The sequence below is a fragment of the Pseudoalteromonas fenneropenaei genome (assembly GCF_042643375.1).
In the GTDB taxonomy this organism is placed as follows: Bacteria; Pseudomonadota; Gammaproteobacteria; order Enterobacterales; family Alteromonadaceae; genus Pseudoalteromonas; species Pseudoalteromonas fenneropenaei.
The window spans coordinates 172,884-230,554 of the sequence record NZ_JBHRSD010000002.1 but is presented as its reverse complement, the minus strand read 5'-3'; the positions used below and the strand labels follow the sequence as shown (position 1 = coordinate 230,554).

The window sequence follows — 57,671 nt, the reverse complement described above, 5'->3', positions numbered from 1 at the left end:
TGTTTGGTTTTGGCCGTGATGCAAAAGCTCAAGCTGAGCTAAGTTGGCGCGTTAAAGGCAAAACTTTTACTCGCCAATTAGAAATTAAACCGCGCGAGTACAAGATTGATAAAGTGAACGGTGTAGAGCAAAAATATGTCTCGCCGCCACAAGAGGTTTTAGCACGGATTAAAGATGACGCTGCTCGAGTATCCGCAGCCCGAGCAAACGCCTCTGATCTGACTTACTTTCTACAGCCAGTCTACAAACCTGCACAAGGGCGTATTTCAGGGGTTTACGGTAGTCAAAGAGTGTTCAATGGTGTGCCTAAAAACCCGCATTTTGGTTTAGATATCGCAAATAAAACAGGAACGCCGGTATATGGGCCTTTAGCTGGTAAAGTGGTGTTTGCTGATCCTGACCTTTACTATAGCGGCGGTACCGTGATCCTCGACCATGGTTTTGGCGTTACCTCAACTTATATTCACTTAAGCAAACTGTACGTCAAAGAAGGCGATACCGTGGAGTTAGGTGAACATTTTGCAGATATTGGCGCGACTGGCAGAGTGACAGGTCCGCATTTAGATTGGCGATTCAACTGGTTCAACGAAAGGTTAGACCCAGCTTTAATCATGAATGATCGTTTAGCAGTAAAAGAAGCGAAGAAATGAGTTTAGATAAAGAACAGGTAATAGCACAGCGTATTAAGAGTTCTGTTACCTCAGTGACCAAGACAGTGTTTCCTGGTCGAACTAATCACCACAATACGTTATTTGGTGGTGATGCATTGGCATGGATGGATGAAGTTGCATTTATTGCCGCTACACGTTTTTGCCGCAAGCCTCTGGTGACTATTTCATCTGATAGAGTTGATTTTAAAGAAGCAATCCCAGCTGGCACATTTGCAGAATTGGTAGCGGAAGTGGTGCACGTTGGCAATACCAGCTTAAAAGTTGATGTGAATATTTATCTTGAGCGAATGCACAAAGATGATAAACATCTAGCTATTTCTGGTAGTTTTACCTTTGTGGCGGTAGATGACAATCACAGACCAACCCCAGTAGTATGTGACAAAATGCTAAATGGATTTAAATAATAAGAGTTTATGCTCTTATTATAAAGAACACATCATACATATTATATCAAAAATATTTCCTCAGCAACCAAGTGCTTTTGACACATATAAGTTAACCAACCATACTGAAAGGACAAATGAGACACAGTAGGAGGTTAATGATGCCAATTCCGGTAACCGTGGCCGATGACTCAACAATGTCTAGAAAAGCAGTGATCAGAGCGCTACCTAGTGAGTGGAGCGTTACAGTCAATGAAGCGAAGAATGGTAAAGAAGCGTTACAAGCGGTCGCGGAAGGAAAAGCCGATGTACTGTTTCTTGATTTAACTATGCCAGAAATGGACGGCTTTCAGGTCTTAAGCTATCTTCATGAGCATCATGCTAAAACAGTGGTCATCGTGATCTCAGCGGATATTCAGCCTGAGGCAAAAAAGTTGGTTGATTCTTTAGGCGCTTTTCGCTTTTTGCATAAACCTCTGCAAGCAGAGCAGCTCAAATTCACCTTACACGAGCTGGGCTTATTATGAGCGTGACAATCTCTGAATCTCAGCAAGACGGGCTCCAAGAGTTAATGAATATTTCTATGGGGCAAGCCGCGAATTCACTCGCTCGTTTAATAGAAGCAAAAATCAATTTATCTATTCCAGAAATTAAAACCCTTGGCCCAGAAGGCTTAAAAGCAATTTGTGTTAGTAATGACTTTTGCCTAACGCGGCAATCTTTCCTTGGCGAAATACACGGGGAAGTCATAACCTTGTTTTCACAGCAAGGTTTATCTGAAATTGGCAAATTAATGTCTTATCAAGACGCCGACGATGTAGCGCAACAACACGCCTTGCTGCTTGATTTAGCGAATATATTAGCAGGGGCTTGCTTAAACGGTTTTGCAACTCAATTGGGGTTAAAAACGTCATTAAGTATGCCAACTATCATGCAGGCAAATCAGTTCGCTCGTACTGAGCTAAAATGGAGTGATACTCTAGTGATGAAAATTGCATTCTATGTAGAATCATTGTCGTTCGATGCTAAGGTGGTGATCTGCTTTGATGCTGATTCAATTACCACTGCTCTGATAAGTCTAGATAGACTTATGGGGATAGAGTAGTCACTTTATGATCCAGCAAGCACTATTACACCATATTCCAGTAGGGGTGCTTATCGTAAATGAAGAGCTAGAGTTACTTTACGTCAACGACTACTTTCTTGACAGGTTAATGTGCGCTGAGCCTTTTTCTGTAGGTGCAAACCTAGTTGAAGTTTTTAGCGATCATGCCAGCTTTTTGCAGCACAAAATAAAAAGTGTGTTGGTGTTAAATTCACCTAGTTTCTCTTATTGGGAGCACAATCCGCATGTTTTTCCGCTGCGCAGCAGTCGGCCGGTTACGGGTAGTGAAGTGGCCATGTTCCAGAATATTCAGTTTATTCCTTTTTGTGATGAACCAAATTGCCTAAAACGGGTTGGCATTATTGTGCAAGATGTGACTGAACTTGCTAGCTACTATCAAGAAGAGAAACGGTTAAGTAACGAACTTGAATTAGAAAAGCACGAACTAAAAGTGCTAAACGACAAACTTGAAGCCGCGCAAAATCAGTTGTTGCAATCGGAAAAAATGGCGGCAATTGGACAACTGGCTGCGGGCATTGCTCATGAAATCAATAATCCGGTCGGCTTTGTCAGCTCCAACGTACAAATCTTACAAGGTTATATAACTAACATGTTAGCGATGCTGAGCTTTTATCAGAAAGTCATTGATAGCACTGACAATCATGGGTTCCAATTAATGCAAAAAGATATGCGCAACAAATTAAATCTCGCATATATCGAGGAAGACGCATTGCCGTTACTTGAGGAATCATTGGAGGGGATAGAGCGAGTTGCTGCAATAGTTAAAAATCTCAAATCTTTTTCTCACATCGATAACAATGAATGGCAGTATGCCAACATCATTGAAGGAATAGAGAACACACTAAAAATTGCCAACAATGCGATCAAGTACAATGCAAGCGTGATAACCGAATTTTGTAGCGAACAAGTGCTACTGTATTGTCAGCCAATGCAATTAAATCAGGTGTTTTTAAACTTAATTGTCAATGCAGCGCAAGCCATAACGGAACAAGGCGAAATCACGATAACAGTTACTGAAAATGCTGAGCGCGTTGTCATTATTGTCAAAGACACGGGGCATGGCATAAAGCCAGAGCATCTTACGAAAATATTCAACCCGTTCTTTACAACCAAACCTGTTGGCAAAGGAACAGGGCTCGGACTTTCGTTATCATTTAGCATTATCAGTAAGCACAAAGGTACAATACAAGTCGAATCTTCCCTTGGTGTTGGTACTATATTTACCATCGTGCTGCCAAAACTCTCAGCTGATGATTTTCTGCCTAGCGACTAATCATCAAACATATCTAGCTTGACGCTGACATTGAGATCAAGTGCATCATAAATCCGTTCTTCAATTTCAGTTTCAAGGCGAATTAACAACTTGTCTTGATGTGACAATTTATCTGCGGCTATTGCTAATAATAAGGCATTATGAGTAAAGATTATGCGCAATTGCTCTCGTTCGAGCATAGGATGCAGAGCCGTGACTAACGCCGTACGATTGTCTAGCGATAATGGCATTGCCTGAATGTACAAATTTGCCAACATGAAGTGGTTAGACTCTTTGTCCGGTAGCAGCAAGTCATGGATTAATCGCCATTGTTGTTTTACCGGCCAATGACCATACAGACCACTTATTTGTATACCTATCATAGTGTTTTGCGCTGAGGTGAGTAAAGTATGCAGCTGAATTTCGCCAAAAGTAGGGAGCTGCGCAACAACATGTTGGACTGTAGGATTGTGTAAAAGCGGTACGATATCTTCTTTAAGGTAAAATACCAAAGCCGCCGAAGTTGTGTCATCACAATCGTGCAAATTACTGGCTGTGATCTTTGCTTCCCTGTTAAGCTCTAAAATAAGCTCACTATCATTGAGTAACAATTGGTATTTTTTCTGTAGATACAATTTAGCTTGATACTGTTGTAACCCTGCGGTTATCGCAGTGAGTACTTCTTCATTACTCCAAGGTTTTTGAAGAAACCTAAACGCCACGCCTGAGTTTATAGTATCAACTAACATATCATAGTCAGTGTACCCGCTGAGTATCATTCCAACGGCATCAGCGTTATATCTGCTGGCCTGCAATAAAAACTCTGCGCCATTCAAGCCTGGCATTCTGAAATCACTTAAAATCAAGTGCACATATTCACTTTTTAAAAACTCTAAGGCGTCTTCAGGACGAATAAAGCTAGTGACATTAAAGCCTAATGGCAGCAACAATCGAGTTAATGACTTTAATATGTGTGACTCATCGTCTACTAGCAATATCGAATATAGTTTGGCATCAAAAGGAAAGTTAAACGGACTGTGCATCATACATCTCCACTAAGTCACTGTTTTCGCTTATGCTAATTAGCTGTCTAATTTTTTGATGCTCAGCTTCATAGTCCTTGGAATCCGCCAACAAAAAGAGTGCTGTTTCAAAAGATCCAATATCCTTCGAACTCAAAGCCAAAATGCAATTAAAATAAAAATTGGTTACATCACGCTCAAATCCCAGCAAAGCCGCGACGTAACATGTGTAGGTTAGGCGATTTAGATAAACAGAGCTAGGTGCCCCATTGCTGATAATTGTTTTAGTTTTTACGGTTAATTCGCCAATCAAGAGCAAGGTATGAATATATGCTATTTTATCAGCTTGCTGAGTTTTATAGCCCGCGGCTTTTAAAATAGAGGTCAGTTTATGACAATTTAGCAGGTGCTGGTCTACTAATCGCTCAATTTGCAGTTTGTCAGCTACTAAACAAAACACGTCACCGCAAACCATAGCACAGGTTATCCTACGGATCATCTCTAGCCCTAAGCGTTTAATTGCGCCTTCTAAGGTGTAGTTTGGAGCTCTCTGACCAAAATAGGCGCTATTACTTAAGTGGATAATACGTGTAGTGAGTAGTGGGTCAGGAGAAAGTAGTTTTTGCAACTTAATAAAATCTAAAAATGGATCATTGAGTGCATTCAGCAAATTAAGCATGCTAAAAGACACTTGGCCTTTAACAAACAGCCCTTCTAATTGTTGTTTAACCTCGCGCTCGATTTTGAGCCGACTAATCACTTTAACATCAGCCATGATCTGCTCAAATTGCGCCATTTCAAAAGGCTTAGAAAGGAAATAACTACATTGAATACTATTCCCATCCAACGCTTTGCCTGAGGCTTCGCCGGTAATAAGCACGGTAATAAGACCAACATAACGCGACGACACTTGCTTGATTACTTCAGTGCCGAGCATTACTGGCATCAGGTAGTCTGCAATGAGTAAGTGCAGGTTAGGCAAGGATGCTAGTGTTTCATCTAGTTTAGCGGGGCTATCTAAACAAACTATGTGTAGTTGAGGCTCTAATTGCTTTAAGACTCGATTGAGCGAGCGCAACATCAGAGTATCATCATCAATAATTAAAGCGGTAAGTTGGCCGTGCAGATCAGAAGACATAATGGCACAATTCATCATACATAACGGGTTTACCTATCAGGTAACCTTGGGCCTCGTCACACTGCAATTCGATTAATATTTCGAGTTGTTCTACTGTTTCAATCCCCTCAGCAATGACTTTTACACCTAGGTCGTGAACTAACCGAATTACATTGCGGATCACATCTCGTGAGGTTTTCGAGGTCTCAAGGTCATCAATCAAGGATTTATCTATCTTGACCACATCTACGGGCAACTTTGCGATGTAGCTCAATGATGAATAACCTTTACCAAAATCATCTATCGCTATGGTATAGCCCGCATCTTTAAACAGTTGCAAGATCTGGCACGATTTATTGATATCACTGATGAGGTAATTTTCTGTGATTTCTAGTTCAAAATTTGAGGGGCTTAACCCATAACTGGCGACAATTCTTTGCAGCGCACTAAAGAAGAGTTCGCTTTCTAATTGCTTTGGTGACACATTTACATTGACTTTGGTGATTTCAATATCATCCTTATGCCATCCAACAATGGCTTTACACGCTTCCTCTACAACCCATAGCCCAATACTGTCTATTTGACCTTCTCGCTCAGCAAGAGGAATAAACACTTCCGGTGAGGGGGAACCTACGAGTGCACTATTCCAGCGGATCAGTGCTTCACAGGAATGAATTCTTCGGGTCCGTAAATCAAACTTAGGCTGATACTTAAGATAAAACTCCTTTGCATCAATTGCCTTATAAAGCGCCTCATTGACTTTATGCTCAAATAACTTGGCGTCTAGTAACTCATGGCTATAGCGCATGTAAAAGCTATTTTTAGCCTCGCTGATAAGTTGATTGTAAATAATCAGATTATCAATGATTTTATCTAGTTGCGTACCATCCTCGGGGTAAAGTGAATAAGTAATCGTGAGCTCAAGCTTAGCCACACCGCTGATATCAAGTTCCGCTTTTAACTTATCTATAATTCCATCGATAAAGCCATGCACGTCGATCTCAGTTGTAAATGATCCGCTGGCGATAATCGCTTGATCCGCTGAAACTTGAAAAATATCCAGGTGGTTATCATGGTAAGACTGCAACAAATTTAGCATCTGTTCTAATTTGTCTGCGCCCAATTGGTAGCCAACTAGGGTACTCCAAAAGTAAAAATCTCTAATTTTGAACGCAACGAGCGTGGCATTGCTAACCTTATCCAGTTTATCAATAAAGGCCTTCTTATTGCGCACAAAACTAAACTGCTCAACCGATTCATTGGAGTTAAATACGCTTAGTAACTCAATGAGCCGCGAGAAGTCGGTTTTTAACTTTTCTTCTATTTGATAAGAGAGGCCATTCTTAGCCGACGAAATTACAATACTACCAGAAAGAGAGCTACCTAGCTTAGCTACCTCTTCGGAATCGAACAGATCTTGTAGACTTAAGGCATTGTTACCACTCAAAAACTCTTTCGCAAACGCGTCGTTATAATTCATAAAACGACCTTCGCCGTCAACCTCTAACAGGGGGACGTGATTTATGCTTAAAATTTGCTGCTTTATCCGGTTTTGATTGTAGTTATGAAGCGCCGATAGAACCGCTTCAACTAACTCACTATTTTTCCACGGTTTAGGTATAAAACGGGAGGTATTACGAGAATTTATCAGTTTTACCATGTCAAAATAATCAGCGTGACCACTTAACACGATACACTCAGTCATAGGTAATTGTTCTTTGATTTTTTGGATGAGCTGCTGACCATCCATCGCTGGCATGCGAAAGTCGGTAAGTAAAACTTTAGGCTTTAGCTCTAGTGCAAGGTCAACTGCTTGCAATGGGTCATTACAGGTTGTGACAACTAAGCCCTCGCGCGTCAAGACTCGGCTAACTGCTTTGAGCACTTCAGGTTCATCATCGACCACTAAAACACTTTTATACATTGCTAGTTTCCATAAGAAGTGCTTTAACTTTAGCCACTAAGCAGTGATTTTCAAATGGTTTACTCAAAATATCATCTGCGCCAAGCGCCAAAGCCAGCTCTAATTCTTCATCCTTAAGCCCAGATATGACGAGAATTTTTATTTGTTTAAGTTTCGGGTTACTACGAATGTACTGAATAATTTCATTACCATGTAAACCCGGCATGGCCAAGTCTAACGTTACCAATGCGGGCTGGTATTCAAGTAGATGAGCACCGGCAAGAAAACCGTCATTGGCAATATGAACATTGAAGTCGTTACTCAAGACCCGCTTGACTGCACGGCATAATGCGATTTCGTCATCAACAACTAGAATAAGCGGTTTATTTTTACTGTTTTCAGAAACCTCTTGCAGTGGTAATAATTCTAATAATGGGGAAGTAAGGGGGATTTTGTTTTCATGGATAAATTCAATAAAATCAGACATTAAAACCCTATAATTACCGCGCCCATGCAGGCGAAAGCCTTTCAGTGTGCCATTGGCAATCCAACGGCTCACGCTGCGATGGTGGACATTGCAGTATTTGGCAATTTCACAGGGTTTGAGTGTCTTCATACTCTCCACAACAACTGAGTGTGCTTATTTGGGTATAGCACAGGATAGTATAGAAGACAAATGAGACAATAAACCTCTATGTAGAGTCTACATAGAGGTCAGATAAAACATTAAAGGGCTAACGCATCAAAGGGTAAGTGCAGCTATCCAACCAAAAGCTAGCAGTGGCAAATTAAAATGAATGAAAGTCGGGATCACTGAATCTCGGATATGGTCATGTTGGCCGTCTGCATTGAGTCCAGACGTGGGGCCTAAAGTCGAGTCCGAAGCTGGGCTTCCAGCATCACCCAGCGCACCAGCTGTCCCAACTAATGCGATGGTCGCCATGGCGGAAAAGCCAATCTCCATACAAAGCGGTACAAATAGGGTGGCAATAATTGGAACTGTAGAGAAAGAGCTACCAATCCCCATAGTGATAAGTAAGCCAACTAATAAGATCATGGCTGCAGCAAGTGGTTTATTGGCGCCAACCCATTGCGCACAAGTTGCAACAAGACTACTAACTTCGCCAGTGGCTTTCATTACCGAAGCAAAACCTTGGGCTGAAATCATAATAAAGCCTATCATGGCCATCATAGCCACGCCTTTGGTAAATACGTCCGAGCTTTCTTCCCATTTTACAAGGCCAAATAAGCTAAACACCATTACACCAACCAAACCGCCTAAAATCATAGAATTACTGACATTTTGCGCAATCAGTGAAGCAACAATGGCAATTGTACCGATGATCACAGTTTTGCGCTCGTTTTCGATAGGCTTATGTTGACTGCTATTTACCGCGGCATTTTCCTGATATTGGCGGGGCTTACGATAGCTGATAAAAACCGCTATCACTAACCCCACCAACATGCCTAAAGCAGGGATAACCATAGCGTAAGGCACGAGGTTTTGTGCAACCTCAAGACCATTTTCTGTCAGGTTCTTATGTAAAATAGAGAACAAATAAATACCACCAAACCCATAAGGCAGCACCATATAGGAGGTAGCAAGACCAAAGGTGAGAATACAAGCAATGGCGCGGCGATCGATAGCTAACTTAGAGAAAATGCTCAGCAGCGGTGGAATTAAGATAGGAATAAACGCGATATGGACTGGCACTAAGTTTTGTGAGGCAATGGCACAACCAAGAATAATCGTCATGATCAGCATGGAAAGCATATGTGTGTGGCTCTCATCGCTGTTATTCACACGCTGCAATAAACGATTGGCTAAGATGCGCGTGAGTCCAGATTTCGAAATCGCTACCGCAAAGCCACCTAACATTGCGTAACTAAGCGCAATTTCAGCCCCGCCGGATAAGCCGCTGTTAAATGCGGTCAATGTTTCTGATAAGGGTAAACCTGCTGTAAGGCCTGCAACCAGCGCACTGACCGTCATGGCAACAATTACGTTGACGCGGGCCAAAGAGAGCCCAAGCATGAGTACAACACCAATAATCACTGAGTTCATTTTTTACTCTTTTCTTTTGTTTTTATTAACTTAATTAACTGCTTTAAGTTGCGAGTTTGAGTTTCTGAGAAAGCCTGATTGTTATATCTATATAAAGTGTATGCAAGCTTAAATTGCTCTATCTGAGGTTTTAACTCCGGATATTGCACGCTTAGATCAGTCAGCCCTTGAATTGGTGTGGTGGCCACAGAGCTTGAATTGAAAGCCAACAACTGCTGACAAAGCCGAACCGGTAAAGGCAAAGTTAGGTCTTGACGTTTTTGCAAATACCATAAAAATAGTGCAGACAACACTAACATCAATGCAATGCCAACTAACCCCGCTTTGGTTTGCCAGTTATTTCCAAATAAGTTTTCCAGTAGGCCGTGCTGTTGCTCGCCATCAAAATTAATTACCCAACGAGTCCATCTATAATCAATTTCCTCGAGTTTGGCGCGTAACCACGCAAGCGCCTGATAGTCACTTAACCCCGCTAAACTCAATCCTAAATTGGCAACAAACTCCTCACGTAATGAACGAGTTTGTGACAATGAACCACTTAAACGCTCGGGCGCTATCCAAGCTGTTGGATCAAACGCTTGCCAATATTGACCATCAAAATACTCCACCCAAGCGTGTGCATCATATTGATATACCGCAGTATAATTTTTAGCGGCGATAAATTCACCGCCAAGATAGCCCGAAACTACGCGGCTCGGGATACCCATTACACGCAGCAAAAAGGCGCTCGCTGAGGCGTAATGGCCACAAAAGCCGCGTTTATGGTTCAGTAAAAACTGGTCTATATTGTCCTCTGCCGCCATAGTTGGGGGTGATAGGGTGTAGCTAAATCCTTGATCTTGAAAGTATCGCCTCAAATTTGTGAGTGTCGCAGCGATATCTGGCTGTTCGGATTCCGTGAGGCGCAAGAGTGTTTTGGCTAGCGCTCGACTTTGTGGATTACCTTCTGCCGGTAGAGCGAGTAATCCTGCTAATTGCCAGTTTAAATAACTGCGTGGCAATTGTGCGACTTCTTCAACTTGGTAGGTTTGCGTTGCTGGCGTAAAGGAGTCATTGAATAGAGTGCCAAAACTATTGCTGCTAATCGAGCGGCTTGGGCTTTTCGCCCAATCAGCAGCAAATAACCAAGGTAAATTGCTTGGCTCTGCAATCACGGTATATTTGGCACCATTGCTACTGGGATAAAACTGCGGGGTGTCCATCCAGCGGGACTTTAACCACGCATTTCCGTCAAAACGGTCGTGCACTATGGCGCGCCAATACAGCGGCTCAAGTTTTGGCTTATCTTGCCACTCAACACGAAACGCCAGTTTATCGGAATTAGCCAGTTGGCTAATTTGAAAAGGGTCGACGTTTTCGGCTAGGCCTGTTTGTGCCAGCTTGGCATTGGGCAGTTGCCAAAATGAGGGTAAGCGCGGCAGCAATAACAACATCAGCGCTGCCAGTGGCAAGGCAAAGAGCAGTTTAGGAATAACTTGCATACTCACTTTGGAGATTGCTGCGGTTGGTTTTTGCAACCAAGCTAACACCGCAAAGTTTAAAAAACACAGCAGCAGCACAGCTAACGTGGTGAGTAAATCCTGTTTAAACAAAAAAACCAAACAAAGACTAAAACAATTTAGCACGGCCAATTGTTGCAGCATCACGCGACTACGCGCTTGCATAAGCTTAAGTACACAAGCCAAGATGAGTAGGGCAACAAACAGATTCAGGTTTTGCGATAAACCAAAGCTAAATAAAATAGTTGCGCTGCCAGCCAAAGCCATGGTGTTTAAGCTGAAGTTAGAAAACTCATTAGCCGCTTTGGCTTTAAACAACATACCCGCGCAAATAATTACCGCATTTAACGCCAGCGTGACAGGATTGAGCTCATTATAAAGTAAACCCAGCTGTGCCACATACATCAGTGCAAAGGTAACTTGAGCAGGAGCGGATTGCTTAAAATACACTTAACGACTCCAAGCAAGCTTGATAATGGTCAGCATCCTTACCGCTAAGTTCATTTTTGCAAGGTAGCTTTAACGTGAAGTGCTCGCCATTTCGATAAGCATCAACAATCAGGCGGGTAAGCACACTTAAACGATATTCAGTTGAGCCTTCCAAACTATTAAAGTCAAAAATCAGTTGTGCATCAGGCCCTTTACGCTCTGCAAATATTTTTGTTTGCAGTACTCCAGATTTGGCAAAATGCTTCCAAGCAATGCGCTGTGGTGCATCACCTGGTTGATATTGATTAAGCCCCCCAAACTCTTGCTCTGCCAATGGCATAGTGTTATCGACTTGCTGTTTAAAGTGGAGGTGTTCAGCCACTTCTGGGTAAATATGGACCGAATGGGCAGGGCACCAATAACTCCAAATTTTCACAAGACCAAACGGGTAATCCGATTGTAAACGTAATAAAGGCAGCGCATACAATCCTCGCGTATTCAAGGCAAGCGATACAGTACAGTCTTCACTGCTTGCCACCTCTGGTACGTCATAACCTTGGTGATCACTTTCTATGGTCAGCAAATACTTAGGTTTGGTAGTAATTAAGCGAATATCAAAACTTGGCGCATGAGGGGCAAAACTTGCGGTTTTTTTTGTGACTTGCAATTTCAAACCATTGAGATTGCTAAAGCCAATCAGCAGCGCAACCACTAAAATGACCGCGAACAAATAACTGCTTAATAGTAGTAAGTTGTTCTGATAGTTTACACCCAATACAAACAACAAAACGATAAAGAACGCAAACAACCAGCCAAGCTTGGACGGCAATACGTAGATATTATGATGGGCGAGGGTGAACGTAGCGCTTAAATGCCGCTTTTTAATCCAAAGTTTAAAACGCTTCTGCACATTCAGCATCCCGGTTTACTCCGTTAAACCGGGACAGGCACTTGCTTAATTACTTGTAGTTGGAACTCATCCAACGTCATATTGATGCGATGAGCGCAAATATAAGGGGCGACAAATTGTACATCGTCAGGTAAGACATAATTACGCCCAGCTAAGAACGCCCAAGCTCGCACAGCAAGGCCAAGCGCAATGCTTGCCCGGGGCGACAAGGCCGCACCAGAGGTTAAACGGGTGCGTTTAACTAAAGCGAGAATATAATCGACAACCACATCGTTTAAAGGGATTTGTGTGATTTCCGCTTGCCAACTTTGCAGCGTTGCCACATCAGCTACTGCAGTTAAACGCTTACGACCTGTATGTTGATTTAAAATAAGCTCTCGCTCAGCTTGAGGGCTTGGAAAACCTAAACTCAAACGCATAAAGAAGCGGTCGAGTTGCGACTCAGGTAACGCATGGGTGCCGGCTTGATCTTGCGGGTTTTGTGTTGCAATTACAAAGAACGTAGCATCAAGTGTATGAGTTTGACGGTCAATGGTAACTTGACGTTCTTCCATGGCTTCTAACAACGCACTTTGGGTTTTTGGACTCGCGCGATTAATTTCATCCGCTAATAACACTTGAGTGAAAATTGGCCCAGGGTGGAAATCAAAAGTTTGGCTTTTAACATTAAAGATAGCGCCACCGGTAATATCCAATGGCAATAGGTCGCTGGTAAACTGAACGCGTTGATAACGCGCAGCAAACACATCAGCCAAAGCATGCGCTAAAGTAGTTTTACCCATGCCCGGTAAGTCTTCAATCAGTAAATGACCGCGACAGAGCAAACATACAAGGGCAAGTTTCAGCTCATTATTTTTGCTTAGGATAACATTATCCAGCGCATTCAAAACTGGCTTAAACTGCGGACTAATTTGACTCAATGCCATCAAATTAGTTCTAATCGCTTCATAACGGTATCGACTTTCTTAGCATTGAAAGGCTTAGCAATAAAACCTTTAGCACCAAGTTCCCAAGTGTTTTGCACATTTTCCAGACTATTATGACCAGAGCACATCACCACATGAATGTGAGGATAGTTGTCATTAATAAATTCAAGGATTTGCGTGCCGTCGGTATCTGGCAATTCAATATCCAGAAAGATCACATTGGGTTGTTTGTCCGCGATTAGCGGCTTAGCCGAATTAAAATCCTGAGACTCGTAGATTTGCTCGTAGCCTAAGTTGGTCAGAATGTCGCTCAGGAAATCGCGGATCTCTGGAGCGTCGTCGATGATTAAGATAGGTTCGAGAGGTTTTACAAATTCCATATGATGTTACTTCTTATTAAACTCACCACATACTAAGCCAAGCCAATTCATAGCTCAACTAAAAGTTGATAGGTAAAAACTAGAAATGTCCGATACCGTCTAGTATTGGACATTGCAAGGAGGCGCTTATGCTGAGGTACATAATAACCTATAATTTATATTATGTTAAATGACATAAATAAACGCATATTGTAGGTTTGTTCCTTCAACGCCGCATCTGTTCTAGATAAGGTAATTTCATGAAAGAAAGTGTTTTGTAGCAAAATTTATAGACGATTTTCTCCTCTTGACTAAACATTGACCCCCTTTCAGAAAACTCTATTACTGCAGGAAATCCAAATAACTTGATAAAACAAAGGTGATTAAAGAACATAACCCAATGATGTTCATTATCGAAAAATTCATCAAGAGATTGTTTTCGCAACGGAAACTCCCCATGCAATGATGCGTCAAGCTGTTGATTTTTCAATACTAAACGAAGTTTGTTTGCGATGGGATCATTTATATAGCCCTCCCCAAAATGAAATATCGCAAGCTCGTAAACAATTTTTGTGTAAAGCATCACTTGATAGTCATAGAAATCTAAGTCAATTGCCCTTGCAATCTGTAACTTTTCCTTTGTCTGTTCTTCTATTCTTGCATGTTTAATTAACTCTCTTACACGCTTAGACAAGTTGCTTTTACTTACGTTTTTTCCTTGGGCTTTAAAGTGCCGGCATAATTTTTTTTCTAAATAATCTTCGGCTTTACTTAATTCGGATCTATCAATTGACATTGATATATCAACACGATTTTCATCTGCATGGATGATAAAGCTAGGAGTGACAAATAGGTCTGAATTGGGAAGGACCTGAAACTTCCCAATATCGTCATCTTCATAGGATCCAGCCAATAGAAACGGCAAATTAGTTTGTTTACCTATAATGTTATGACGAATACGAAGAAATTTGTAGAAGTCATAGTTTGATAATTTTCCTTCAAAGCCTTCTCCCATCCTGCTATTACAAACTTTACAAACATTCTTTACAATTAATGAACCACCAATAAATTCAGGAACAATGTGTTCATCTGTTATGGGATTTTCCTTTGATACTGGATTTTCACCTTTGCAAATTATGCACAATGTCATCTGATAATCCTCAAGGTCTGCTGTCCAAACAAAAAACCATTGGTCTGAATTTAATGTTTTTTTAAGTAAAGTAAAGTGCATGCTTCGCAGTAACAGGCATTAAAAGCAATCACCGATTAAAACCCCATTCAAACCCTTGTTTTATTTCGTTAAGGCTATACGGTTGCTGACCATTTTCCATCTGTATCATGGCATCTAAAAGCTTTGGATAATCGTCTAAGGTGAGCTGTCTATCCGCATCAAGACCGGTTTTGTGGGCAACAAACTGAATGTAGGCATTGGTGTTGTTTTCCGATGGTGGCGCCCAACGCTCGATAATACTGCGAATTGTGCGGCGTTTATGGCGCTCTGAATAAGTGCGCAATATTCTTCCAGCGGCTCTGATGCCGTGCCCTGATGTCGCAAAAACCACAAAAGGTCCGTCTGAGCCTGCTAAACCTAACCAGTTTTCGCCAGTTTTAATGTTGAGTGGATTATTATTCCGTATGCCTCTGGGTGTATTCATTAACTAAGCTCCTTATTTATTGGCCTTTTTTACTGTCGTTAATATGTTTGGTAATAGACTCAACTTGAGCTTCGCACTGCTTTCTTCTTTCACCCATCATTTCGTCACAACGTTTATCAGAGGTATAAGTCAAGGCCTCTACCACTGCTGCGCCCAGACAAACAATGGCCAAAACTTGGTTTGGATGGCAGTAATAATTACTTTGTTTGGCTTGCGGGTTTGTACTGCATCCTGCAAGTAACGTGGTGAGTGTTAAAGCGGCAAATAACTTCATAAGCACACTTAAAAGTCCCTAATACACCAACAAAAGGCCATTTGTATATTACGAACAAAGAGATAGCAAGCAATAAGTATGGATTTGGGCACAGACTTATCGCTTGCTGCCTAAACCGATTTACTCTGGCCGAATCAAGGTAAAAGGTTTAGTAATGGCGGAGTATTCACCCGCGCCTAAACGTGCTAATGGGTTTACTAGGTCGGCATGGATTTTTAGGCGCCCTTTTGCATCGGCTTCTATGACTTTATCATCCACATAGAGCTGCGTGACTTTTACAAACACCAATGTCTGCGGTACTTCACCGAGCTCTTTGATTTCAAAAAGTTCGCAGCCATAGGCAATGGTGCAATGTTGCACACGCGGTAATGGAAACCCAGCAAAATCAGTAAGTGCAATGTTATTCGCGGTTACTTCAGACTCGCCATGCGCGAGGGTTGCCGCAGTTTGGGTGACTAGATTAGCATCTTGCGCTGAGGCAATGTGGATCACGCAGTACTTTTGTTTGATGATATTGCTAACCGTATCTTTGCTGTCACCATTGGGCTTTTTCCCGACTGAAAACATCAGTAATGGCGGCGCGCTAGAAACGGCGCAAAAATAAGAAAACGGCGCTAAATTGTAGTTTTCATTATCTGAGTCGGTTAGCACCCATGCGATTGGCCGCGGGATGATAGTTTGGGTCATTAAATGATAGATTTGATTGGCGTTAAAGTCTGAAAATTGCAAATTCATGAGCTATGGCAATGAAATTGTAGGTGTTGTTATCGTGCCATAAATTGCGCCGAGGACAAAGTGCGAAACGCCCTAACCTACAGCTCTGATTAACAGTTATGTTGTTTTAAGGGATGAGAAAGGTTTTATGTTACAGCGGCCCGAACGAAAAAATGTCTTTTTGATACTGCTTTAGCGCTACCGTTAGCGCTTGGTCAGCTTGCTCGGTGAGTTTGCAACTTTTTAACCCGCCATCTGCATCTTTTCTAATTGCTGCGTGATAGCGAATGCCGTGCTGGCGATTGACAAAGCCGAAGTCAGTTTTACCATTATAGTTGCAGTAAAACTCTTGTTTTGATTCCTCACTGGACGGATTCGGCACTAAGCCAAAGGTCAGTAAACCGTTACGAATAGATTTGACCCTTACCTCAGCAAGTTCACCTTCGGATAATTGACACCCACTTAATAGGGAAACAATACACAAAGCGATTAAATTTCTACTCACCTTTTTTCCTAGTTCGCTGCAAGCTTTATCAAACATACGGCTTATTTTAGTGGATCTAAATCAGCCTTTCATCTTATTTTTATCAATCTAATCTAAGGCGCTGCGACACTTCAGGGTGAAAAATTTCGTAATATATTGATGTCATAAGAGAAAATAGCTATGAATGAAGGAAATCAGAAAAATAAAAATGTGTATAAAAGATGGAGAAAAATCAAAAAACACCATCCTTTAACACTAAAACGCTGACAGCCAGTATGATTGAATCAACAAAAAAGGATGAGTTCTTAACCTCATCCTTTTTTGCGTTTAACAGTGCAGTTCGGTGGTTTAGCACTGCTGATATTGGGCTAGAGCTGGCGCCGTTTTGGTTGCAACAAACTCGATGATGTCATACCGCGCGAGTCTATGTTGATAAAACGGATCTTCACTGAGAATGTCCATCAACTGCGCTTTAGTCGGTGCGGTTGCAACAATAACCCCTCCGTTGCGTGGTCCTTTAGGCCCTGACATCAGAAAATATCCTAGCTGGTAGCATTTTTCTAAATATTGAATGTGGGCGGCTAAGTGTTGGTCAATTTCGCTTAGTTCACATTGATAGGTTAAATTTACAATAAACATTACTTATCCTTAGTAATTTTGAATTAGTGTAATGCCGCACGCCATGGCAAATTTTGGCACACTTCTGCTTCAAATAGTAAAAACGCCTCAAGTCGCTCATCTACCATTTGTTTGTCATGGTATTCATAGGCTAACTCGATAAATAGATTTTTATGCTTTTCTTCAGACTTTGCGATAGCAACGTAAAAGTCCTTTTCCTTGCCTGCTGGAAGTGCCTCTGCAATTAAAGAAAAGCGCTCATGGCCACGCGCTTCTATCACCGCAGCGACGATTAATCTGTCTAATAAATACTGCTCTTTACCTTGGCGCATAAAAGTTCTGACTAATTTAACATAATCGTCTTTTTCATCGCGGCCTAACGTTTGCCCACGTTCGGTCAATAGCTTCAGCACTTGTTTGAAATGGATCATTTCCTCAATGGCTAAGTCAGTCATGGCTTTGACCAGCTTTATCTTGTCTGGGTAATGGCCAAGCATGCCCATTGCCATGCCGGAGGCTTTTTTCTCTGCAGCCGCGTGATCTTGTAAAAACAAATCAAAATTTTCGATGGCCTGATGTGCCCAGGCAATTGGTGTGTGGTATTTCAGTTCAAACATAGCTTATTCAAAATTTAATAACTGGCTGTCTTTGTCGGCTTTTCCGTCACGGGTGGAGGGTATCACCAATGGATGGGTGTGATCTTTCCAAGCGGTGACTTTGCCGTTGATATTACTGCGCGGCATGATATCACATTGATAACCGGGCTTGGCAGGTAATACGCTCTTTAGTTGTTCAAGAGCCCTTTCCTCTTCAAGCGCTAACGTTAAACACCTTAGGTTATTTTTAGCCATAAAGGTGCTAACTCGCTGTTGGTGGCGTTGGTAGCAGCTAATTAAATAGTCATCACTCGCTAAATCTTGCGCGGTAAAATGACCAAAAGTTTCAAGATAACACCGTTTTATCGTGTCATTAAAGCCGCCTTGTTGGGTCATTAAGCGCGCTTGCATACGGCTTAATAACTTGCGAATAGATGGCAACCAGAGGTCAAACGAGCGTGTGAGATAAATAAATTGGCATGCTTGAAAATGTGCGGCGAGTCTTGCAAAGTCATGAAATACAGGCGTATCGGCAATCACTTCGGCTTGTTGCAAGGCCTGTTGAGTGTAGGCTGTATGGGCAGTTTTATAACCAAGTTGGGTAGTTGCGATACACAGGCTGGTAGTCCCGGTACGTGGTAAGCCAACAATCAAGGTTTTCACATGTGCTCCAAACTCAAACGCACTTCACGCGCAAATAAAAAAGCGCCTAGTTAGGCGCTTTACGTTTGGGCAAGTATAAAATGTTTAATCAATAAAATATACAGCGTAAACCTGTGCATCAATGGTGATGTAACCGGTATTGTAAGCGTTACCGACATTGCTTGATTCGGCATCCATCATTTTGGCTTGCGCACGAAGGAATGGCACAACTGGGGTATCCATAGGCGCGAATGATACTGAGTAAAGTTTGCCAAGTTTTACATCAAAGTCTTTGGCTAGCTCTTTTGCCGCTAACTTAGCGTCTTTAATCGCTGCTTTTTGTACGGTTTTCAGAATGTTGTTGTGCTCAGCAACGCTGAATTGAGTGTCGTAAAATTCATTTACACCGGCTTCTACTAGCGCTTGTAGCAGCTCTGGGTATTTATCCACATCCGACAACGTCAGGTTCAAAGTACGCGTTACGCGAAAGCCTGCAAATTCTTGCTGATTGGTTTCGCGGTTGTAGGTATTTTGGCGGTAAACATTAAGCTGCTCAGCATGAATGTCTTTTTCGATAATATTGAATTTCTTGGCAATACCTATGGCTTTGGCCATTACGGCGTCGACATTACGTTTTGCATCTGCCACTTGCATTTGTTGGTCGTTGATTGCCATGCGAATTGTTGCACGGTCTGGTTTAACTTGCAGTTTAGCTTGGCCTTGCACATAAAGATGTGGCGCTTCAGGTAAGCTACCAGCAGTTGCGGTTAAAGAACAAAATAATAAAGCGGAGGCTAACAGTTTTTTCATCGCGATTCCTTAATTGGTGCGTATGGCGCTATTTAAGCACATTCAACTGAATTCGCTATGAATTGCTCAGGAGGTAAATTGTTGTCAATTGTTACAAAGCAAAAGGCCAGCGGTTTGCTGGCCTTTATGTATTTTACTTGATATTACAGACTACGGCGTTTGTAATGACGGTACTCTGGTAACCAATAGTTTTTCGCGATTGCGTGCCAAATCGCATCGTCATCCATCTCTAGTGCAACGCCTTCTTCCATCGCTTTTTTTGCTACGGCAAAAGCAATACGTTTACTGAGCGATTCGATTTCAACCAATGCTGGCAATAAGCTACCTTTGCCCGTGTTGGCAAGTGGCGATGACTCAGCCAAAGTTTCACTGGCCACCATGAGCATGCTCTCGGTTACTTTGCTGGCTTTAGCCGCGATAACCCCAAGACCAATACCAGGGAAGATGTAACTGTTGTTACACTGCGGTACAAGTTGCTTCTCGCCATTGAACTCGACTTCACCGAATGGGCTACCAGTAGCGATAATGGCTTTACCCTCAGTCCATGTAAATACATCTTGCGGATGTGCTTCAACTTGGCGTGATGGGTTAGATAATGGGAAAATCACCGGACGTTCGCAACCTGCTGCCATTGCGCGGATCACTTGTTCGGTGAATAGACCCGGTTGGCCAGAAACACCAATTAAGATGTCAGGTTTTGCACAGTGCATCACATCTAATAGTGAGGCAAATTCGCCACTAAATGACCACTGCGCAATCGCCGCTTTAGATTGCATCAAAGCCGCTTGGAAATCACGTAAGTCAGCCATACCTTCAGTTAATAAACCAAAACGGTCAACCATATAGATTTGGCTACGGGCTTGCGCGTCACTTATGCCTTCAGACACCATTTGCGCAATGATCTGCTCGGCGATACCACAGCCCGCAGAACCCGCACCGACAAACACCACTTTTTGCTCAGACAGTTTTGCGCCTTTAACACGACACGCCGCTAATAATGAGCCTACTGTTACTGCCGCAGTACCTTGAATATCGTCGTTAAAACAACAAATTTCATCTCGGTAGCGCTTTAATAACGGCATTGCGTTTGGCTGAGCAAAATCTTCAAACTGTAGTAATACGTTTGGCCAACGGCGCTTAACCGCTTTAATAAAGCTATCAAGGAACTCGTCGTACTCTTCTTGGCTAATACGCTTGTGGCGCGCGCCCATGTACATAGGGTCGTTTAACAATTTTTCGTTATTCGTACCAACATCAAGCATTACCGGTAAAGTATAAGCTGGGCTAATACCACCACACGCAGTGTAAAGTGACAGTTTGCCGATAGGAATACCCATACCACCAATACCCTGGTCGCCAAGGCCAAGAATACGCTCACCATCTGTTACAACGATAACTTTGACTTTGCCTTTAGTCGCATTACGTAAAATATCGTCGATATTGTGACGGTCTTCGTAGGAAATAAATAGGCCGCGAGAACTACGGTAAATATCCGAGAAACGCTCACACGCGTCGCCTACCGTTGGCGTATAGATGATTGGCATCATCTCTTCTAAGTGCGAGCGCACTAAACGGTAGTAAAGCGTTTCGTTGTTATCTTGAATGGCGCGCAGATAAATGTGTTTGTTCAGATTGTCTTGGAAACTACTGTATTGTTGGTAGCAACGTTCAACCTGCTCTTCAATGGTTTCGTAGCGTGGTGGCAATAAGCCAGATAAATTAAACGCTTCACGCTCACGTTGGGTAAACGCACTGCCTTTATTCAGCAGCGGCGTTTCCAATAAATTCGGTCCTGAATACGGAATATATAAGAAATTATGCTCAGTTTTATTAGTCATATTTAATGCTTTGACGATGATGAATTTGCTAAACAGAGTGTATTGCCGAAGCAACATAAAAAGCAATGCGAAGTCGGCTAGTCAGACCAATCGGGCTTATTGTAATAAGCCCGATTGTTGCGTTCGAGTGTAACATAAGTCTTAGATCTAAACCTATGACTAAAATGATTTTTCGCCAAGTGCCACGCCCTCACGGCGAGGATCAGCACCACCTTGAAGTTGGCCGTTATGTATCGCTATCGCATGGAGGCCCGAATTTAAGTCTGCGACTTTCACTTCATGGCCGCGTTTTTCTAGCTCAGGTTGTAGAGCAACAAGCGCACTACCAGCTTCTATGGTGGTATACATATTGCGATTAGTCACTCGCGGTAGGTTTATCGCTTGCTGCGGGTCCAGTTGCCAATCAAGCACTGCCACCAGCGTTTGCGCCACATAGTTAATAATGCGACTGCCACCAGGAGAGCCTACAATGAGTTTTAGTGAGCCGTCTTTGTTAAACACCATTACTGGCGACATTGAACTGCGCGGCCGTTTGTTACCTTCAACCCGGTTTGCTACGGGTTTGCCGTCTTTTTCCGGGCTTAAGGCAAAATCCGTCAATTGGTTGTTTAATAGATAACCGTTCACCATAACCGCAGAACCAAATGCCATCTCTATTGAACTGGTCATAGATACCGCGTTACCGTACTTATCAACGATAGAAACATGGGTGGTAGAAGGTAATTCAAAGGCATCGTTTTGCGCCCGCTCAAGATTGTCTAACGGTTTACCGACAGGTACATTTTTGCTGTCTTGCTCTGTAATGAGCTTAGCACGCTCAGCTAAGTAGTCCGGTGCCAATAATGCAGAGGTTGGCACTGTGACAAAATCTGGATCGGCAATATAAAAGTCTCTATCAGCAAACGCGAGGCGTGAGGCTTGGGTAAAATAATGCAGTGCTTGCAGTGAGTTTGCAGGATATTGCGCAAGATTTTTGCTTTCTAGTAGTTTAAGAATTTGCAGTACCGCAATACCGCCACTACTCGGTGGCGCCATAGAACACACATTATACTGGTGATATTCAACACAAATTGGCTCGCGCCACTTAGGTTGATACTGGGCTAAATCGGCTTCTGATAACTTACCCGGCGCTATCGCCGAATTTTGCACGGCATTAGCCAGTTGTTTTGCGTTTTCTCCAAGATAGAAAGCATCCGCGCCCTGCTCTGCAATTTTCTTATACAGCGCTGCGAGTTCAGGGTTTTTCTTTAAAGTCCCTGCTGCAATAGCTTGGCCGTTAGGATAAAAATACGATTTTGCAGGTTCAAGTTGCAAAGCCCCAGGATTGAATCGCATCTCTAACAATGCATTTAATCTTGGTGAAACCACAAAACCATCTTCAGCCAAGTGGATCGCGGGTTTAAACAGCTCTGCCCAAGGCAACTTGCCAAATTTACTATGCGCATCGGCAAACGCTCTAAGCACCCCTGGGACACCCACCGAACGGCCACCAACCACAGCATCAATCCATTTTACTGGCTTACCATGGGTATTTAAAAACAGCGTTTCGTCCGCTTCAGCAGGAGCAGTTTCACGGCCGTCTAACGTTAACATTTGTTGCTTTTGCTTGTCGTAGTAAAGCATAAAGCTGCCGCCGCCAATACCAGATGATTGCGGTTCAACTAATGTGAGCACCAGTTGCGTAGCAATAGCGGCATCGACCGCACTACCACCTTGACTTAAAACCCATTGCCCAGCGCGACTTGCATAAGGGTTTGCGGCCACCACCATATATTGCTCACTGGTAACCATTTGTTTTTGGCTAACGCCTGTAGCGGCTTCTGGTTCTCTAACTTCTCGAGGCGTATCGGCAATAACATAAGATTGATAGAAAAAACTGGATACCACCGCAGCGATAAGACCTAAACGGTGAACACGACAAGAAAATGTTGGTTTCATATGCTCTTTAAATTTCAGGCACGAGATAATTTGGCATCTTAAAGCCAAACAGGCACAATAAGCAAAAAAAATGCGTATCTCTATGTTTAATTTACCGCTTGCAAAAAAATATCTTTTAGGTCCTGTACTGCTTATTCTAATCGCTGTTGTAATTCAGTTTACAGCGCTTAACGAACTCCTAACTTTTAACCGTCAAAGTATAGATAACGGTGCCTATTGGCTCATTTGGACCGGTCAATTTACCCACGCCAATAGCATGCACTTGCTGTTAAATGGGCTCGGTATTGTTTTTATCTGGTTGCTACACGGAGAATACTATAACCCGATTAGCTATTTGAAATATGTCGCCGTCTTAGCTCTTACAACTGGGCTTGGCATCTATTGGTTTTGCCCAGATATTGGCATTTACACCGGTCTGAGTGGTTTGCTGCATGGCGTTATTTTATTCGGGACCCTTGAAGATATTGCGCGAAAACGCAAAGACGGCTGGTTATTGCTTCTTGGTGTCTGCGCCAAATTGGTATGGGAGCAAATTGTCGGACCTAGTGCAGATGTCTCTGCTTTGATTGAATCCACTGTGGCAACAGATGCACATTTAATTGGTGCGCTATCCGGTGTGGGGTTATTTTTATTGGTGAATGCAACACGCATCCAAAACGCATTAAAAAAGCCAGCATAACGCTGGCTTCTCGTTCTCAATTAGAGTGTGGTCTTAAACAGTTTATAGATCCGACGATATTCATCTAACCAACTTGAAGGTTGCACAAAACCATGTGACTCCACTGGGAAGATTGCCGTTTCAAAATCTTGTTTTTCAAGCTCAATTAACCTTTGGTGTAAACGCACTACATCATGGAAGAACACATTGTCATCAACCATTGGCGCGTTGATAAGTAATGGCTTATTTAACCCCTCGGCGTGGAAAATTGGTGAGCTACGCTCATAAGCAATCGGGTCAACATCTGGGGTGTTAAGGATGTTCGAGGTGTACGCCGTATTGTAATACGCCCAATCCGCTACAGGACGAAGTGCTGCGCCTGACTGAAATAACTCAGGGGCAGTAAATAACGCCATAAAGGTCATAAAACCACCGTAGCTACCGCCATAGGTTCCAACTTTGCCGCTATTCACATTAGCATTTTCTGCCATCCACTTAACGCCGTCCGCTAAGTCTTGGATTTCAGGGGTACCCATTTGGCGATAAATCGCAGTGCGCCAATCACGACCATAGCCTTTGGAGGCGCGGTAGTCCATGTCCATCACGACATAGCCTTCGTTTGCCAACAAGCTGTGGAACATAAACTCGCGGAAATATACCGACCAACCCATATGCGAGTTTTGCAAATAGCCAGCACCATGGTTAAAGATCACCGCTTTGCGAGTTTTTCCTGTTTCACCTGGTTTGTAGTCTGTTGGATAGTAGACCTTAGCATAAATTGGTGTATCGCCGTGGCTTGAAGGTACAGCGACAATCTGCGGCGCAACCAGTTGCTTATTCAAAAACGCATCCGATACGGTGTAAGTTAGACGTTTTACCTCTGCATTTGGCTGGTTGAGGTTTTTCACGTATAGCTCGGTAGGTAACATTACGGTTGAGTGTTGAAGCAACAATTTGGTTTCATCTGGACTCAGTTCATAATCCGTCATGCCATCTAAGGCGGTAAGCGCCTCTGTTTTACCGTCTGCAAGTGATACACGGTAAATTTCATAGATCCCAGGGTGCTTTTGGTTGGCTTTAAAATAGGCGTACTCGTCGTTTGCTGCAATAGTTAAAGACGATACTTCAAATTGCCCTTGAGTAAGCTGTTTGGCTTTTTGCCCCGGCACTTTCGTGTATAGATGACTAAACCCAGACTCTTCAGATAGATAGTAGAGCGTATCGCTATTGTTTAACCAACCAAACTCGTTAAAGGTATAGTTTATCCAAGCATCGTCATGTAAACGGTGTTGGCTCACGAGCTTACTATTTTTGTCTATTGTCGCTATCCAACGGTCTTTGTTGTCCCACGCTTCAAGCATCAAAGCGACTTGCGAACCATCGCGATTCCACTTGATAGAGGAATCACTGTTTATGAGGTTGATATCACGCGGGGCTTTCTGTGCACTGTAGGTTTTACCCTGCGCTTTGGCATTTTCTGCTTTTACGCTAGCTAGGACATCTTCATCGAAGCCAGGCAAGGTGTCATAAGCAAGTACCTGCTGGGTTTTATCCGCTAAGTTAATTACAACTAGCTCAGTATTTTCTGACTTAGCTTCTGCTACGCGTTGGCGTGCGGGTACAGCCTTAATATTGCCATCTTTGGTGACATAGGCTGGCATAATGTCGTGTTCAGCTTGGCGCGGCGTATCGGGTTTAAGTGCAACAACAAGCTTATCCCCTGCAGGCGAGAGGCTGCTGGCAACAATACGTTTACCTTTACCAAGATAAAAAGCCGTATCGACTACGGTATCATTTTGCGCCGTTAAGTCTTTCTTGCGCGCTTCGCGGTCTTTTGCATTTTGATGCTCAACAGCGATGTACTTAATGAGTTTAAGTTCATTCTTAGCTAAATAAGTTGTCGGCTCAGTCACACCTTTTGGCGCATCTTTAGTAATAAGCTTGGCAATTTCCTTACGCTCACCTGTGGTTAAGTCTAAGGTAAAAAATGCGTCATCCGCACTCAGCGCGATGAGTCCGCTATTCAACAATCCTTGCACACGATAATGGAGGCTATCAAAAGTCAATTGACGTACCGCGCCACCATTCACTGCTTTTGTGAACACGTTACCTTTAAAGGTGTAAACCTGTAGCTGTTTATCCGCGCTAAGTAATGCGTCGCTACCAGTTGCCTGATGTAGCTGGGATAAAGGTACTGGTGTTGGCGTATCTCCTTCCACACTCACCATAAAGGTGTCCCTTACCACTGTGCCAGCTTGCTTTTGATTAAAGTAAACGGTTTTGGAATCCGCGCTCCATGTTGCCGTTTCAGGCTGGCGACCAATCCAGTCAGGATCTGCCATCGCTTGTTCCAATGTGATGCGCTCACCACCAAAATCCACTGGTGTCTGAACGACCGCAGAGAATGGCGTGCTGTTTTGCGTTGTGGATGATTGCGTAGCGGTAGAACTACAACCAGAGAGTAACAATGCCGAGGTGACGGCAACAGAAATGAGAGTATGCTTCAACATAATTATTAGCTTTTTTAGGAGTATCGACACTACACTCTAGCTAACTTTGCCGCGCGGCCTCAAGCGATTTGGGATTAATGCACGCAAAAAAAAGGCCAGTAAAGATACCGGCCAAATACTCTCTGCGCTCACATAGTCGTTGACGGACAACGAATATGATTGAGACTAATCCAAGTCTCATATACTCAGACTAAGGCTTGCTTATTTAGTTCCAAAATATTTTGGATTTTTTCCAAAATATTTTTCAACACTCAACCTAGCTGCGCACAACGCATGATTAAATCATCTTAATTTAACACCAAAGCTTGCGCAGTGGCAGCTACACCGGGGTAATCGGCTTCAGGCAGGATCTCAGCAAGCTCCGCCAAACGCTCGCCTAATTGATGCAAGTTTGCCGCAGAAACATTAATGTGCCCCATTTTACGCCCAGGTTTTGCGCTTTTGCCATACCAGTGACTTGTTACATCACTAATCGCAAGTACTTCACGTGGGATAGCTGCTTGACCAAGCACGTTGACCATCGCAGTCGCACGTAATAACTTGGTGTTACCAAGTGGTAATCCCGCTATCGCACGCATATGGTTTTCGAATTGGCTGACATGACAACCTTGTTGTGTCCAGTGACCTGAGTTATGAACACGTGGCGCAATTTCATTCACCAATAACTGCCCTGCCACATCAAAAAACTCAATCGCTAGCACACCAACGTAATTTAACGCATCAGCAACTGCGCTAAAAGCTTGCTCCGCTTGCGCTTGAATTTGTGCTTTTTCTTTACCCGCGATAGATAAGGTCAATACACCATTGGTGTGTTGGTTTTCAGTAAGAGGATAAATGCGAATTTCGCCAGACTGACTGCGCACGCCAATAATGCTCACTTCACGGTCAAACGGGATCATCTTCTCAGCTAAAATGGCATGTGGATAAGCATCGGTTCCTGCTGCCAAAAACGCTGCCATTTCAGACCATACTGCCGCTTTATCAGCAAGTGTTTTAAGTCGCCATTGGCCTTTGCCATCGTAACCAGCCTGGCAAGTTTTGATCACTAAGGGTAAGCCTAGCGATTCAACCGCTTCATCAAAATGTGCTTGTTGGGTGATTAATCGATACGGCGCTGAAGGTACGTTTGCCTTATCAAGTAAGGCTTTTTCTTTGGCTCTGTCACCCCCAGTCGCAATAGCTTCTGCCCCCGGGTAAAACTTCCCGCTTTGTTCGCACAGTGCCAGCACAGGCAATGGAATGTGTTCAAACTCAGCGGTAATGCTGTCCGCCCAGCTAATGGCTGCTGTCAAGCTCATGTCATATTGCTTGAAACTGACCGGATCGATCACTTTGTCTGTACCTGCGTCATAGGCCAAAGTGACTAAGTCCAGTGGCGTACCCGCTAAGCTCATCATGCGGGCTAACTGCCCCGCCCCTAAAACTAAAATATTCATATTATTCTGCAGGGTTAGGATTAGCTAAAACTGACTCAGTTTGAGCCTTTCTGAACGCTTCAATTTTGGCGAAGATCTCTGGTTGCTGACAACCTAGAATTTGTGCCGCAAGTAAACCCGCGTTTGCCGCGCCAGCATCACCAATGGCTAAAGTGCCAACTGCAACGCCTTTTGGCATTTGGCAAATTGACAATAGAGAATCAACACCATTTAGCGTTTTAGATTTTACTGGTACACCTAACACTGGCAAGCTCGTAAATGCTGCAGCCATACCCGGTAAGTGCGCCGCACCACCAGCACCTGCGATGATCACTTTAATGCCGCGCTCAGCCGCAGTAGACGCGTATTCGGCTAGTAAGTGAGGAGTACGGTGTGCAGACACAACTTTCGTTTCGTATGCAATGCCAAAATTGTCCAACATTTCTGCTGCATGTTGCATTGTCGGCCAATCTGATTTTGAGCCCATAATAATGCCAACCGTCATAGGTATTTCCTCACTGTTCTTGAACGATATGATTTGTTGTCACGGCAACTTTATTTGGCCGTAACAGCTGGGTGCGCGCATTATACCGAAGGTATGCGCTAATGCGAAGAAATCAGAAAGAAAAAGCGGACAATTGACCGCTTTGTGTAAATGATGATCAGCAAATATCTGTCTCTGCTGTTTGCGGCGTTTTAACTTCACGAGCACTATGCCACGCTCGTAAAAACGCCGCAGGCCCAAGGATCAAAGCAAGTAACGCAAGGCCGCCAGGTACTAACACGGCTTTTAATACTGGCCCGAGCACAAAACTATAAAATAGGATAAAAGGGATAAAAATAATGTAACCTACTAGCTGCATGACAACTCCATAAATAAAATTGAGCACGCTCACTTTAATTTATGAGCACGCTCAATTTCAACCTTTTTCGCAGCTTAAGTATGGTAATTGTGCTATCCTGCTTGCCTAGTTTTGAGGTAACGTTATGAATAAAAGAGAAAAAACAAGAAGCATAATTTTGTTATCCAGTTGGCGTCTATTTGCCGAACAAGGCTACCAGGAAACCACTACGCGCCAGATTGCGGAGTTAGCAGGTGTAGCAACTGGCACGGTGTTTAGCCACTTCCCTACCAAGTTGGATATTCTGAAAACCGCGATGCTTGAGCACATCTCAGACGTAATTGCGCAGGCTGCGCAAACTGATACCCAGCATTCACCGCGCTTGAAACTGCGCCACTACGCCAGTTACTTATATCGCTTTTATTTGGAGAATCGAGAATTTAGCAAAGAGCTGCTAGGCGGCTTGATTTGGCAACAATCGTTTTTTTCTGCGCAATTAGAGTCATTTAAGCAGCGCTTATTCGCAGAACAACAGTACGAGCAAACCAAAGCTGATGTGATGATGGATTTATATTTTATGACCCTGTTACAAGGCCTCAATGATGATGCAATAAATGCTGAGCAATTGGTGAGAATACTAAGCCAAAAACTACAGCAGCTTGGCTAAACTGAAAACTTGTCATATGAGTTCTTCTAAAATACTTTTGTAGAAGAACCCCTATTCTAAATTTTTACTGGTGATATTTACTCAACAACCTCACAAGTTCCTTGATAACATTGAATAGCCCTTACGCTCCCTTTGTTAACACCAGAACCACCTGCCAAAATACCAACCATTGTCATACCTGAGCCTTGTAAATAACGCATCAAAGCCTCAAAGTGTCCGGTATCATCCCAATTCACTCGAAACGATATTGCATCGCTATTTAACTCCGCGCGCGATAATGGGATGGTATTGTTGTACCTATCGACAACTTTTGTAACTTGGACTTCTACACTCGTTCGGTAGTAAGTTATTCGTACACTCACTCTTGCATCATCTACAGCATAGAAATGTATATTATCATCTTCAAGCTTGATATTTGCAAAAGCAGCCATTCGAATTAAAGTATTGTCAATTAGCCTCTGCAACTTAGTACTTATACCCTTTTCGATATAATCTGACAAATCATTGCGTTTGAATTGGTAGGTCGTCAGCTCATATGAATTAGGTACAACTTTAGCGGGGATTTGATCAAATTTTTGGCGCGACAATTCATCCCAAATGACATGCAATTCGCGGGCAAACTGTTGCGCTAATGTTCGCTCGCTACTGCTTAATTCTTTAGCTTCAAATGTAACATGTAATTTTCCTTTATACTCTTGGGAGACATCAAACTTCTCTAGTCCACCACCAGCCATATCTAAAAGATAAAATTCATCGCTAAAGTTCTGATCAGGATGATGGATACTTAAGTAGTGGTGGATAGTTTCTTCTGCAGTAGGAAATGACTTATTGATTACTACAGTCGCCTGAACTGTATTGCAAATTAGGGCTGTTAGCCCAGTTGCAAGTAATTTTTTTAGTATTGTTTTTTGCTTCATCTTTTTATCCTTAAACTTATTGTCCTATGTATCATTAAAAGGAACCGCAATAACAATATTTCAGTCTACACTCAAATTCAGCAATTATTAACATAAAAGCTTATAAATACACAAAGCACCAGCATTGACAATCTACTGTCATCAATAGCTTAGGCTCGGTACTGAAAACTGACTAACTCAACGCAAAGTGATAGATTAGATGCAAATCGCTCGCGCTTTGCAGTTTAAACGCGAGTTTTTCCACTAAGTTAATCGCCTTGCGGTTATCTTGATGAATGGTCGCAACGATTTGTTCAGGCTGTCGTTGCCATGGAAATTGCTGACAGGCCAATAGCAAGGCTTGCAACGCTTCAAGCATTAATCCTTGACCTCGGCAGTGTTCATCCAACTCCAAACCAAGGCTAAGCGAGTTCTTTGCTTCTAAATGCAGGCCAATACTGCCCACAATCGTCTGTTCATTGTTTATCAGCACTAAACGCAAGCCAAGCCCAGTATAGGCTTGCTCAATATCCCATTGCAGCCAATCTTTGATTTCGGCATCACTCACTGATGCACCATAATCATTAAATTGGCTGGTAGAGGTTTGATTCAGAATCGCTGTCAGCGCTCTTGCATCGCTGTGGCGCACTAAGCGTAAGGTTAATCTCGGTGTGGTCAAATGCATTTTAAATCAGTTTAGTATATAGTTGCGTGCAAAAAGTTAACGAGATTTCCGATATGTCAGATGAGTTTAAAGTTATCCCACCCTCAACAAAAGTCTACTGCCCAACACGAGGAGAAGGTTGGACCTTGACGGGTATTACGGGGATCCACGAAAACACCTCAGTGATGTTTGGCGGTGTGCGTTATACCATTCCCGCCAAACAAATTATTGATGAACTGCTACCAGCCTACCAACAATATCAAGCTACAAAAGGTTAACTACAACAAGTTAAACACTTTATGTAGCGCAGGCTGCACTTTTAGTTTCGGCTTGCCTTCGCTATAAGGTGATTCAGCCAGCATAGGCACAGCCAAGTGCTGCTTTAAGGTGGCAAGATTCTCATCGTATTCTTGCATTTGTGGGTCGACTTGATTGGCGACCCAACCCACACAAATTGCGCCGCTTTGCTCGATTGCTTGGAGCGTTAACAGTGCATGGTTTAAACAGCCAAGTTTCATTCCCACCACTAAAATCACTGGCAACTTTGCTTCAAACACCCAATCGGCAAAATATTGCTGCTCATTTAATGGGATCATCCAGCCGCCCGCGCCTTCAACGAGCGTATAGTCAGCACCGAGTGTTTTTACTTCACGAAAGGCTTCATGCAACATGGCAACGCTAAGGCTTTTCCCTTCGCGCTTTGCTGCAATATGTGGCGCAACCGGTGCAGCAAAGCAAAATGGATTAATTTGCTCATATTGGCCATGCACAGTGGAGGCTTCTATCAAAGTTAATGCGTCAACATTCACCAATTGACCAAAGGCCATTTCAGCACCTGCTGCAATGGGCTTAAATCCTAACGCTGGCTTCTGTTTATGAGCAAGATATTTAAGCAGTAACGCCGTAACATGAGTTTTGCCCACTTCGGTATCTGTACCTGTGATAAAAAACGCGCTCATCGTATTCCTTAATTAACAAATTGGCTTATGTAAGGCTATCAAGGCCACTTGATAACTCACCGTGGCACGGCCGGATAATTGCGGATAGCAGTCTAACACTTGTTTTAATTTACCTTTACCACCTAAGCCTGTGTGACTTATTGAATTGATACTGTGCGTTGCACCTATATGTTTAATCGACTGCAAAGCTTGCTTGGCGGTGTCAAATTGGTCGACCAAAGTCACGCGATTAAATGACAAAGTATGAAATGCAGTGCTCGCCACTATATTGCGCAGTTCTAGCTCAGTTATAAATTGGTTTACCTTACATGGTAAACTCGCTTGGTGATACGCACTGATGATTTCTTGCAAAGAACCATCTAACACAAGGCTAAGGTACGCATTGCTGCCCGGTGTTAAAACACGGTAGAGCGCATTGATTAGCGCAGGCAAATTTTGGCTCCACTGCATGGCAAAATTACTGAAGATGCCGTCGACGCTGCCATCCTGTAACGGTAAAGCGTCCATATCTGCGCATACTTTGCTGCTCGTGGCGTCACTTTGCATTAACATGGTGTGGCTTAAATCGAGTTGCAAAAGCGGTGAAAAATAGCGCTGCAGAGCAACACTATGATGACCTGGGCCACAGCCCAAATCTAGGCCCCAACTAGCAGCTTGTTGGCCTTGATGACGCTGCATCAATGAAAACAGCATAGCAGCGGCCGTTGCTTGTACTCGAGCGTGTTGTTGATATAACGAAGCCGCAGCACCGAATTTAGCTGCGGTGATAGTTTTGGTGTGCCTTGATACGGCATCTGTCGCTGGTGAAAAGGCGGTCATAATACTTCTACTAAGGCAGCAACTAAAGTGTCGATGTCTTGCTGCTGGTGTTTCGCCGTTAAGGTAATGCGCAAACGTGCAGTATTAAAAGGCACAGTTGGTGGACGAATCGCGGTCAGCCAAATTCCTTTCGCTTTTAGCTTAGTTTGGGCCTGCATCGCGTTTTCGGCACTACCTAACACTAACGGCTGTATTGCGGTATTCGATGGCATTAATGCAAGCCCCGCAGCCGCCATTTTATCACGGAACAGTTTGATATTGTGATGCAAACTTTGCCTTTCTTGCTCTGCCGCTTGGAGTCTTTTTAGCTGCACTAAATTCACCGTTGCGAGTAAGGGCGACATCGCAGTCGAATAAATATAATCGCGATTAAATTGCAGTAAATAATCAATCAGCATTTTGCTGCCAAGAATACAGGCGCCTTGGCCACCAACGGCTTTGCCAAAGGTGATCACCAAAATCTCTGGTTTGATACTCTGAGCGCTGCCAAGTCCGTGTTCGCCTGTCACACCAAAGGCATGCGCATCATCGACCATCAACCAAGCATGGTGTTGCTTGGCCAATGCGTGTATCTCAAGCAAAGGAGCGCTATCGCCGTCCATCGAAAATACGCCTTCAGTCACAATCAGTTTGTGAGCTGCTTTAGATTTTTCTAAACGGCTGCGTAAATGTCCGATATCATTATGGTTAAAGCGCTCAAGTTTAGCGCCACCATCTAAACTACCGTCAATTAAGCTGGCATGATTAAGTTTATCTTGAAACACAGCGCTGCTGGAGGCAATTTTTGGATCTTTAAACAGCGCTTTCATAACGCCAACATTAGCACCGAAACCACTGTTGCATAGCATGGCCGCTTCATAACCTAATAACTCACATAGGTAGCTTTCGAGCTCAGCATGACAAGCCTGATAGCCGGTTACCAGCGCTGATGATTTTGCACCGCTTGCAGCGGCAAATTTTAGCTCAGCAACACTATCGCCTAAACCAAGATAATCGTTACTGGCAAAGTTTAAATAACTGTGACCCGCAACCGTTAAAGTTCGTGCGGTAGTGTTTTGCACGCACACCCGTTGGCGGAGCAAATCGTCCGCCTTGCGTGCGTGTAACTGTTCAGAGATAAAGTCAAATGCGGCCATTAGTTGGCTTCGTAAAACAGCTCAGAAGTGGCTTTATCGGCAATCGCAGAAGACAGTGATGCCTCATACGCTTCGTCCGAGTAATCTTCTCTACGCTCAGGGCGCATACCAAGCTTACGCAGTAATGCCATGTCTGTATCAGCTTCTGGGTTTTCTGTGGTCAGTAACTTGTCACCGTAGAAAATACTGTTTGCACCGGCAAAGAAACACATGGCTTGCATTTGCTCGTTCATTTGCGTACGACCTGCGGATAAACGCACATAGCTCTTTGGCATCATGATACGCGCCGTAGCAATGGTACGCACAAATTCAAAATGATCTAAATCTTCAACATTTTCAAGCGGTGTACCTTTGACTTTAACCAGCATATTAATCGGCACACTTTCTGGCTGCTTTGGTAAGTTAGCAAGGTTTAACAACAGGCCAAAACGGTCTGCTGCTTGCTCACCCATCCCCACAATCCCACCAGAGCAGACTTTCATCCCTGCACCACGGACAAAATCTAACGTGTCTAAACGGTCTTGGTAGGTACGGGTCGTGATGATCTGCTGATAGTATTCTGGCGATGTATCTAAGTTGTGGTTGTAGTAATCTAAGCCTGCATCAGCCAGTGACTGGGCTTTGTCTTCAGATAATTTGCCTAAAGTCATACAGGTTTCTAGGCCAAGCGCTTTTACTTCACGTACCATTTTTTCAATGTACGGCATGTCGCGCTCTTTAGGATCTGACCATGCCGCACCCATGCAAAAACGGGTTGCGCCTTTTTCACGGGCAATACGCGCTTTTTCAATTACTTGTTCTACTTCGAGTAAACGTTCACGCTCTAAATCGGTTTTGTAATGGCCTGATTGCGGGCAATATTTACAATCTTCTGGGCAAGCACCGGTTTTGATAGAAAGTAGGGTTGAGATCTGAACTTCATTCGGTTTGAAGTTTGCGCGGTGTACGCTTGCCGCCTGAAATAGCAAATCATTAAATGGCATTTCAAATAACGCTTTTACTTCATCATAAGTCCAATCGTGGCGAACAGTTCCCAAGCTCATATTCATTCTCTTTTTACTTGCGTTGATTAGCCCTTGCGGGCGTTATGGTTTTTCGCTTAGTCTACTGCCTGCTTAAGCGTTGTCAACGCAATTTCCCATTACAAGGTTTACCAGTGAGCAACAATTACTCGATTGATTTAGATTTTGATAAAAATCACATTTGGCACCCCTATACGTCCATGATTGACCCTTTACCTGTCTATCCTGTTGCCCGTACATTTGACAATCGCATCGTGCTGGAAACTGGCGAAGAACTCATCGACGGGATGGCTTCTTGGTGGAGCGCCATTCATGGTTATGGCCATCCAAAACTCATAGCGGCTATTCAACAACAAGCGGCGAAGATGAGCCATGTGATGTTTGGTGGTCTTACACATGCCCCAGCTGTAGAACTGTGCAAAAAGCTAGTTGCGATTACGCCCTCGCCATTGCAAAAAGTATTTTTAGCGGATAGCGGTTCAGTCGCTGTAGAAGTCGCTATCAAAATGGCGTTGCAATTTTGGTTAAGCCGTGGCTTTCATCATAAACGTAAATTAATGACAGCGAAAAAAGGCTACCACGGCGATACTTTTGCCGCGATGAGCGTGTGCGACCCTGTAAATTCAATGCACAGCATGTATCAAGGCTTTTTACCTGAGCATGTATTTGTGCCTGCGCCACAAACCTCGTTTTTTGCGCAGCCAAATGAATTAGAGCTCCTCCAACTGCGAGAATATTTCGTCACTCACCATCATGAATGTGCGGCATTTATTATTGAACCAATAGTGCAAAATGCCGGTGGTATGAACTTTTATCACCCCAGCTATTTAAAAGCCCTGCGCGATTTATGCGATGAATTTGAGGTACTATTGATCCTTGATGAAATTGCCACAGGTTTTGGCCGCACCGGCACCCTATTTGCTTCTGAACATGCCGACATTAGTCCAGATATTCTCTGTATCGGCAAAGCCTTAACCGGCGGTATGATGACACTCTCAGCAACGCTTACAACCGACCAAGTTGCGCTTGGTATTAGCCAAGGCGAAGCCAAAGTATTAATGCACGGACCAACTTTTATGGGTAATCCACTAGCCTGTAACGTTGCGTGCGCCAGTATTGATTTATTGGTGGAAAATGACTGGCAGACCCAAGTGACTGCGCTAGCAGATGGTTTACAGGCTTTACAAGCCTGCCAAACGCTTGACGCAGTTAAAAACGTGCGAGTGTTAGGTGGTATAGGTGTGGTAGAAGTAAACCGTCAGGTCAATGTAGCGAAAATTCAGGCTTATTTTATCAAGCTTGGAGTGTGGATAAGACCGTTTGGTAAGCTTATCTATATCATGCCACCGTACACCACACCAACAGCTGATTTAGCGCTATTATGTGAAGCGGTATTTAAAGCAATTGCGGCAGATGAGTTTTAGCCGTACTTGATGTGTGCTTTGGCACTTACAGATATGTCCTCGCGGTAAAACAACTCATTATTTTACCGCAACTTGTTTTTCACTATGGCTTATGTCTTTACCACTCAAAATGACGTGCCATATTACTAATGGTACGCAGTGCAACATTATGCACATTGCGTTTTTGATATAAGTGCTGCAGTGATTTGTCCTTTACTTCACCCACGACCACTTCTTTGACTTGATAGCCCATAGCTTGCGCCGCAGCTACATAAGCAACAAATTCCCAGCGGCGAATATTGGTGTTGTCTAAAATCACCAACTCAATCCCCTCACCTAACGCATTAATAAAACGAGCCAGATTTAGGTTGTGAAACTCAGACAACTTATGTTTATCGAAAGTATAACTACCATCACTGTGGTAAAAATAATCGTCGGTAGAACAGATCACATATCGGGTTTCGTCTGCCCCTACCATTTCTTCTGCCAAAGATATGGCATAGTGTGATTTACCGGAACCCGGTAGCCCTCTTAAGATAAACGCTTGCTTCATGCTGCTCTGATTTGAAATTTTCACAATAAAATTAATGACTCGGTGTAGTTTGCCACAAAAATCCCTAACTACCCAAGCTTATTGGCGATTTAGCTCATTTATTCAACACCTTTAGCCGCAAAAACGGCAACATCTACGGCGTTTGCAACAAATTTACATTAAGCTGCAAAAGCTGGTTTTTTTATTTGTTGTACAAGGGTAAGATACAAGGCTCCCCTAAATGGGCATTATATATTATTTGGTAACTTAATCATTGGAGTGAAAATGAGTCACATAGCGATAACGGAGCTACTCAAAGGCACCGTTGCGGTTGACAGCCAAGTCACAGTTAAAGGCTGGATCCGTACACGACGCGATTCAAAAGCAGGTATTTCATTTTTGGCCGTTCACGACGGTTCATGTTTTGACCCTATCCAAGCCGTGGTACCTAATTCGCTCAATAATTATGAAGAAGTTACTCGCTTAACGGCTAGCTGCTCAGTCTCCGTGACTGGCACTTTGGTTAAATCTGAAGGCCAAGGCCAATCATTTGAAATTCAGGCAAGCTCAGTTGAAGTATTGGGTTGGGTTGAAAATCCAGACACTTATCCAATGGCTGCAAAGCGTCACTCAATCGAGTATTTGCGTGAGCACGCTCACCTACGCCCACGTACTAACGTAATTGGCGCGGTGACTCGCGTACGTAACTGTTTAGCGCAAGCAATCCACCGCTTCTATCATGAGCGTGGTTATGTGTGGGTAAGCACGCCTATCGTGACGGCCAGCGACTGTGAAGGCGCAGGTGAAATGTTCCGTGTTTCTACGCTTGATTTGAACAATCTGCCGCGTACCGACAAAGGCGATATCGACTTTAAAGAAGATTTCTTCGGTAAAGAAGCGTTCTTGACTGTATCCGGTCAGCTCAATGGCGAGACTTACGCTTGTGCGATGTCAAAAATTTATACTTTTGGCCCAACGTTCCGTGCAGAAAACTCGAATACCTCACGTCACCTTGCTGAGTTCTGGATGGTTGAGCCAGAAGTGGCATTTGCCGACTTAAACGACATCGCTAAACTTGCTGAAGACATGTTGAAATATGTGTTTAAAGCGGTATTAACTGAGCGTCCAGATGATATGGCGTTCTTTGCTGAGCGTATCGAGCCAACTGCAGTAACACGTTTACAAGATTTCGTAGAAAAAGACTTCGCGCAAGTGGATTACACGGACGCGGTAACCATCTTACAAAATTGTGGTAAGCAGTTTGAATTCGCGGTTGAATGGGGTGTAGACCTACAATCAGAGCACGAACGTTACTTAGCAGAAGAACACTTTAAAGCACCGGTAGTGATTAAAAACTACCCACGTGATATTAAAGCCTTCTACATGCGCCAAAACGAAGATGGCAAAACCGTTGCGGCCATGGACGTAGTTGCACCTGGTATCGGTGAAATCATCGGTGGTTCGCAACGTGAAGAGCGTCTTGATGTATTAGACCAACGTTTAGAAGAGATGGGTCTTAACAAAGAAGACTACTGGTGGTATCGCGACCTACGTCGTTACGGTACCGTACCACACGCAGGCTTTGGTTTAGGCTTTGAGCGTTTAGTGGCTTACGTGACCGGTATGGGCAACGTCCGTGACGTTATCGCCTTCCCGCGTACCAAAGGCACTGCGGCGTTTTAAGCAATCTGCTTAAAATAAAAAACCCAGCAAAAGCTGGGTTTTTTATTGCCTTAAATTTGAACCAAGCTAAGCGCACCTAACCGGCTCACATAAGACTTAAAGTACTTCTAATAGCTCAACATCAAATACTAGAGTTGAGTATGGCGCGATTGAAGCACCAGCACCACGCTCGCCGTAAGCTAGGTCGTGTGGAATGTAAAGACGCCATTTAGAACCAGCCGCCATTAATTGTAACGCTTCAGTCCAACCACGGATCACGCCACCAACTGGGAACTCTGCTGGTTGGCCACGCTCATAAGAGCTGTCGAATACTGCGCCATTGATTAATGTACCGTGGTAATGTACACGTACAGATGAAGAAGCCGTCGGTTTAGCACCAGTACCAGTTTCAATTACTTCGTATTGTAAGCCAGACGCTGTTACTGTCACTTCTGGACGCTTAGCGTTGTCTTCTAGGAACACTTTGCCCTCAGCAGCCATAGCTTCAGCTTCTTGTTCGCGACGAGCTTGGATCTCTTCATTGATTTTTTCAAATGCTGCTTGGATCTCAGGAATAGCAACCTGGAACTCAGCACCAGTAAAGCCGTCTTTCATCCCTTCGAAAACTGCATTCAGGTTTAAGCCTTCAAATGGATTTGATTTTAATTGCTCACCCATTTGTAAGCCAATACCGTAGCTTGCTTTACCTGCTTCGTTGTTAAATAGATCTGACATAGGATCCTACTTTTTATCAGTTAAAATGAAGCGGGATCCTAACATACAAAGGGTTGGCTGCCAAATTACAGCGCGTGCTTACTGCTTATTCCGCTTTACTGCGAAACTTACTGAAATCTTTAAATAACCAAGTTAAAAGTGGTAATACCAAAAATAGCGCAAGGTTCATTTCATTGCTATATGGAGCCAGCAACTGAGTAAGCCAATGACCATAAGGCCCGATGGCTAACGCAGAAATAACAACACTCGCCATTAATGGTTGGAGTTTTTCGTATTTAACCAATAAGTGGGCGCTGAGCGCTATGAAAATGGCACAGTAAATCACAGTATTAAGCAAGGAAGGATCGTCCTGCGCATCAATGCTTAACGTCAAGGCAGTATTCAGCCCTTTTAAATAAAAATAACCAAATGCTAGCCAAGCCAACAGGTGTTTTAAGTAAGTTGCGAACATCACGCCTCCAAACGAAAAAAACCGCCAATAAGGCGGTTTTGGGAATGAGGTGGCGGAGAGATAGGGATTTGAACCCTAGGTGCGCTATTAACGCACGCCGGTTTTCAAGACCGGTGCTTTCAACCACTCAGCCATCTCTCCGTTGTTGGCGCGCATGATAGTGGTTTTACTTGTCGCTGTAAAGTAGCAAAGCTAAATTAACGGTTTGATTGCGCAATTATTGAGTCGTTATGGATAAAACCCATTAAACCACTTTCATCTAGTAATATTGTTTTGGCCTTTTCGCTATCCAAGCTGCCAACAGCGGAAACAAAAACAAACCTCCGAGATGGCTCATGAATGGCGTGAGCCAATGAAAATGTTCATTCGCTGTAGAAAGTGCAAAGTAACTTAATTCTGCAGGAATACTCGCAAGGCTACACACCACTAACAGTACTTTAAATGCCCGCAAGTACTCAAACCGCTTACTGTAGTTCATCCACCAACAAATCAATACCCCAAGCACTAATGCAGGTAAAAGTGCAAGTATTGCTGGGTGTATTTGTACGGGTAACGAATCACGATGGCTGAGCAGTATAAACGCCAACATGGCACCAAAGCAGCCCCAGGCTAACCATATTCGCCAGTTTTCTTTCTCGATTAAAAACAGATTTCCCATAGTTGTCGTCTTTTTAGTTATTGTTGTTTTTACTTCATCAATTTATAAAACAACAGGTTATAAAACAACCATAAAAACAAAACGGCCTAACTTGCGGTTAGACCGTTTTTGCGTGGGAAAGTTCGAATTTATTTAGAAATTTTCAAAAAATGCGTTCGGGTCGCGTCTAGCGGTTTTCTTAACTGTGAGCTCCGGCGTCCCAATATAAAGATATCCAACGATTTCATCATGTTCATGGGCTTTTAAAGCTGCTTTTACCGTAGGGCTCACCGCAAAGTGTCCTGTACGCCAAATTGCACCTAACCCCTGAGCAAATGCAGCTTGTTGCATCGCCATCGTTGCACAAGCTGCGCTCTCAATCTGCTCCAACACGGGAACCTTGCTATGTTCAGGTTGTGTTTTAGCAATCGCAATAATCACCATAGGCGCACGCAATGGTAACTCTTTGGCACGGCTAAGCGTACGCTCATCTTGTCCTTCTTTCACTGCAGCTTGATAAAACAGCTCGCCTAAACGGGTTAATCCTTCTCCTTCAACGACAATAAAGCGCCAAGGCGCAAGCGCGCCGTGATCTGGCGCTTTCAATGCGGCTTGTTGAATAATCGCCAACTGCTCTGCATTTGGTCCGGGTGCAATTAAACGTGCATCTGATTGTCTTTCAAGTAGTAATTCAATAGCGTCCATAAGTTTTATCTTCGCTTTATTTGTTCTTGACTGTAGAGTGCTTAGCAGTTTATCACTGCCGCCCTGCTTCGCCAAAAGCAATTACTCGCGTTTGCGGCTGGAAGCAAATAACCAATGATCTAAGCTGCTAAAACGACCACCCCCAATTGCAAATAGCACCAGCAACATCACAAAATAACTCGCCGCAAACTCTATCCCATTGTTTAGTATTACCACCGAGCCGGTCTCATGGAGATAAGCACTATAACCACTGTCGCTGATCATTTCTTTAATGTATTGCAACCGCTCCGCAGCAGCGCTGCTATTACTTAGACTTTCACTGGCTCCCGGCACCTGTAACCATGCCAACACTTGGGCCGGACTGGTTTGTGCGCTCGTTGGAGTAATGGCAAACCAACCGTTTTGCCAATGTACGCTAAACATTGCGACTAACATAATCGCTGCCAGCGGAATACTGACAAGTCGAGTAAATAGTCCAAATAACAATAACCAACCGCCGAGAAACTCTAACCATCCGGCGCTAAACGCGAGAAAATCGGCAAATGGCAATCCTAGGCCCCACTCACTGTTACCAAACCAGCTCACTACATTGTCATCTGCGAGTAATCTTTGCCACCAAGGTAAGGTGTCATTGCCAAGGTTTAGCTTACTATAACCTGCAATGATCATCACCGGCGCTAAGATAAGGCGTAACAATAAAGCGGCAATATCACCAACTAGATCTGTTAGTGTTTTTGAGGGATTTATGAAGGTATTAACTAAGGTATTCATACTTGGCTTTTGGCTACTGTTTTAACTAATAGTAGCCAAAAGACCGAAGCTGTCAGGGATTACTTTCAAACTAGTCGCGGTTTAGATCTTGCGCGCAACAGCAAGCGCCTCTGCAATGGCACGTTTTGCATCAATTGCGGCGGCCAATTTGGCACCACCAATGACATGATGATTAGCAGGAAGTCCGGCTTTATCAAACAAGCTATCGTTCGACTCTTGGCCTATACAGGCAATCACAGTATCGACATCAAGCACCTTTTCCTCGCCTTTATGTTTAACCGTTAAGCCATGTGCACCAAAGCTGAGGTATTCACACTCAGCAATTTGCTCTACTTGATGATGTTTGGCAACAGCACGGTGGATCCAACCTGTCGTTTTGCCAAGATCTTTACCAAATGAGCCTTCGCTGCGCTTGAGCATATAAATCTTGCGCTCGAGTTTAGCTGGTTGTGGCTCACACTCTATGCCCCATTGGGTTTTAAAATGTGCAATCGAAGGGACTTCTGGTTCACTTAAAAATGCCACCATATCAAAGCCAATACCACCGGCACCAAGAATGGCTATCTTGTTACCTAGCTCAACTTCTTTACGGATCACTTCGTCGTACGCAAACACCCGTTTATCATCTGAGCACTCAATTTTTGACATACGTGGCCTGACGCCAGAGGCGAATACCACATCATCATAGTCTTTTGCCATTTCTGCACGGTATTCAGTATTGAATTGAACATTCACTTTAAGGCGCTGTAATTCGAACTTAAAGTAGTTTAGCGTATGCTGGAAGTCTTCCTTGCCCGGGACACGTCTGGCAAGTTTGAATTGCCCGCCAACTTCATCACCTCGTTCAATGAGAGTCACTTGGTGACCTTTCTTTTGTAGATAAATCGCCGCCGCAAGACCCGCAGGGCCAGCACCTACCACTAACACTTGTTTTTGTTTAGTGGCTTTGTCTAAAGGCATCTCTAGCTCAAAACAGGCTTGCGGATTCACCAAGCAAGTCGCCCGTTGCCCCTTAAATACATGGTCTAAACAGCCCTGATTACAACCAATACAAACGTTGATTTCTTCACGGCGATTTTGCGCATACTTATTGAAAAATTCAGGATCAGCCAACATAGGTCGCGCCATTGAGATCATATCTGCTTGTTTTGCTTCTAAGATTTCATTGGCAAGCTCAGGAGTGTTAATACGATTAACCGCTATCACAGGTACATCTACCGCTGACTTCAGACGCTCCGAGGCTTCGCGGAATGCACCCGGTGGCACCATACTAGCAATAGTCGGCACGCGCGCTTCGTGCCATCCAATGCCGGTATTTAGAATATCCACTCCAGCTGCGACTAAAGCACGAGCTTGTTCTGTTACTTCATCTTTGGTGGAGCCATTTGGAATTAAGTCCATAACTGAGATACGGAACACTATCATGAACTCGGGGCTTACCACTTCACGCACCGCTTTGACAATGTCGAGCGCAAAACGCATGCGGTTTTCTAGCGTACCACCGTACATGTCTTGGCGTTTGTTAGTATGCGGCGCCATAAACTCGTTAATCAGGTAACCTTCCGAACCCATTATTTCTACACCATCATAGCCAGCTTTTTCAGCTAGACGTGCTGAGTTAGCAAAATCTTTGACGGTAGACTTAATCATCCCAATCGACATTGCTTTTGGTTTGTAAGGGTTAATAGGTGCTTTAATTGCACTGGGCGCCGTATTAAAAGGATGGTATGCGTAGCGGCCAGCATGTAGCAGCTGTAAGCAAATTTTACCGCCGTGACGATGCACCGCATCGGTATAAGCTTTGTGTTTAATCACGTCGTAAAAAGAATTAAATGACGACGCAATTGGCGTTAACTTACCACGTAAATTGGGGCTGTAACCCCCTGTAATAATCAAACCCACGCCACCTTTGGCACGAGCTTCATAAAATGCGGCGAGCTTTTTGCGATTGTGCCAGCCCTCTTCGAGTCCGGTGTGCATTGAACCCATTACCAAGCGATTGCGTAAAGTATTGTGGGGTAATTGTAATTGTTGTTCTAACATTGCTTGCCTCTACACTGGTCTTACCTGTGAAACATTAACGATTTTTTATAATTTGGCAAGTTTTTCCAGCCACTAAAGCTATAAATGGCACTTTTTCTCTTGCTGTTAGTCATAAGCTTAAACACTCTGTTACTTTTTTCCTGTGCGTGTTTGCCAGCAACTAAGTTATGATACAGTAAGCGATATACATAATTTGATAGGAAAGGCCCGAACTTGAATTATCTAAAATCATTTTTTAAGGCTGTGTGGAATGTCCTCAACTTTTCCAGAAAGTTGATTTTAAACTTAATTTTCTTTGGCATTCTATTCGCCATCTTGTTTAGTCTAGAAACCGAACAAGAAAAGGTTAATATTGAAGCAGGTTCAGCATTAGTACTGAATCTAAATGGTTTTTTAGTAGAGCAAAAGCGCTATGTTGACCCAATTGACGCCGCTTTTGCCGATATGAGCAAAGACAAAGAGCCAGGCGAAATATTGGTTGATGAAGTGGTTAAGACTATTGATGCAGCCACTAAAGATCAACGTATTGCATTATTAGTGTTAGATCTTAAGTCTTTACGACGCGCCCATGTGGATAAGCTACAAAGCATAGGTGAAGCCATTGTACGCTTTAAAGAAAGTGGTAAGCAGGTCATTGCCTACGGTGACTACTACTCTCAGTCACAATACTATCTAGCCAGCTACGCCAATGAGGTAATTTTACATCCCTATGGTGGCATTAACATTGATGGTTTTGGTACCTATCCAGTTTATTTTAAGGAAGCGTTAGAAAAACTAGCAGTGACCCAACATGTATTCCGCGTTGGTACCTATAAATCTGCCGTAGAGCCACTCATTCGTAATGATATGTCTGACGCGGCCAAAGAAGCTAATCGTTTATGGTTAAATGCGCTTTGGCAGCAGTACAAAACACAAGTCAGTAGTAATCGTTCGTTTGAGGTCGATAATTTTGACGAAACCTTATCTGGTTATATCGCCAAACTTAGTGATGTATCTGGCGATTATGCCCAATATGCGCTTAAAAATGCTTGGGTTGATTCGCTGGCGACTCGTCAACAATTACGCGACAAACTGACTGAGTTAGTTGGTCCAGACGCTGACAACAAATCCTTTAAACATGTTTCATATGATGATTATGTTGATGCAATTGCCACCATGCCATTTGTTAATCCATTGACCAATAAAGTTGCAGTGGTTGTGGCTAAGGGCGCTATTCATGATGGTAAACAACGAGCAGGTGAAATTGGTGGCGATTCCACAGCCGCCCTTCTACGTCGCGCGCGTTTAGATGACAGTGTGAAAGCGGTAGTGTTGCGGATTGACTCAGGTGGCGGAAGTATGTTTGCTTCTGAGATTATTCGTGACGAAGTGTTGGCGCTGAAAGCCGCAGGAAAACCTGTAGTTGCCTCAATGGGCTCAGTTGCAGCGTCAGGCGGTTATTGGATTGCAGCCTCTGCCAATGAAATTTGGGCGTCTCCTAGCACCATTACTGGTTCTATTGGTGTCTTCGGCGCCATGATGACCATTGAAAATAGCCTTAAGAAACTTGGTATCTATTCAGATGGTGTAGGCACCACTGAGATGCAAGGAAGTTCATTTGTTCGCGGCATTGACCCGCAACTTTCCAATGTGATCCAAATGGGTGTAGAGAATGCTTATGACAAGTTCCTTACCGTAGTTGGTCAGTCGCGTGATCTGAGCAAAGAAGCGGTCGATAAAATTGCGCAGGGCCGCGTGTGGTTAGCGCCTCAAGCTCTAGAGTTTGGTTTAGTTGATAAACTTGGTTCAAAGCAAGACGCTATTGCCTCGGCAGCCTCGTTAGCTAACTTAGACTTTTATGATGTGATCACAGTGGAAGAAGAGCTATCTCCTGAAGAACAAATGCTGCAGAAGTTCTTTGGCACGGCCGCAGTGAAAAATATTGCGGCGAGTGTTGGTGGTAGCTTCTCAATGGAAAGCAAACTCAATGCCCTGCTCGGTTCAACGTCAGAAATGCTACAACAACAAACGCGCTTAATTCAGCAGTTCAATGACCCCAATGGTATCTATTCGCGCTGCTTCTATTGCGAAGCGATAGAGTAAGCCTTTTCAATCATTTACTCACTGCAATGTGATGCTGCAGTTGGTATACTAAGCCCAGACAACACTCTGGGCTTTTTTTATGAATAGAAAAAAAATCTATATTGCCTACACGGGCGGTACTATCGGTATGAAGCAATCTAGTCGTGGCTACGTACCTGTTGCTGGATATCTTACCCAAACAGTGCAACAGAATGCTGAATTCACCCGCGAAGAAATGCCGCTATTTGATATTCATGAATATTGCCCACTGATAGACTCGTCAGATATGTCTCCAGCCCATTGGCAATTAATTGCTGACGACATTAAAGCCAAGTATCAAGATTACGACGGTTTTGTGGTGTTACATGGCACTGACACTATGGCTTATACCGCATCTGCGCTGTCGTTTATGCTCGAAAACCTCACTAAACCGGTTATCGTCACAGGTTCGCAAATTCCACTTTCGCAACTGCGTTCAGATGGGCAGGTAAACTTGCTTAACGCGATGTTTTTAGCGGCCAATTACCCCATCGCAGAAGTGAGTTTATTTTTTAACAATCAGCTATTTCGTGGTAATCGCGCAACCAAAGCGCATGCGGATGGCTTTGATGCCTTTGCATCACCCAATTTACCACCACTTGCACAATCGGGTATTAATATTCAGTTGATTGAAGGCCGCTTGAGCCCATACGTGGACCAAGCGTTACGCGTTACGCCCGTTTCAGCTCAGCCAATTGCGGTATTGTATTTATATCCTGGTATTAGTGTGAAACTAGTTAAAACCATGCTTGAAAGCGATATTAAAGCGCTTATTCTACTCAGCTTTGGGGTGGGCAACGCGCCACAAGACAGTGAGTTTCTTGCAGCGCTTAAAGCCGCTTGTGAGCGAGGTGTGGTTATCATCAACCTCACCCAGTGTATTAAAGGCCAAGTGAATATGGGTGGCTATGCGACTGGCAATGCGCTTCTTAACTGCGGCATTCTCAGCGGTTATGATATGACGGTTGAAGCCTGCTTAACTAAGCTACACTATTTGTTCAGTCAAAATCTCGAGCTTGAGACTATCCGTCATTTAATGCAGGACAATCTGCGTGGCGAGCTGACTAGATAACATCTAGTCAGCTAAATTGCAGTCTGAGCGAGCACCGTCATTTCAACTTTGAATTGCTTGCTCAAGGCTCGTAGCACGAGTTATTCAATTTAGACCATGCCGCTTGTTGCTAATATTTGTAAGCACATAAGTTAACAAAATATCGTGCCGCAAGCGCGACACGAATTAAAATCGCGAGTATCACATCTATTGGTAAAGTTTGGGTCACAGTCGCTCCTTGCGGTAATAAACATCCCACCTGTGACCTTAGGTGTCATGCCCTCATGTAGTACTTGAGCATTTGTATTAAGTAGCTTGATGTTGGTCTTAGACAGTTTGAGCTTCATAAAATATTCCTTTTAGTTGGTCATTTTGTCTGTGCCTTTTGCAGCAGAACAGCAAGAAAACTAGTTCAGAAGTTATAAATTGGCAACACTGTGGTCAACTTGGTCTTAAATCTGGTTAGTTACTAAATAAAAACCCCATCACGCTGGATGGGGTTGTTGTAGCTTGCTCTGTAACTATCAGCAAGCACTATTCATCTATTAAATAATTAGCGAACTTTCTGCTCTATCTCGACTAAATCAGTTAGATGACACACCTCACCACTGTGAGTTTTAATGCCATGTTCACCAAAATAATCACGTTGTGCTTGCACTAAATGGCCATTGCTTGGTGTACTTAATGTCGCGATATAAGTTTGGGTTGAAGTCAGTACTGGGAAAGCTAAACCAGAAGAGATGGCAAGACCCGAAATTTTACGCAGAGCCTTCGCCTCTTGGGTTAGGGTATCAATAAACTCAACACCTTGCGCAATATCATTTAAGTAGTCAGCACGAATAATACAGCCAGCACGCCACGTTTGTAGTGTTTTAGCTAAATCAACCTTCCACTGGTGTGCGCGCGATGCGCCTTTGATAAGCGCTAAGCCTTGGCGATAACACAGTAGACTTGCCAGATAAAATGCGTCTTTTAGCTCGTTGAGATCTAAATCAACCACTTCAGTTGCACGGGCTTGATAAGTCATTTCTTTGGCCGCGTGGGTATCAATAGTGTTGGTCAAATGACGCGCTTGTACTGCAGCAACCAAAGAAGGTACCGCAATACCTAACTCTAACGCGTTTTGTGCCGTCCAAAGACCTGTGCCTTTGGCACCCACTTTGTTGTCAATAAGGTCGACCAATGACTCCTTTTGCTCTGTTTCCAGCTCCAATATATGGGCAGAAATAGCAAGCAAATAGCTGTTTAAACGGCCTTCTGACCAATCACGGAAAATAGCCGCGACTTCTGCGGGAGTGCGCTTAGTACCTAAACGCAGCAATTGATATACTTCTGCTATAAGTTGCATCAACGCATATTCAATACCGTTGTGTACCATTTTCACAAAGTGGCCACTGGCAGATTGACCTACCCGTGCAAAACATGACTCATCATTGTAGCTTGCCGCAACTTTTTCAAACCAAGGCTCGATACGCTCCCAACCCCCTTCTGAGCCGCTCGCCATCATAGCAGGGCCATGACGAGCGCCTTCTGCACCACCAGAGATGCCCATGGTCGCAAACTCAAATTTGTTTTGGTACTTAAGCTTACGGGCAATACCGTCTTTATAGTTACTGTTACCGCAATCAACGATAATGTCGTCTTTATCAACGCCTGCTTCAACTAGGTCTGAACAGACTTTGTCAACCAGCTCACCCGCTGGAACTAATAACAAAATTGAACGTGGCGCTTCTAAACGGCGCACCATATCACCGAGATCTGACACTATGTGCAAGCGCTCCGCAAGACCTAATGACTGAGCTTGGCTGATGAGTTCAGCACCGGCGTCAGGATTGGTGTCGTAAGCTACTAGCGTCAACCCTTTTTCGATAAGATTGAGGGCAAGATTTTTACCCATAACACCTAAACCAACTAATGCAACTTGCATTTAGTTTCCTCCTCGGTAATAACGAAAGGTTTTTCTAACTTCGCCGCGCATTATAACTGAGCTGACCAAAAAAACGAACTTTCGGACAAAAGTCCTTATTATGGTAACTCAGTTTTCACTTATTAGCGGCTAAAACGATACATTGAAGTTTTTATTACACAACGCGCGTTATTTCCTTGGGCTGTTTCGTGTATGGTTTTTGAAACAGGCTACCTTTTAACCGCAAGTTTAGTAAAAAACTTCACTTTGTTGTTTTTCTGGTCAACAGATCCGCGTTGACGGGACCTGACACCGGTGTCATAATGACACCATACAGATCATATAGTTTAATCAGCGTGTAAACAATCAAAGCCGCTGGATTTGTCTATAATTGGTCAGTAATTCAGCTACTTTTATCGCTTAGCTTTGAAACTACAGGAGAACCTGATGCTAAGACGCACCAAGATTGTTGCCACTTTAGGCCCGGCAACAGACCGAGATAATAATCTAGAAAAAATCATTCGCGCTGGGGCTAATGTTGTTCGCCTTAATTTCTCTCACGGCGTTGCCCAAGATCATAAAGACAGGGCTGCGGCTGTGCGTGCTATCGCCAAGCAGCTAAATAAACACATTGCAATTTTAGCCGATTTACAAGGCCCAAAAATCCGCGTGTCAACTTTTAAAGATGGTAAAGTTCAACTAGTTAACGGCGCCAAATTTATTCTTGATGCGGAAATGGCAAAAGGCGAAGGTACAGTTGACGCGGTTGGTATTGACTACAAAGAATTACCTAACGATGTACAAGCTGGTGACACTCTGCTGCTGAATGATGGTTTAATTCAATTAGTGGTCGATGAAGTCATCGCGGCTAAAGTAGTATGTACCGTAACCGTTGGTGGTGTGCTTTCTAACAACAAAGGCATCAACCGTTTAGGTGGTGGTTTAACCGCCCCTGCATTCACTGAAAAAGACAAACAAGACCTAATCACCGCAACAGAAATTGGCGTTGACTATATCGCTGTCTCCTTCCCTCGTAGTGGCGAAGATATGCGTTATGTACGCTCACTAGCAGATGCGGCTGGCTCACGTGCGCAATTGCTTGCAAAAATCGAGCGTGCTGAAGCGGTCGCTACGGTTGAAGCGATTGACGACATTATTCTAGCGTCAGATGCCGTTATGGTTGCCCGTGGTGACTTGGGTGTAGAGATTGGCGATGCGGCACTTGTCGGCAAACAAAAGCTTATTATTAGCCGTGCTCGTTCACTGAATCGTACCGTTATCACAGCAACACAGATGATGGAATCAATGATAGATAACCCAATGCCAACTCGTGCAGAAGTCATGGACGTTGCTAACGCGGTATTAGATGGCACTGACGCTGTGATGTTATCTGCAGAAACGGCATCTGGTCAGTATCCTGAAGAAACTGTTAAAGCGATGGCGCGGGTGTGTATTGGTGCTGAGTCTCAACCTAAGATCAACATGTCTAAACACCGTTTAGACAGCATGTTCTCTGATTGCGCTGAAACTATCGCTCTTTCAGCCATGTATGCTGCAAACCATTTAGGGACGGTGAAAGCCATTGTTGCGCTTACTGAGTCTGGTAACACTTCTAAATTGATGTCACGTATCAGTTCAGGTTTGCCAATTTACTCGCTGTCGCGCCACGAATCTACACTCGGCCAAACAGCACTGTATCGTGGCGTTTATCCAGTGTATTTCGATTCAACCACTTGTAACGATGAAACCATGGTGCGTGATGCACTAGAGACGTTGGTTAAGTCAGGTGCACTGCAAAAAGGCGACATGGTTATTCTTACTCATGGCGACATGATGGAAACTATTGGCGCAACCAACACCATGAAAGTCGTCATGGTGTAATAAAGACTAGAGGCGGTGAAAACCGCCTCAGCTTGCTAAAGCCGCCTTAACTTTATCGCGATAACTGCGACTGACCTTTAGCTCTTGACCATTCTGTAATACCAACAAATATTCACCGCTAGTTTGAGTAACCAACTTGCTGATCTGCTTAGTATTAACGATTGCAGAGCGATGTACACGCACAAATAGCTGGGGGTCTAACTCTTGCTCAAGCTCTTTCATGGTTTTACGTAGAATGTGCGTTTGACCATCGCTACAGTGCAAACACATATAGTCACCCGCCGCATCAACCCACTGCACCGATGCAACATTGACTCGAATAATTTCACCGTGCTCTTTTACGGCAAGCGACTCGGGGAATTTTTTGTCGACAATACTGTCACCAGATGCGAGTTTCTTTAAGATCTCTTCACAGTTATTGCCTGTGATCCCGGCAACAAAGCTGGCGAGTTTCTTCTTATGGGCGTTATCTTGCTGAGTTTTGATATACGTATGCACTTTTTCTACCGCCTGTTTTAGTCTGTTGTCATCTACGGGTTTGAGAATGTAATCAAGCGCATGGATCTCAAAAGCTTTCACCGCGTATTGGTCAAACGCGGTGACAAAAACAATAGCAGGTAATGGCTTGATACTCTCAGTTAAAAATCGCGCGACTTCAAAGCCATTTAAACCTGGCATTTGAATATCTAAAAAGACCAGATCAACATCATTTTGCTTACAAAATTCAATTGCTTCTTGACCATCACTACACAAGCCAAGCACTTCAATATCATTAAAGTCCTTCAACCGCACAGCAAGTCCCTTCCTTGCCAACGACTCATCATCGACAATTAATGTTCTGATCTTGTTCATATTTTACTAGCCTTTTCAAAGGGAACGCGGATATTGACTTTCAATCCCGTTGGGGTGTTTTGCGATAACACAAACGAGTAATTATGCTCGTACAAGGTTTTTAAGCGGTCTTTGGTGTTGGCAATACCAACACCTTGCGACTTAACCAACTGGCCATCTTTAAGCTCCGCACCTGGGCCGTTATCCCCAACTTCTAATAGTAATTCGTTCGCAAATACTTGCGCTTTAATCGTAATACAACCGCCAGTGGTCATATGCGCGATAGCATATTTAATTGAGTTTTCAATGATCGGCTGCAATATCAAACTCGGCAACAATGCAAGCTTAGCCTCTTCACTGACATCGATATCAACCTTTAAGCGGTCATCAAAACGTACTTTTTCAATTTGTAAATATAGCATCAAGGCATGTAGTTCTTGCTCAAGTGGCACCTTTTTAATGGGATCTGTATTTAAGGTGTAACGTAAGAAGTCACTAAGCCGCGAGACCATTTGATTAGCATCTTTATTTTCTTCTACCAAAATCAAGGTAGAAATGGCATTGAGCGTATTAAACAAAAAGTGCGGATTAAGCTGGTAACGCAACATTTTTAGTTGCGCTTCATGTGCCATGGTATTGGCCTTTAACGCCTTTTGTCGCTCACTCTGTAACAGTTGATAATATTTAATACCAAAATACAAGCCGCTCCAACACAGAATGATGTATACCGAATCTAAGCCTTGCTGGAGGTAGTAATACCACTCGTCAGGACGATAACCATGTCGATAAATCTCCCACAGGTTGTATTTTTGCACCACTGACCACAGCGTGCCTGTCGCGTAAGAGGCGCTGAAGACCACTAATATCAGCACCCAAGGCTTAGCATTCCAAATTTTACGATAAAGATAGCGTAGCGGCACTGTCATTAGGCAGCCGGCATAGGCGTTGAGCACGATAACAAATACATAAATATCGCGCATTTCAAACACTTTGGAGCCAATATAGTTTACTAGGGCATAGCCTATCCACCCGGCTATTTGTAACACCCAGAAAAACCTTTGACGATTATCAACCAGCGATTGCCACTTCAAATTCAATAAGTTCAATTTGTTACCTTTACCTGATTATATCGCAGCACGCGTTAAACCCGCATGCTAGTTATCTTGCAATTTGGTTGCCTCAACGCAAACAAAAAAGGCACGCAAAGGTCAATTTGCGTGCCTGTTTGAACTGTATCTAAAGTTATGCCAGCTTGTCAGAGGCCACTTTATAGGTCGGATCTTCAATCACATTCACTTCTACAAGGTCGGCAGCTTTTGCCAATAGCTGTTTGCAATCTTGACTAAGATGACGTAAATGTAAGGTTTTACCTTCGCGGCTATAACGCTCAGCCAAGGCATCTATCGCCTCAATTGCGCTGTGGTCGGCAACCCGCGAATGCTTGAATTCAACGATTACGTCGCTTGGATCGGCTGCGACATCAAATAGCTCAGCAAAATTTTTGACTGAGCCGAAGAACAGCGGCCCATGTAATTCATATACTTTACTGCCCTGCTCACTCACATAGGTATTCACATAAATATGCTTGGCATGTTGCCATGCAAATACCAAGGCCGACACAATGACACCGACGCACACAGCAATGGCTAAGTCCGTCACGACAGTCACACCAGAAACCAGCACGATGACAAAGGCATCCGCTTTTGGTACGCGGCGCATAATTCTAAATGATGACCATTCAAAAGTGCCAAGAACTACCATGAACATCACACCAACTAAGGCCGCAAGCGGGATCATTTCAATTAATCCTGCCGCGAATACGATGAAGATCAATAACAACACTGCGGCGGTGATACCAGACAAACGACTGCGACCACCTGAATTAATATTGATCATCGACTGCCCTATCATAGCGCAGCCGCCCATCGCGCCAAATACACCGCAAGTGACGTTTGCCGCTCCTTGTCCGATACATTCGCGATTACTTTGTCCGCGAGTTTCAGTGATCTCATCGATTAGTGTTAGTGTCAGTAGTGATTCAATTAAACCTATGGCAGCTAAAATGAGCGCATAAGGGAAAATAATCTGTAGCGTCTCTAAGGTCCAAGGTACATCTGGAATATGAAACGATGGAAAACCACCGGCAATAGTAGCGTTAGCATCGCCCGTCATATCTTTAACGTAATCAATTACTGTGCGAGTATCTAAGTCAAGGCCTAGCGCCAGTGCCGTCACGACTAAAATCGCAGCTAATGAAGAAGGTATTGCCGTGGTGATTTTAGGCAAAAAATGGATAATTGCCATTGTTAATGCAATTAGTCCCAGCATAATGTACAAAGGCTGACCTTGCATCCACACCATAGCGCCAGAGGTATCCGCCACTTTGAACTGGCCGAGCTGGGCAAGAAATATCACAATCGCCAAGCCATTAACGAAACCTAGCATAACTGGGTGCGGCACCATACGGATAAACTTACCGAGTTTGAACACTCCGGCAAGGATCTGTAGCCCCCCCATAAGTAATACAGTCGCAAACAGGTACTCGACACCATGAGTCACAACTAGACTCACCATCACTACCGCAAGTGCACCTGTTGCACCCGAGATCATACCTGGGCGGCCGCCAAATATCGCGGTAATAAGTCCAACGATAAAAGCAGCATAGAGGCCGACTAATGGTTCAACATGGGCAACAAAAGCAAATGCCACCGCCTCAGGAACTAACGCAAGCGCAACCGTTAAGCCTGACAATACGTCGTTTTTGGCTGAACTTGGTGCTTTGCTCAATAAATTAAACATCGACCCCTCATTATGATTGTAGTAAGTAGAATTGTCTTAAATAGAAAAGCGCAAGATTCTAGCAAAACCCTGCGCTTTTCTCAATTTTCTACAAGTCTGTGACGATGTTAGATTGGTAATGCCGTACTGCGTTTAACGCATGTCATGGTCACATTCGAGTTCACTTCTTGCACATAGTCTAGGCTTAATAAGTTGTCGCGGACAAAATGCTCATAACCTTCAATCCCTTTGGAAATGATCCGCAGCATAAAATCCATGGTGCCAGCCATAGTGTAGCACTCTGTGACTTCATCATAGCTTTGAATTAAACGTTCAAACTCAGCAAGATTCTTTTTACCGTGATTGGACAAACGCACATGTGCATACACTAACATATCAAAGCCGAGTTTTTTCTCGTCCAATAAGGCAACTTTACCTTTGATGTAGCCGTCTTGCTCCAACTTGGCGATACGACGCCAACAAGGTGATTGCGATAAGCCGACTTTATCTGCGATTTCAGCGGTCGAAAGACTGGCGTCTTGCTGTAATAATGCAAGAATTTGGCGATCTACATGATTTAAAGACATATCTTTTACTTAATTCTACCAATTTTAAATAAATTATACGTTTTACTTAGCGCAATGTCCCGCGTCATTAACCAAAACGTCCCGATAAAAATGGATTAGTACGTTTTTCATTACCTATGGTGGTGTTTTCACCATGGCCTGATAAGACGTGCGTACTGTCATCCAATACAAACAATTTGTCCTTTATTGACGCCAATAAAGTTGGCGCGTCCCCTTTGGGAAAATCTGTCCTGCCAATCGACCCTTTAAACAATACGTCACCGACTAACAGCTGTCCACTTTGTGGTTCATGAAATACCACATGCCCCGGCGTGTGGCCTGGACAATGTAAAACCTGCAGTTTGAGATTCCCCACCGCAACGACTTGCCCTTCTGCTAGCCACTGATCTGGGTAAAAACTCTGAATTGGTGCAAAGCCAAACATTTGCGCCTGCATTGGCAGCGCATCAAACCAAAATTGCTCATCTGGGTGTGGGCCGATAATCTTGATGCCAAGTGCATTACGTATTTGGTCCGCTGCACCAACATGATCTAAATGGCCATGAGTCAACAGAATTTGTTCAACCTTTAATTGTTCTTTTGCAATTAGGTTAAGTAAAACTTCAACATCACCACCTGGGTCAACGATAGCGGCGCTGGCAGTTTCAGGGCATACGATAATGCGACAATTTTGCTGAAACGGTGTTACTGGAATCGTGATAACTCTCACTCGGTTACTCCTCAACCCCAAATAGAATTGGGTATTTCAAATAAGCGGCATCGTAGTATGGAGTTTGCTGATATAACCATTCCAAACGCTTTTCTGGCGACTTAGCGAAAGTTGATTCCTCACGTACTTTACGGTCAAACTCCAATGCCAATTTAGGATTGTCTTTTAACATCGTCCGCGCGTAAGGTTCAAGTGCATAGTTTTCAACATATTCGGTAAGTTGGAAAATGGTATTGAACTCGCCCCAAGCAAAAAACGAATCCGGCGCTTCAGGGTGCAAAAGGTGCGTTGCCAGTTCCGCATGCGTCTGTTTTAAGTCCACCGCGTACCAACCCGCGAGCGATACCTTATCTACTTTGTGATAACTAAACGTTGCACTCACGCGAAAACGTCCTTCAAATGGTGCTTTCGCGAACTCATACTGCTCTACTTTGGCTTGCTTAAGCCGTTCACGCTCAGATCTTTGATGTTTATCACCTAGTTGCGTTACTTCTACACCGTGCAGCTTTAACTTCGCCACAAGCGCGCTATATACTGGTGGAATATAAAAGTGCGCAGGCACGCTGACTTCTTTCTTTACTTCTTTTTGCCAATAAATGGGTAACTTTTCATAGTTCAGAGGTTCGCCAAGATACTTAACTTCCGTTTGCCCTGATAACGCGCTATCGTACTTTTTATAGGCAATGCCTTTAAACTCAGTGTAGTCTGGTGTCTTACTGTAACCACGTTCAACCACTAAGCGCGTTGGCACAAATGCCGCCTCGTTCTTCACTGCGGTTTCCAACTCTTCACCCTGAGTTGCCAGTGCTTCTATTACCCCATCAAAAAACGCATATGTGCCTAATACCCGTTGGCGATAAGGCTTGAGTGAATGGTTTTCGACTAAAATTGCTGGCAAGCCACGTAAATCTGCCCAGCCATTGGAATAACGGGGTGTTGCAACCCAACCTGCAAGGCCTTCTTTAAAATCACGCTTGTTCATGGCAAAGACAAAAGGCCCAGGTAAATGGCCATACTCCACCAACTTTTTATCTATAATTGGCTGAAATTGCTCTTCCAAAACCCGTGCTATGGCTGGTGATTCGCTTGCAAACTCGGGATTAAAACCATAAGTCACGTCATACTGATAGTCAGCCCCATCGGTAACATGCACATCCACATATAGGTTTGGCGCAAATTCATTGATAACTTGCAGCAGTGCTCGTACTTCTGGGGTATCTAATTTGGTGAAGTCGCGATTTAAATTAAGGTTTTTTCCGTTGGTGCGAAATCCCATTTCTACTGGGCCGCGTTGGTTAATACGATTGAACTCACTGCGCCGCTCATGCCCATCTACGTTCAAAATCGGAATAAATAGCAAGTTTACTTTACTTAAGATATCGCGACGTTTGCCCGTAGCGATATCACGCAGCAACATAAAGCCAGCGTCTTTACCGTCAATTTCACCGGCATGGATCCCAGCATGAATTAACAATGTTGGTTTGCCGTTGTTACGTAACATAGGCGCAGTAAAAGGTGATTGTTCGGAAGCAATTAACATCACGATATCGCGCCCAGCATCGCTTTTACCTATGCTGACACGTTTAAATTGGGTTGGATTCGCTGCCACTAAACGGTCGACAAAAGCCATTGTTTGCTGATAATCAGGCGATGCCAAGCCATTGCTCAGTTCAAAATCAGTGGTAAGTGGCCCTTGCTGTTGCAACAGAGATCCACTTTTACCATGCCACTCCATCAATGGTGGCAAATGGCTATCAGACACTATCCCTGCTGTCATCAACAATAAGCTTGCAAACATGTTTACACCCAAATAAATCAGCTTTGATGGCGAGATTATATCAATCTTTTTTTAACAGGCTTAGAATGTGCGGTGATTCTACAAAAAATACAGCTAGTTAAAGGCAAATACCGTGGCAAATTCAATCGCACAACCACTTTCAATTATAATTACCGGCTGTTCCTCGGGAATAGGCCTTTATTGTGCAGAAGCGCTGCATCGCATGGGACATAAGGTTGTTGCAACCGCACGTCAAGAGCAAGATGTTGCAGCACTTCAAGTCAAAGGCTTAC

At 43.7% G+C, this 57,671-nt stretch carries 58 protein-coding genes and 1 tRNA gene (2 of these 59 cut by a window edge); 14 read left to right on the top strand and 45 right to left on the bottom strand.

The window, feature by feature from the left end; translation table 11 throughout:
* The 5 genes from ACFOEE_RS02360 to ACFOEE_RS02340 form a co-directional block, all read left to right on the top strand.
* Nucleotides 1–650, top strand: the 3' portion of a protein-coding gene (locus tag ACFOEE_RS02360; RefSeq protein WP_377120528.1) for a M23 family metallopeptidase. It extends 169 nt beyond the left edge of the window; only the last 650 of its 819 coding nucleotides appear in the window; its start codon lies beyond the left edge, outside the window; it ends in the stop codon at nt 648–650.
* Nucleotides 647–1,075: an acyl-CoA thioesterase gene (locus ACFOEE_RS02355; protein ID WP_377120526.1), complete on the top strand. Its 429-nt coding sequence runs from the start codon at nt 647–649 to the stop codon at nt 1,073–1,075. The genes ACFOEE_RS02360 and ACFOEE_RS02355 overlap by 4 nt, the downstream gene beginning before the upstream one ends.
* A 140-nt stretch (nt 1,076–1,215) precedes the next feature.
* On the top strand, nt 1,216–1,581 hold the full coding sequence (locus ACFOEE_RS02350; RefSeq protein ID WP_377120687.1) for a response regulator: 366 nt from the start codon (nt 1,216–1,218) through the stop codon (nt 1,579–1,581).
* Nucleotides 1,578–2,159, top strand: coding sequence for a chemotaxis protein CheC (locus tag ACFOEE_RS02345; protein WP_377120524.1), 582 nt, complete (start codon nt 1,578–1,580; stop codon nt 2,157–2,159). Before ACFOEE_RS02350 ends, ACFOEE_RS02345 begins: the two co-directional genes overlap by 4 nt.
* 7 nt (nt 2,160–2,166) lie before the next feature.
* Nucleotides 2,167–3,453 (top strand): ATP-binding protein, encoded by a 1,287-nt coding sequence (locus tag ACFOEE_RS02340; protein WP_377120522.1) that lies wholly within the window; start codon nt 2,167–2,169, stop codon nt 3,451–3,453.
* Here the strand turns inward: ACFOEE_RS02340 and ACFOEE_RS02335 are convergent.
* The 20 genes from ACFOEE_RS02335 to ggt form a co-directional block, all read right to left on the bottom strand.
* A complete protein-coding gene (locus tag ACFOEE_RS02335) occupies nt 3,450–4,478 on the bottom strand; it encodes a response regulator (RefSeq protein ID WP_377120520.1) in 1,029 nt (342 codons plus the stop codon). The genes ACFOEE_RS02340 and ACFOEE_RS02335 overlap by 4 nt on opposite strands.
* A complete protein-coding gene (locus tag ACFOEE_RS02330; RefSeq protein WP_377120518.1) occupies nt 4,459–5,592 on the bottom strand; it encodes an HDOD domain-containing protein in 1,134 nt (377 codons plus the stop codon). Before ACFOEE_RS02330 ends, ACFOEE_RS02335 begins: the two co-directional genes overlap by 20 nt.
* Nucleotides 5,582–7,495 (bottom strand): GGDEF/EAL domain-containing response regulator, encoded by a 1,914-nt coding sequence (locus tag ACFOEE_RS02325; protein WP_377120516.1) that lies wholly within the window; start codon nt 7,493–7,495, stop codon nt 5,582–5,584. The genes ACFOEE_RS02330 and ACFOEE_RS02325 overlap by 11 nt, the downstream gene beginning before the upstream one ends.
* A complete protein-coding gene (locus ACFOEE_RS02320) occupies nt 7,488–8,090 on the bottom strand; it encodes a response regulator (protein ID WP_377120514.1) in 603 nt (200 codons plus the stop codon). The genes ACFOEE_RS02325 and ACFOEE_RS02320 overlap by 8 nt, the downstream gene beginning before the upstream one ends.
* A 126-nt stretch (nt 8,091–8,216) precedes the next feature.
* Complete coding sequence (locus ACFOEE_RS02315) at nt 8,217–9,539, bottom strand: Na+/H+ antiporter family protein (RefSeq protein WP_377120512.1); 1,323 nt, start codon at nt 9,537–9,539, stop codon at nt 8,217–8,219.
* The gene (locus ACFOEE_RS02310; RefSeq protein ID WP_377120510.1) at nt 9,536–11,488 is read right to left on the bottom strand and encodes a transglutaminase family protein; all 1,953 of its coding nucleotides are present in this window, start codon (nt 11,486–11,488) and stop codon (nt 9,536–9,538) included. Before ACFOEE_RS02310 ends, ACFOEE_RS02315 begins: the two co-directional genes overlap by 4 nt.
* Nucleotides 11,478–12,386: a DUF58 domain-containing protein gene (locus tag ACFOEE_RS02305; RefSeq protein WP_377120508.1), complete on the bottom strand. Its 909-nt coding sequence runs from the start codon at nt 12,384–12,386 to the stop codon at nt 11,478–11,480. Before ACFOEE_RS02305 ends, ACFOEE_RS02310 begins: the two co-directional genes overlap by 11 nt.
* Nucleotides 12,387–12,400: 14 nt before the next feature.
* Nucleotides 12,401–13,288 carry an AAA family ATPase gene (locus ACFOEE_RS02300; RefSeq protein ID WP_377120685.1) on the bottom strand — a complete coding sequence of 296 codons (888 nt, stop codon included), beginning with the start codon at nt 13,286–13,288 and terminating at the stop codon, nt 12,401–12,403.
* 14 nt (nt 13,289–13,302) lie between these two features.
* Nucleotides 13,303–13,683, bottom strand: coding sequence for a response regulator (locus tag ACFOEE_RS02295; RefSeq protein WP_377120506.1), 381 nt, complete (start codon nt 13,681–13,683; stop codon nt 13,303–13,305).
* 205 nt (nt 13,684–13,888) lie between these two features.
* On the bottom strand, nt 13,889–14,893 hold the full coding sequence (locus tag ACFOEE_RS02290; RefSeq protein ID WP_377120504.1) for an HNH endonuclease: 1,005 nt from the start codon (nt 14,891–14,893) through the stop codon (nt 13,889–13,891).
* A 28-nt stretch (nt 14,894–14,921) separates the two neighbouring features.
* Nucleotides 14,922–15,317, bottom strand: coding sequence for a virion protein (locus tag ACFOEE_RS02285; protein ID WP_377120502.1), 396 nt, complete (start codon nt 15,315–15,317; stop codon nt 14,922–14,924).
* A 16-nt stretch (nt 15,318–15,333) separates the two neighbouring features.
* The gene (locus tag ACFOEE_RS02280) at nt 15,334–15,591 is read right to left on the bottom strand and encodes a hypothetical protein (protein WP_377120500.1); all 258 of its coding nucleotides are present in this window, start codon (nt 15,589–15,591) and stop codon (nt 15,334–15,336) included.
* 120 nt (nt 15,592–15,711) lie between these two features.
* Nucleotides 15,712–16,326, bottom strand: coding sequence for a flavin reductase family protein (locus ACFOEE_RS02275; protein ID WP_377120498.1), 615 nt, complete (start codon nt 16,324–16,326; stop codon nt 15,712–15,714).
* Nucleotides 16,327–16,456: 130 nt separating this feature from the next.
* A complete protein-coding gene (locus ACFOEE_RS02270; RefSeq protein ID WP_377120496.1) occupies nt 16,457–16,810 on the bottom strand; it encodes a hypothetical protein in 354 nt (117 codons plus the stop codon).
* A gap of 327 nt (nt 16,811–17,137) precedes the next feature.
* The gene (locus ACFOEE_RS02265; RefSeq protein WP_377120494.1) at nt 17,138–17,428 is read right to left on the bottom strand and encodes a YciI family protein; all 291 of its coding nucleotides are present in this window, start codon (nt 17,426–17,428) and stop codon (nt 17,138–17,140) included.
* Between the two features lie 23 nt (nt 17,429–17,451).
* A complete protein-coding gene (gene miaE / locus ACFOEE_RS02260) occupies nt 17,452–18,024 on the bottom strand; it encodes a tRNA-(ms[2]io[6]A)-hydroxylase (protein ID WP_377120492.1) in 573 nt (190 codons plus the stop codon).
* 3 nt (nt 18,025–18,027) lie between these two features.
* Nucleotides 18,028–18,666: a sulfotransferase gene (locus tag ACFOEE_RS02255; protein ID WP_377120490.1), complete on the bottom strand. Its 639-nt coding sequence runs from the start codon at nt 18,664–18,666 to the stop codon at nt 18,028–18,030.
* A gap of 84 nt (nt 18,667–18,750) precedes the next feature.
* Nucleotides 18,751–19,455, bottom strand: coding sequence for an SIMPL domain-containing protein (locus ACFOEE_RS02250; protein ID WP_377120488.1), 705 nt, complete (start codon nt 19,453–19,455; stop codon nt 18,751–18,753).
* 143 nt (nt 19,456–19,598) lie between these two features.
* Nucleotides 19,599–21,293 (bottom strand): NAD-dependent malic enzyme, encoded by a 1,695-nt coding sequence (locus ACFOEE_RS02245; protein ID WP_377120486.1) that lies wholly within the window; start codon nt 21,291–21,293, stop codon nt 19,599–19,601.
* A gap of 159 nt (nt 21,294–21,452) precedes the next feature.
* Nucleotides 21,453–23,231, bottom strand: a complete 1,779-nt coding sequence (gene ggt, locus ACFOEE_RS02240; RefSeq protein WP_377120484.1) for a gamma-glutamyltransferase — start codon at nt 23,229–23,231, stop codon at nt 21,453–21,455.
* 70 nt (nt 23,232–23,301) lie between these two features.
* Between ggt and rrtA the strand changes: the two genes are divergently transcribed.
* A complete protein-coding gene (rrtA, locus tag ACFOEE_RS02235) occupies nt 23,302–23,910 on the top strand; it encodes a rhombosortase (protein WP_377120482.1) in 609 nt (202 codons plus the stop codon).
* 20 nt (nt 23,911–23,930) lie between these two features.
* On the opposite strand, the gene ACFOEE_RS02230 is transcribed toward rrtA, so the two are convergent.
* The 4 genes from ACFOEE_RS02230 to ACFOEE_RS02215 form a co-directional block, all read right to left on the bottom strand.
* Nucleotides 23,931–26,399, bottom strand: coding sequence for a S9 family peptidase (locus tag ACFOEE_RS02230; protein ID WP_377120480.1), 2,469 nt, complete (start codon nt 26,397–26,399; stop codon nt 23,931–23,933).
* A gap of 287 nt (nt 26,400–26,686) precedes the next feature.
* Complete coding sequence (locus ACFOEE_RS02225) at nt 26,687–27,835, bottom strand: 5-(carboxyamino)imidazole ribonucleotide synthase (RefSeq protein WP_377120478.1); 1,149 nt, start codon at nt 27,833–27,835, stop codon at nt 26,687–26,689.
* A 1-nt stretch (nt 27,836) separates the two neighbouring features.
* Complete coding sequence (gene purE, locus ACFOEE_RS02220; protein ID WP_377120476.1) at nt 27,837–28,319, bottom strand: 5-(carboxyamino)imidazole ribonucleotide mutase; 483 nt, start codon at nt 28,317–28,319, stop codon at nt 27,837–27,839.
* A gap of 157 nt (nt 28,320–28,476) precedes the next feature.
* Nucleotides 28,477–28,677: a hypothetical protein gene (locus ACFOEE_RS02215; protein ID WP_377120474.1), complete on the bottom strand. Its 201-nt coding sequence runs from the start codon at nt 28,675–28,677 to the stop codon at nt 28,477–28,479.
* A 124-nt stretch (nt 28,678–28,801) separates the two neighbouring features.
* Between ACFOEE_RS02215 and ACFOEE_RS02210 the strand changes: the two genes are divergently transcribed.
* Entirely contained in the window at nt 28,802–29,323 is a 522-nt protein-coding gene (locus tag ACFOEE_RS02210; protein WP_377120472.1) for a TetR/AcrR family transcriptional regulator, read from the top strand.
* 77 nt (nt 29,324–29,400) lie between these two features.
* Here the strand turns inward: ACFOEE_RS02210 and ACFOEE_RS02205 are convergent, their stop codons facing one another.
* Complete coding sequence (locus ACFOEE_RS02205; protein ID WP_377120470.1) at nt 29,401–30,240, bottom strand: hypothetical protein; 840 nt, start codon at nt 30,238–30,240, stop codon at nt 29,401–29,403.
* 172 nt (nt 30,241–30,412) lie between these two features.
* Nucleotides 30,413–30,904, bottom strand: coding sequence for a GNAT family N-acetyltransferase (locus tag ACFOEE_RS02200; protein ID WP_377120468.1), 492 nt, complete (start codon nt 30,902–30,904; stop codon nt 30,413–30,415).
* A 53-nt stretch (nt 30,905–30,957) separates the two neighbouring features.
* Between ACFOEE_RS02200 and ACFOEE_RS02195 the strand changes: the two genes are divergently transcribed.
* Nucleotides 30,958–31,161, top strand: a complete 204-nt coding sequence (locus ACFOEE_RS02195; RefSeq protein ID WP_377120683.1) for a hypothetical protein — start codon at nt 30,958–30,960, stop codon at nt 31,159–31,161.
* Here ACFOEE_RS02195 and bioD read toward each other — a convergent pair whose 3' ends face one another.
* Genes bioD through bioB form a run of 4 tightly spaced genes read right to left on the bottom strand, consistent with a single transcriptional unit; the run spans nt 31,162 to nt 34,840 of the window.
* Nucleotides 31,162–31,842 carry a dethiobiotin synthase gene (gene bioD / locus ACFOEE_RS02190; RefSeq protein ID WP_377120466.1) on the bottom strand — a complete coding sequence of 227 codons (681 nt, stop codon included), beginning with the start codon at nt 31,840–31,842 and terminating at the stop codon, nt 31,162–31,164. It lies immediately after the preceding gene.
* 12 nt (nt 31,843–31,854) lie between these two features.
* Entirely contained in the window at nt 31,855–32,661 is an 807-nt protein-coding gene (locus ACFOEE_RS02185; RefSeq protein ID WP_377120464.1) for a methyltransferase domain-containing protein, read from the bottom strand.
* A complete protein-coding gene (locus tag ACFOEE_RS02180; protein ID WP_377120462.1) occupies nt 32,658–33,797 on the bottom strand; it encodes an aminotransferase class I/II-fold pyridoxal phosphate-dependent enzyme in 1,140 nt (379 codons plus the stop codon). Before ACFOEE_RS02180 ends, ACFOEE_RS02185 begins: the two co-directional genes overlap by 4 nt.
* Complete coding sequence (gene bioB, locus ACFOEE_RS02175) at nt 33,797–34,840, bottom strand: biotin synthase BioB (RefSeq protein WP_377120460.1); 1,044 nt, start codon at nt 34,838–34,840, stop codon at nt 33,797–33,799. The genes ACFOEE_RS02180 and bioB overlap by 1 nt, the downstream gene beginning before the upstream one ends.
* A 113-nt stretch (nt 34,841–34,953) precedes the next feature.
* On the opposite strand from bioB, the gene bioA reads away from it, so the two are divergent.
* Nucleotides 34,954–36,243, top strand: coding sequence for an adenosylmethionine--8-amino-7-oxononanoate transaminase (gene bioA, locus ACFOEE_RS02170; protein WP_377120458.1), 1,290 nt, complete (start codon nt 34,954–34,956; stop codon nt 36,241–36,243).
* A gap of 97 nt (nt 36,244–36,340) precedes the next feature.
* Here bioA and ACFOEE_RS02165 read toward each other — a convergent pair whose 3' ends face one another.
* Nucleotides 36,341–36,775: an AAA family ATPase gene (locus tag ACFOEE_RS02165; protein WP_377120456.1), complete on the bottom strand. Its 435-nt coding sequence runs from the start codon at nt 36,773–36,775 to the stop codon at nt 36,341–36,343.
* 264 nt (nt 36,776–37,039) lie between these two features.
* Here ACFOEE_RS02165 and asnS point away from each other — a divergent pair, with 264 nt between their 5' ends.
* Complete coding sequence (asnS, locus tag ACFOEE_RS02160) at nt 37,040–38,437, top strand: asparagine--tRNA ligase (RefSeq protein ID WP_377120454.1); 1,398 nt, start codon at nt 37,040–37,042, stop codon at nt 38,435–38,437.
* A 96-nt stretch (nt 38,438–38,533) separates the two neighbouring features.
* Here the strand turns inward: asnS and ACFOEE_RS02155 are convergent, their stop codons facing one another.
* The 7 genes from ACFOEE_RS02155 to ACFOEE_RS02125 all read right to left on the bottom strand — a co-directional run bounded on the left by ACFOEE_RS02155 (nt 38,534) and on the right by ACFOEE_RS02125 (nt 43,758).
* Nucleotides 38,534–39,151: an FKBP-type peptidyl-prolyl cis-trans isomerase gene (locus tag ACFOEE_RS02155; protein WP_377120452.1), complete on the bottom strand. Its 618-nt coding sequence runs from the start codon at nt 39,149–39,151 to the stop codon at nt 38,534–38,536.
* A gap of 85 nt (nt 39,152–39,236) precedes the next feature.
* Nucleotides 39,237–39,602 carry a hypothetical protein gene (locus tag ACFOEE_RS02150; protein ID WP_377120450.1) on the bottom strand — a complete coding sequence of 122 codons (366 nt, stop codon included), beginning with the start codon at nt 39,600–39,602 and terminating at the stop codon, nt 39,237–39,239.
* Between the two features lie 50 nt (nt 39,603–39,652).
* Nucleotides 39,653–39,743, bottom strand: a tRNA-Ser gene (locus ACFOEE_RS02145).
* A 118-nt stretch (nt 39,744–39,861) separates the two neighbouring features.
* The gene (locus tag ACFOEE_RS02140; protein ID WP_377120448.1) at nt 39,862–40,260 is read right to left on the bottom strand and encodes a hypothetical protein; all 399 of its coding nucleotides are present in this window, start codon (nt 40,258–40,260) and stop codon (nt 39,862–39,864) included.
* A 132-nt stretch (nt 40,261–40,392) separates the two neighbouring features.
* A complete protein-coding gene (locus ACFOEE_RS02135) occupies nt 40,393–40,944 on the bottom strand; it encodes an NAD(P)H nitroreductase (protein WP_377120446.1) in 552 nt (183 codons plus the stop codon).
* A gap of 81 nt (nt 40,945–41,025) precedes the next feature.
* Nucleotides 41,026–41,715, bottom strand: coding sequence for an HvfX family Cu-binding RiPP maturation protein (locus ACFOEE_RS02130; protein WP_377120444.1), 690 nt, complete (start codon nt 41,713–41,715; stop codon nt 41,026–41,028).
* 81 nt (nt 41,716–41,796) lie between these two features.
* Nucleotides 41,797–43,758 carry an FAD-dependent oxidoreductase gene (locus ACFOEE_RS02125; RefSeq protein ID WP_377120442.1) on the bottom strand — a complete coding sequence of 654 codons (1,962 nt, stop codon included), beginning with the start codon at nt 43,756–43,758 and terminating at the stop codon, nt 41,797–41,799.
* 213 nt (nt 43,759–43,971) lie between these two features.
* On the opposite strand from ACFOEE_RS02125, the gene sppA reads away from it, so the two are divergent.
* Both sppA and ansA read left to right on the top strand, forming a co-directional pair.
* Nucleotides 43,972–45,840, top strand: coding sequence for a signal peptide peptidase SppA (gene sppA / locus ACFOEE_RS02120; RefSeq protein WP_377120440.1), 1,869 nt, complete (start codon nt 43,972–43,974; stop codon nt 45,838–45,840).
* A 79-nt stretch (nt 45,841–45,919) separates the two neighbouring features.
* Complete coding sequence (ansA, locus tag ACFOEE_RS02115; protein WP_377120438.1) at nt 45,920–46,930, top strand: asparaginase; 1,011 nt, start codon at nt 45,920–45,922, stop codon at nt 46,928–46,930.
* A 532-nt stretch (nt 46,931–47,462) separates the two neighbouring features.
* Here ansA and gndA read toward each other — a convergent pair.
* Nucleotides 47,463–48,836 (bottom strand): NADP-dependent phosphogluconate dehydrogenase, encoded by a 1,374-nt coding sequence (gndA, locus tag ACFOEE_RS02110; protein ID WP_377120436.1) that lies wholly within the window; start codon nt 48,834–48,836, stop codon nt 47,463–47,465.
* 426 nt (nt 48,837–49,262) lie between these two features.
* Here gndA and pyk point away from each other — a divergent pair, with 426 nt between their 5' ends.
* On the top strand, nt 49,263–50,696 hold the full coding sequence (pyk, locus tag ACFOEE_RS02105; RefSeq protein WP_377120434.1) for a pyruvate kinase: 1,434 nt from the start codon (nt 49,263–49,265) through the stop codon (nt 50,694–50,696).
* Nucleotides 50,697–50,723: 27 nt separating this feature from the next.
* Here pyk and ACFOEE_RS02100 read toward each other — a convergent pair whose 3' ends face one another.
* The 6 genes from ACFOEE_RS02100 to ACFOEE_RS02075 all read right to left on the bottom strand — a co-directional run bounded on the left by ACFOEE_RS02100 (nt 50,724) and on the right by ACFOEE_RS02075 (nt 57,399).
* Nucleotides 50,724–51,548, bottom strand: coding sequence for a LytR/AlgR family response regulator transcription factor (locus ACFOEE_RS02100; RefSeq protein WP_377120432.1), 825 nt, complete (start codon nt 51,546–51,548; stop codon nt 50,724–50,726).
* Nucleotides 51,545–52,618, bottom strand: a complete 1,074-nt coding sequence (locus ACFOEE_RS02095; protein WP_377120681.1) for a sensor histidine kinase — start codon at nt 52,616–52,618, stop codon at nt 51,545–51,547. The genes ACFOEE_RS02100 and ACFOEE_RS02095 overlap by 4 nt, the downstream gene beginning before the upstream one ends.
* A gap of 151 nt (nt 52,619–52,769) precedes the next feature.
* Entirely contained in the window at nt 52,770–54,326 is a 1,557-nt protein-coding gene (locus tag ACFOEE_RS02090; protein ID WP_377120430.1) for a SulP family inorganic anion transporter, read from the bottom strand.
* A gap of 107 nt (nt 54,327–54,433) precedes the next feature.
* Nucleotides 54,434–54,892 (bottom strand): Lrp/AsnC family transcriptional regulator, encoded by a 459-nt coding sequence (locus ACFOEE_RS02085; RefSeq protein WP_377120428.1) that lies wholly within the window; start codon nt 54,890–54,892, stop codon nt 54,434–54,436.
* Nucleotides 54,893–54,959: 67 nt separating this feature from the next.
* Nucleotides 54,960–55,601, bottom strand: coding sequence for an MBL fold metallo-hydrolase (locus tag ACFOEE_RS02080; protein ID WP_377120426.1), 642 nt, complete (start codon nt 55,599–55,601; stop codon nt 54,960–54,962).
* A gap of 4 nt (nt 55,602–55,605) precedes the next feature.
* A complete protein-coding gene (locus tag ACFOEE_RS02075) occupies nt 55,606–57,399 on the bottom strand; it encodes a M14 family metallopeptidase (RefSeq protein ID WP_377120424.1) in 1,794 nt (597 codons plus the stop codon).
* 124 nt (nt 57,400–57,523) lie between these two features.
* Between ACFOEE_RS02075 and ACFOEE_RS02070 the strand changes: the two genes are divergently transcribed.
* Nucleotides 57,524–57,671, top strand: the beginning of a protein-coding gene (locus ACFOEE_RS02070; protein ID WP_377120679.1) for an SDR family NAD(P)-dependent oxidoreductase. Its footprint extends 686 nt past the window's final position; only the first 148 of its 834 coding nucleotides appear in the window; the start codon lies at nt 57,524–57,526; the stop codon falls past the right edge of the window.

Coding starts and splice junctions, on each gene's coding strand:
- ACFOEE_RS02200 (WP_377120468.1), bottom strand. CDS start 30,904: ATGCATTTGACCACACCGAGATTAACCTTACGCTTAGTGCGCCACAGC.
- gndA (WP_377120436.1), bottom strand. CDS start 48,836: ATGCAAGTTGCATTAGTTGGTTTAGGTGTTATGGGTAAAAATCTTGCC.
- ACFOEE_RS02320 (WP_377120514.1), bottom strand. CDS start 8,090: ATGAAGACACTCAAACCCTGTGAAATTGCCAAATACTGCAATGTCCAC.
- ACFOEE_RS02345 (WP_377120524.1), top strand. CDS start 1,578: ATGAGCGTGACAATCTCTGAATCTCAGCAAGACGGGCTCCAAGAGTTA.
- ACFOEE_RS02185 (WP_377120464.1), bottom strand. CDS start 32,661: ATGACCGCCTTTTCACCAGCGACAGATGCCGTATCAAGGCACACCAAA.
- ACFOEE_RS02290 (WP_377120504.1), bottom strand. CDS start 14,893: ATGCACTTTACTTTACTTAAAAAAACATTAAATTCAGACCAATGGTTT.
- rrtA (WP_377120482.1), top strand. CDS start 23,302: ATGCGTATCTCTATGTTTAATTTACCGCTTGCAAAAAAATATCTTTTA.
- ACFOEE_RS02130 (WP_377120444.1), bottom strand. CDS start 41,715: ATGAATACCTTAGTTAATACCTTCATAAATCCCTCAAAAACACTAACA.
- ACFOEE_RS02250 (WP_377120488.1), bottom strand. CDS start 19,455: ATGAAAAAACTGTTAGCCTCCGCTTTATTATTTTGTTCTTTAACCGCA.
- ACFOEE_RS02285 (WP_377120502.1), bottom strand. CDS start 15,317: ATGAATACACCCAGAGGCATACGGAATAATAATCCACTCAACATTAAA.
- ACFOEE_RS02165 (WP_377120456.1), bottom strand. CDS start 36,775: ATGAAGCAAGCGTTTATCTTAAGAGGGCTACCGGGTTCCGGTAAATCA.
- pyk (WP_377120434.1), top strand. CDS start 49,263: ATGCTAAGACGCACCAAGATTGTTGCCACTTTAGGCCCGGCAACAGAC.
- bioD (WP_377120466.1), bottom strand. CDS start 31,842: ATGAGCGCGTTTTTTATCACAGGTACAGATACCGAAGTGGGCAAAACT.
- asnS (WP_377120454.1), top strand. CDS start 37,040: ATGAGTCACATAGCGATAACGGAGCTACTCAAAGGCACCGTTGCGGTT.
- ACFOEE_RS02245 (WP_377120486.1), bottom strand. CDS start 21,293: ATGACTAATAAAACTGAGCATAATTTCTTATATATTCCGTATTCAGGA.
- ACFOEE_RS02075 (WP_377120424.1), bottom strand. CDS start 57,399: ATGTTTGCAAGCTTATTGTTGATGACAGCAGGGATAGTGTCTGATAGC.
- miaE (WP_377120492.1), bottom strand. CDS start 18,024: ATGTTTGAACTGAAATACCACACACCAATTGCCTGGGCACATCAGGCC.
- ACFOEE_RS02265 (WP_377120494.1), bottom strand. CDS start 17,428: ATGTTTATTGTAAATTTAACCTATCAATGTGAACTAAGCGAAATTGAC.
- ACFOEE_RS02155 (WP_377120452.1), bottom strand. CDS start 39,151: ATGTCAGATCTATTTAACAACGAAGCAGGTAAAGCAAGCTACGGTATT.
- ACFOEE_RS02315 (WP_377120512.1), bottom strand. CDS start 9,539: ATGAACTCAGTGATTATTGGTGTTGTACTCATGCTTGGGCTCTCTTTG.
- bioB (WP_377120460.1), bottom strand. CDS start 34,840: ATGAGCTTGGGAACTGTTCGCCACGATTGGACTTATGATGAAGTAAAA.
- ACFOEE_RS02180 (WP_377120462.1), bottom strand. CDS start 33,797: ATGGCCGCATTTGACTTTATCTCTGAACAGTTACACGCACGCAAGGCG.
- ansA (WP_377120438.1), top strand. CDS start 45,920: ATGAATAGAAAAAAAATCTATATTGCCTACACGGGCGGTACTATCGGT.
- ACFOEE_RS02295 (WP_377120506.1), bottom strand. CDS start 13,683: ATGGAATTTGTAAAACCTCTCGAACCTATCTTAATCATCGACGACGCT.
- ACFOEE_RS02100 (WP_377120432.1), bottom strand. CDS start 51,548: ATGAACAAGATCAGAACATTAATTGTCGATGATGAGTCGTTGGCAAGG.
- ACFOEE_RS02355 (WP_377120526.1), top strand. CDS start 647: ATGAGTTTAGATAAAGAACAGGTAATAGCACAGCGTATTAAGAGTTCT.
- ACFOEE_RS02325 (WP_377120516.1), bottom strand. CDS start 7,495: ATGTATAAAAGTGTTTTAGTGGTCGATGATGAACCTGAAGTGCTCAAA.
- ACFOEE_RS02335 (WP_377120520.1), bottom strand. CDS start 4,478: ATGATGCACAGTCCGTTTAACTTTCCTTTTGATGCCAAACTATATTCG.
- ACFOEE_RS02195 (WP_377120683.1), top strand. CDS start 30,958: ATGTCAGATGAGTTTAAAGTTATCCCACCCTCAACAAAAGTCTACTGC.
- ACFOEE_RS02140 (WP_377120448.1), bottom strand. CDS start 40,260: ATGGGAAATCTGTTTTTAATCGAGAAAGAAAACTGGCGAATATGGTTA.
- ACFOEE_RS02135 (WP_377120446.1), bottom strand. CDS start 40,944: ATGGACGCTATTGAATTACTACTTGAAAGACAATCAGATGCACGTTTA.
- ACFOEE_RS02090 (WP_377120430.1), bottom strand. CDS start 54,326: ATGTTTAATTTATTGAGCAAAGCACCAAGTTCAGCCAAAAACGACGTA.
- ACFOEE_RS02085 (WP_377120428.1), bottom strand. CDS start 54,892: ATGTCTTTAAATCATGTAGATCGCCAAATTCTTGCATTATTACAGCAA.
- ACFOEE_RS02305 (WP_377120508.1), bottom strand. CDS start 12,386: ATGCTGAATGTGCAGAAGCGTTTTAAACTTTGGATTAAAAAGCGGCAT.
- ACFOEE_RS02350 (WP_377120687.1), top strand. CDS start 1,216: ATGCCAATTCCGGTAACCGTGGCCGATGACTCAACAATGTCTAGAAAA.
- ACFOEE_RS02225 (WP_377120478.1), bottom strand. CDS start 27,835: ATGAATATTTTAGTTTTAGGGGCGGGGCAGTTAGCCCGCATGATGAGC.
- ggt (WP_377120484.1), bottom strand. CDS start 23,231: ATGAAACCAACATTTTCTTGTCGTGTTCACCGTTTAGGTCTTATCGCT.
- ACFOEE_RS02210 (WP_377120472.1), top strand. CDS start 28,802: ATGAATAAAAGAGAAAAAACAAGAAGCATAATTTTGTTATCCAGTTGG.
- purE (WP_377120476.1), bottom strand. CDS start 28,319: ATGACGGTTGGCATTATTATGGGCTCAAAATCAGATTGGCCGACAATG.
- ACFOEE_RS02280 (WP_377120500.1), bottom strand. CDS start 15,591: ATGAAGTTATTTGCCGCTTTAACACTCACCACGTTACTTGCAGGATGC.
- ACFOEE_RS02340 (WP_377120522.1), top strand. CDS start 2,167: ATGATCCAGCAAGCACTATTACACCATATTCCAGTAGGGGTGCTTATC.
- ACFOEE_RS02275 (WP_377120498.1), bottom strand. CDS start 16,326: ATGAATTTGCAATTTTCAGACTTTAACGCCAATCAAATCTATCATTTA.
- ACFOEE_RS02125 (WP_377120442.1), bottom strand. CDS start 43,758: ATGTTAGAACAACAATTACAATTACCCCACAATACTTTACGCAATCGC.
- ACFOEE_RS02215 (WP_377120474.1), bottom strand. CDS start 28,677: ATGCAGCTAGTAGGTTACATTATTTTTATCCCTTTTATCCTATTTTAT.
- ACFOEE_RS02330 (WP_377120518.1), bottom strand. CDS start 5,592: ATGTCTTCTGATCTGCACGGCCAACTTACCGCTTTAATTATTGATGAT.
- ACFOEE_RS02150 (WP_377120450.1), bottom strand. CDS start 39,602: ATGTTCGCAACTTACTTAAAACACCTGTTGGCTTGGCTAGCATTTGGT.
- ACFOEE_RS02205 (WP_377120470.1), bottom strand. CDS start 30,240: ATGAAGCAAAAAACAATACTAAAAAAATTACTTGCAACTGGGCTAACA.
- ACFOEE_RS02230 (WP_377120480.1), bottom strand. CDS start 26,399: ATGTTGAAGCATACTCTCATTTCTGTTGCCGTCACCTCGGCATTGTTA.